The sequence below is a fragment of the Pseudomonas sp. P65(2024) genome, from assembly GCF_057480955.1.
The window spans coordinates 1-57671 of record NZ_JBLIYX010000013.1 but is presented as its reverse complement, the minus strand read 5'-3'; the positions used below and the strand labels follow the sequence as shown (position 1 = coordinate 57671).

Here is a 57671-nt window from a genome sequence, read left to right as displayed (position 1 = left end):
CATCCATCATTTCTGCACCATCGGCCTGAATCCCAAGGAAGCCAACGACCTGTCGGTGGCCAACGAAGTGCTGGAGATTCTGCCGCGCTACCTGGTCAAGGACGGCGTGGTTGCCGTCGGCGAGATCGGTTATGACGACATCACACCGGAAGAAGACCGCTTTCTCGCGCTCCAGCTGGAGCTGGCCCGGCAGTTCAACCTGCCGGTGCTGGTACACACCCCACACCGCGACAAGATCGGCGGCACCAAGCGCACCCTGGCGGTGATTCGCGAAGTGGGGATTGCCGAGCACCTGGTGATCATCGACCACCTCAACGAACTGACCCTGCCGCTGGTGCTCGACAGCGACTGCTGGCGCGGCCACTCCATCTACCCCAACACCAAGATGTCGGAGCAGCGCATGGTGGCCCTGCTCAAGGAATACGGCACCGAGAAGATGGTGGTCAACAGCGCCGCCGACTGGGGCATCAGCGATCCGCTGAAGGTGCCCAAGACCGGTCAGGCCATGCTGGCCGCCGGTTTCAGCGAGGCCCAGGTGGAACAGGTGCTGTTCGACAACCCGGTGGACTTCTTCGCCCAGAGCGGCCAGCTGGACAAGGCCCAGGTCGCCACGCCGCTGCCCATCGACCAGCGCCGCCGCTGGCAGGAAAACTCGGCCCTGCGTGGCCAGGATCCGGTGATCAAATGACCTTGGGCCTTGGTTGGACCGCCGCGCAGCTCGGCTACTGCGCTAATGTGCACCCGGCCCGCGACCTGCCCGCGCTGCGCGTTGCCATCGACCGGCACTTCCAGGGCGTGCGCAGGCTGCGCGGGCTCGACCAGCAGGACAGCGGGCTGTGGATCAGCGCAGCAGCCGCAACCGAACTGCGGGAGCCGCCGAAACGGCGGGCGTTTTTCGATCTGCTGCGGCGCAGCGGGCTATGCCTGACCTCGCTCAACGGCTTTCCCTATGGGCAGTTCCATGAGGGCACGGTAAAAGCCGCCGTGTACCTGCCCAGCTGGGCCGAGCCGCAACGGCTGGCGTACAGCCTGGACCTGGCGCGGCTGCTGGCCGAGGCCCTGCCGCCGGCGTGCCCGCAGGGGGCGATCTCCAGCGTGCCGCTGGGCTACGCCGCCCACTGGAACCCGACGCTGCAGCACCAGGCCGAGGAACACCTGCGCCAGCTCACGGCGGCACTGGCCCGGCTGCACCAGGAAACCGGCAAGAGGATCGTGATGTGCCTGGAAATGGAGCCGGACTGCGTGCTGCAGACCACCGACCAGGCCATCGCCTTCTTCCACCACTGGCAAGCCAGCGACCCGCATCATGAGTACCTGGCGCTGTGCTTCGACGTCTGCCACCAGGCGGTGATGTTCGAGGACTGCCGGCAGTCTCTGGAAAGCCTGCGCCAGGCCGGGGTGCCCATCGGCAAGATCCAGCTGTCGAACGCGATGATCTGCCGCCTGCCGACCGACGACCCGAGCCGCTGCGTACAGGTTCTCGACGTGCTGGGCAGCTTTGCCGAAGCCACCTACCTGCACCAGGTGCAGGCGCGCGACGTCCGGGGCCGCATCCAATGCTGGGCGGACCTGCCGGCCGCGCTCGCCGCCTGTGCGTCGCAGCCTGGGCGCTACCCGGAGCTGCGGGTTCATTTCCACATTCCGCTGTTCAGCGAACACCTGCTGCTGCCCGAACTCGGCGGCAGCCAGATGGCCCTGGCGCAGACCTTCGATTTCCTGGCCGCGCACGAGGATGTGCGCCCGGTGCTCGAGGTGGAGACCTACAGCTGGGGCGTACTGCCCGCGCCAGTGCGACCCAGCGACGAACAGGCCCAGCACCGGGGCATCCGCGACGAGCTGCGTTGGGTCGAGGAGCAGTTGCGCCAGCGCCGCCTCCTGCAACCCCAGGCGCGGGAGGTGCATGCCGATGCCCTCTGACTCGCCACGTCAACCGTTGCTGCTGATCAACGTGGTCGGCCTGACGCCCGCGCTGCTCGGCGCGACAACGCCGCACATCAACCGGTTGCTGCAATCGGCCAGGATGGCCAGCCTGCAACCGACGTTTCCCGCCGTCACCTCCACGGTGCAGGCCTCGATCCTCACCGGCCTGTCACCGGCCGAGCACGGCATCGTCGGCAACGGCTGGTATTTTCGCGACCAGGCCGAGGTGCGCTTCTGGTTGCAGCCCAACGCCCTGATCCAGGGCGAGAAGGTCTGGCAGACGCTCAAGCGCGAGCTGCCGGGCTTTCGCTGCAGCCAGTTGTTCTGGTGGTACAACATGTACGCGGACGTGGACGCCGCCATCACCCCGCGCCCGCACTACCCGGCCGATGGCCGCAAGCTTTTCGGGCTGTACTCGTCACCGGCAACGTTGCATGCGCGGATCGAGGCGCAGATCGGCGAGTTTCCGTTCCCGGCGTTCTGGGGGCCGGCCGCCGGCATTGCCTCCAGCCGCTGGATCGTCGACTGCGCCATCGCCGAGTTCCAACTCGATCACCCGGACCTGCAGCTGGTCTACCTGCCGCACCTGGACTACTGCCTGCAACGGCTCGGGCCGGAACATCCGTCGATCGCCGACGAGGTGCGAGCCATCGACCACGAGGTCGGACGACTGCTGCGCTTCGCCGAGGAACAGGGCGCGGCGGTAATGCTGCTGTCCGAATACGGCATCGAGGCGGTCAGCCAATCGGTGTCCATCAATCGCCTGCTGCGCGCCGAAGGTCTGCTGCAGGTGCGTCAGTCATTGACCTGGGAACTGCTCGACCCCGGCGCCAGCGATGCCTTCGCCGTTGTCGATCATCAGATCGCCCACGTCCATGTGCGCCAGCCCGAGGACATCGCCAAGGTCAAGGCACTGTTGCAGCGTCAACCCGGGATCGAGCAGGTACTGGACAAGACCGAGCAACGGGCCTGGCAGCTGGACCACCCGCGCAGCGGCGAGCTGGTGGCCGTGGCCGCCGCCGGTCACTGGTTCGACTATCACTACTGGCTCGACGCGCGCAAGGCACCGGACTTCGCCCGCACCGTGGACATCCATCGCAAGCCCGGCTACGACCCGCTGGAGCTGTTCATCGACCCGGCCATCCGCTTCCCCCGCTTGAGGGTGGCGCGCCGCCTGCTGCAGAAAAAGCTCGGCTTTCGTTACTACATGGACCTCATCCCGCTGGACACCACGCTGGTGCGCGGCAGCCATGGCCGGCTGCCCGCCAGTGAGCGGGAAGGCCCGCTGCTCATCACCAATTGTGACCTGCCGTTGCCGCAGCGCCTTGCGGCAACGGCGGTGAAACAACTGCTCCTGCAGCATTTCCTGGGGCACCCCTACACCGAACTGGCCAATGCCAAGGAGCACACATGCGGCGAGCCCTCTCAATAACCGTCCTCAGCGCACTGGCCGGACTGGTCCAGGCCGAGGGCACCAACAGCTTCGATTGCAACCAGTTCATGCAGTTCGGCGGCAACGTCGACCAGGCCCGCCAGGCGTTCGCCCAGGGGCCTGAAACCATGAGCTGGAACTGGTTCGTCTGCCTGAACCAGCCGGTCGAGTCCAACAGCCCCAACCGGGTCTGGGAAACCCTCAAGCCTTCGGATCAGGTCTACCTGAGCAATGGCGCCGCGCCGCTGCCCTGGGGACAGAGCCAGCCGGTGCCGGCTCCGGTGTTGCTGGCGGCCCAAGCACAGGGCCTGGACCTCAACCGCACGTTCCATAACCTCAACGCCGTCCAGCAGGTGGATGGCCTGATCCTCGAGATGGGCGGCGCGGTACCGACCGCGCAACAGGGCCAACCGGTGCGCTTCCAATTGTTAATGGGCGAGGACACCTTCGACTACATCGTGCAGAAACAGGTGTACAACGTGAACGGCCAGGCCGCCTTGACCAGCAACCTGGACTTTCCCTCCACCGCCTGGGAGCTCAAGGCCGCCTGGCTGTGGGTCGGCAACGACCCGAGCTACCAGCAGCAACTGCAAGACGATGGCTACTACATCGCCCAGGCCTACTACCAGCAGGACAACGGCCAGTACCAGGTCGGCTACGCCGCGCTCAGCGGCCTGCACGTGGTCAACAAGCTGAACCCGCAATGGGTCTGGACCACCTTCGAGAATCGCAACAACGGCAAGTACACCGTGACCAACGCGATTCCGCCCACCCCGATGAGCAACAGCACCGGGCCGACGCCGGCGGCGCAGACGGCCAATACCGCCTTCCAGGCGCAGTACCCGCAGCTTGCCCAGTACGAACTGATCGGTACCCAGTCCGAGACCAATCCGACCCTGCTCGCCAACTCCCAGCTCGAGTCGGCCTTCCAGAGCCAGTCGTCCTGCTTCGCCTGCCACGGCACGGCGGCGTACTCCAAGACCAAGGGCTACTTCAACTTTGCCCAGAAGCAGCAGGACGGCATCGTCTACCCCACTGCCCCGGTACCGGCGTCCGAATTCGCCGGATACAACAAACTGGACTTTGTCTGGTCGCTGAAACGCGCCCAGTGGCAACGCTAAGGAGCAAGACATGAGCGTACTGAACTTTCCGCGCATCTACCTGGGCGGCCACCTGTACTGGAATCCGCCGACCGCCAACAACAACGACATGTTTCCACTCTACGACGCCTCGAAGATGCGCCTGAACTGGCGCTTCCTCGAGTACTACGGGATCAACCCGGCGAATGCCGCCAGCAAGCTGATGCCGTGGGTGATCGCCCCGCAGATTCTGCTCGAGGCCCCCGAGTATGTCACCCAGGTGCCGGGCAACGTCGCGCAGAACCCCAGTGTGATGATCCCCGGCGAGTGGAACCTGTTCGGTGACAACGCCTGCGGCACGGTCAACTACACCCCAACCGACCCCACCATCCCGGCGACGGCCTCCGTCATCACCGGCGGTGAACTGCCCGGCGGGGGTTACGTCAGCCAGGACCCGTTGATCAACCAGACCTACAACCTGTTCGGCAACCCGTTCGGCAGCGACGCCCCCACCCCGGCCCGCTTCGTCGACGTCAGCCCTTGGCAGAACACCTTCACGGCGCTGTATTTCGACCGGCTGGTGCTGGGCGATGCCCAGTGCGGCCTGACCCTCAAGCGCCAGCACCGCATGCTCGACCGTTTCCTGAATTTCAACTGGGCAAGCCTGGGTGGCCTGATCTACGTGACCACCACCTGGCAGACCTGCTTCCCGAAAGAGAACCTGAGCTGGGTGATCGGCAACTCGCAACTGCTGCAGAACCTGCAGCAACAAATGGAACAGCAGAACGCCAAGGGGCTGATGTTCCGCTTCTCCACCTACCTGACCTGCTACGACAAGAACGGTGTCTTCAACGACCAACCGCCCATCAATACCCATTCCACCACACCGGCGGATCTGGCCAATGTTCAGCAGATGTACCAGAAGGGCCTGGACAATGTCGGCAGCATCTTCTTCAACCCTGCCTACAGCCGTACCGCGGGCACCCTGGGCTTGTGGTTCGACGACGAGTTTCCCACGGCGCCGGCCGGGCGGCGGCTGGTTCCTTGCACGCCGGTGCAGTTGCAGAAGGACGGCGTGGATTTCAAAGCCATGACATTGGGCGTGATCTCTGCACAGGTGCATGACAACACCCTGTCGCTGGACCTGCTCAACGGGTTCCCCAGCTATGCGCTTGATGCCCAGGCCAAGATACCGGTAGCGGCGAAGTTCAACGCTGGCAACTACCAGCTGGGGATACGCCAAGGCGGGCAGTTCACGCCGCTGGCCAGTTTCGGCTACGACGACTACCAGCAGGCAGCCTTTGACAAACGCTCGGGGATCCTCGACCTGCCGCTGAGCGCCGAGGCGCAAAAACAGCTGCAAAGCGGCGCGCTTGAGCTGCAGCAGCAAGGCGCGACGCCTGTGCAGGCGGCGACCCAGCAGATGTGGACCGCCGAGGTGGTCGAGAGTGCCAGCTTCATCGACGTCGGCGACAGCAAGACCTTGCAGATCATGGTGCAGTACGACGGCCTGCCCGCGCCGGCCGGCACCGTGCTGACGGTGGCCGAGTACAACAACGCCTACATGATGTGCACCACCGACTACTACCTGGCGTTCAGCAACCAGGCTGATTTCACGCTGTTTTTCGACGATCCGGACAAGCGCGCCAACAATACTCCCAACCTGCCACAGTTTGTCGGTACGCCGTCACTCACCCGCCAGCTGAGCGAAGGCACGGGGCGTCGGCTCACAGCGATCCACCCCGCCGACTCGACCGTCGGCATGAAGCCGGTGAGCTACCAGCAGTACCTGCCCACGCCAGGCTCGGTGGCCCTGAGCCCCAGCCTGGCGTTCGCCAATCCCATCCAGGGCCACGGCTCGCTGAAGGATGAGCCGAAGGGCAACGTGCAGTACAGCACCACGCAGATCACCACCGACGCCAACGGGGTCGCCCTGCTGACCGTCAGGGCCGTGGCGCCGGGCTTCCCGACCCTGCGCTTCTTCGTGCATGAGGCCGGGCAGGCGCCGCAGGTTCCGTTCAGCTTCAAGTTGTCACAGGCCTATACCGACTTTCTGGCGCCGCTGCGCGTGCTGCCGCAGGAGCCGGACATGCAGCAGGCGTTCGTCGATGCCTGGAACCTGGTCTACCAGCAGCAGGATGCCGGCCAGCAGATCTGGCAGCGCTTCATCTACCCGTTCATCCTGCAGCCGTTCTTCTACATGTACCCGATCATGAACAAGTACATGCCGCTGAACTCGCTGGCGCGCATAGAAGGCGCCGTGGACCAGCTCATCGTGCTGATCAGCAAGCAGTACCAGGAAGAAAGCACCCTGGCGATGCCGATCACCCGTGACATGCCGCAAAGCCGCCGGGCGGTGCTGGAGCTCTGGGCGCAGGCCCTGGTGAAACGCAACTACCCGCCCATCCCGCTGAGCATGAGCGACTACCCGCAGGCTTGACCGCAAGGACCGCCGGGTGACGGGGCTGTCACCCGGCATACTTCACAGGAGTGTCCAATGAACAAGCGCATCCTCGACCGACTGTTGCTGCTGATCCTGCTGCTGTGCCCTGCGCTGGTCGCCCAGGCGGACGACAGCGCCGTCTACTTCACCATGGGGGTGCACAACTCCCTGGGCTGCGATGCGAGCAACGGCAATTGCATCGCCAAGCGCGCGCCGAGCGACCCGTCCGATCCGTTCTTTCCGGCGTACTGGATCAGCGACTGGACCATGTACCGGGTCATGCGCAACTACCAGAACAACCCGCCGCCCTACAGCAACCCGCCCGCCACCCTGAGCCCGGCGGACTACACGGTCTCTCGCGGCACCAGCTACTACGACACCACCTACATTCCGCCGGACGGCGACGGCTTCGGCGCCATGATGGAGCACTACGAGAAGTACTGCCTGCCGATCTTCCCTATCCGCAACAACAATTACACCTGCTCGTTCGTCTCGCTGGGCAACAAGGCGTACTTCCTGACCTACCCGCAGGACCGTCCCAAGGACATGCCGGCCTGCTGCCTGTTCTCGCCGATGAACCATCCGCCGCGCCAGGACTTCATCAAGCACCTGCCCTACAGCGCCGCGCGCAGCCAGCACCTGGGCGCCAGCGTGCAGGCCTACGCCCTGGACCTGGACTCGCCCCAGGGCCCGATCCTGTTCGGTTACGCCTTCTACCGCAAAGCCTCGGGACAACCGCCCTACCGGCAACCGCAGTCGTTCTACTTTTCCGGGGACGCCAGCGTCGCCAATGCGCCGATCGTCAGCCAGAACTACACCGGTTTTCGCATGGTCAAGCCCGACCCGGCCCAGACCTGGGCGCGGGTCGCCGCCATGTGCCCGGCAAACCCGCCGCCCTGCCAGCTGTTCGAGCCACCCGCCGCGCAAAGCAACGGCCACAAGGCGCAGTGGAACCAGCTGATGCAACGCAAACCTTGAGCCATGCGAGGGATCGCCATGAAACCGATGATGCGTTTTTCCGTGCTGCTGCTGGGCCTGGCCTGCCTGCCGGCGCTGGCCAGGGAACAGGCCTTGCCAGCGCCCCTGGCCACCCAGCTCAACTGCCAGCCACCGGCCAATGCGCCGGCCCCCACGGCCGGCCAGGCGCAGTTCGACCAGTACAGCTGGCAACTGTTCATTGCCCTGAACTGGCCCGCCCAGGACCGCCGACGCGGCAATCCGGACTGCACCCGGCAACCCGGGGACGCCGGCTACACCGTCTGGCAGACCTACAAGACCGTCGACGAGATCTTCCTGCCGGAAGGGGCCGATCCCGGCCCCTGGAACAGCCCGCTGGGCCCTCGAAGCCTGGGCATCATCAACATCGCCGCGCTGAAGAACAGCTCGCTGGTCAACGCCATCGACCAGGCCGTCGGCGGCTGGCTGATCGACCAGGCCGGCAACCCGACCTACTACGACATCTCGGCCAACGAGGCGTCCTACAACTACATCGTCGGCAACCGCTTCTATAACGCCGATATCGTCTCCCGGGCGCGCAACATCCAGTTCCCCTACGGGGTCATCGAGATCAAGTCGAGCTGGCGCATTCTCGGGCCCCGGGACAACGCCAGCCGCTACCTGACCATGCTGGCGCGGATCGCCACCTTCGACGACCAGGGCCGGCGCAACGGGGTCACCGAGGCCTTCCTCGGGCTGGTGGGCCTGCACGTCATCACCAAGGCCAAGGGTTATCCGCAGTGGATCTGGTCGACCTTCGAGCAGGTCGACAACGTGCCGCCCAAGGCGCTGGTGAACGGCCAGTGGGTCGACCAGCCGGTGCCTGGCACCGCCTACGCCTACTTCAACCCCGCAGCGCCCGCCGCCAGCCTCAACCAGTCGCCCTGCAACTGGCAAACCCAGGGTACGCAACTGGTCTGCGTGCCCCGTCCCGGCACCACCTTCAAGACCCCGAACCCGCTGAACCGGGTCACCCCGATCGCCGACGTCACCCAGCAGGTCAACGCCAGCTACCGCGCCGCTCCAGGGCTGCAACGCAGCGTGCTGAAGTACTACCAGCTGATCACCACCCAGCGTCCGCTGATGCCCGACAACCCCGGCAACCCGCTGGGCCAGCCGACGCCCGCGTTGTCGGCCAACGTCACCATGGAAAGCTACATCCAGCCCAACAGCAGCTGCATGAACTGCCACTCCATGGCGACGCCGGTGAAGAGCCCCTACAAGTCCGACTACTCCTACCTGTTCAAATTCGCCCATTTCCCCCTGGGCAAACCCATCAAGGACGAGGATTGAACCATGAGCATCCTGAATGGCCCGCGCCTGAACTTCTGGGGTGGCATCCGTACCGATGTCAGCCTGCCGAACAACTCGCCCACCATTCCCTACGAGGGCAACGATGAGTGGCCGATCTTCGACCTGACCACCTCGACCCTGGCCCCGGGTGCCCAGTCCTTCACCGACGATCAGTTGAACGCGATGCTCAATGCCCCGACGGGTGATTACTACACCGCCGGCGGCTGGAACCACTACGGGCAGCATGTCGTCGACCTGCAGAACGCCTTGATCAGCTCCCAGGGCAGCCCGGGCAATGTCGGCACCACCGGCGACCTGGTGGGGCAGCCGGTGTACCTGCTCGGCTCGGTGGACCCGGTGACCGGGCAGGCGCCGGTCTCCGGGCCGATGATGGTGGATCTGGACCCGACCTCGACCACCACCACGCAGATATTCGTCGGTGGCCTGCAGATCGGCGCCAGCAGCAATATCCAGCTGCTGATCCACGGCAACACCGTCTGCAGCAGCCTGGATGTGAAGAAGCGCGTGCTGCTGCCCACGTCCATGGATGCACCAGGCTCGTTCCGCCTGAGCGGCACCTTTCAGCTGACCTTCCCGCTCACCAACATCGTCAGCTGGAACCGCAACAGCCCGGGCCTGCGGGCGATCATCCAGGCGCCCGGAGCAACCGGGATCGTGCTGCGCTTCGTGATGTTCGAGATGTGCCCGGCCATGACCACCGCGCAACTGGACGCCGACTATGCCGCCGGTCGCTATACCCCCAACCCGAGCATCGGCCGGGTCATCGGCACCCTGGCCCCGGCCTTCGCCAATGAACCGCTCAATTGCCAGCCCGGTCGCCAGCTGGTGAACCAGAGCACCGGCAGTACGGCCTATGCCGAGCTGGGCGGCAATGGCCTGCTGAGCATCGACATGGTCAACCTGATTCCGAAGCAGACCTTCAGGGCCGTGCGCGATGACATCACCAGCCCCATTGGGCCCAACGCCAACTACGGGCCGGTCACCCTGACCGCCGGCGCGGTTCCCTTGGCCACCCTCGACCCGAACAGCAATCCGCTGTTCAACTACTACGTGTATGGCGGTATCGTCGACCTGCCGCTCAACCCCAGCCAGCAACAGGCAGCGAAATCCTCGGTCCTGCACGTCGATGCGCCCGGCGCGGTCGCCGGGACCCTGCTGCATGCGTGCGAGTCGGTCTATCGGGTCTACGCCGACCAGCGCAATGTCTACACCGAGGACTACCCCAATGGCCTGTCGATCACGTTGCAGGTCCGCTACCTGGGCGGTCCGGTGACCACGCCCTGCAAGATCAACCTTGGCACCGCGCCCTCGGGCCCGTCATACGGCTCGCCGCAGAACTGGGACTTCCTCGATGTTCCCGACTCGCTGCCCGTCAATCCCGGCCAGCTCACGGTCAGCGTGCCCGTCAAGGTCAGGCCCGGCACCGCTGGGCAGGCCGGTTTCGTCGCCCTGAGCTACAGCGTCAACGGCCTGGCCGCCGGCGGCTACTTCACCAATTTCCGCAAATTCGCCCAGACCGACTTCGGCATCCCCAGGGGTAGCCGTGTCACCTGGCAGCAGGTGTACCCCAACGTGCTGCGGTTCCACTACCTGGCCTTCCCCGCCATGTCCCGCTACGTCCCGCTGAACCAGCCCGACGCGATCATGGCCGCCAAGGCGCCGATCCTCGCCCGCACCGCGGACGCCTACAAGAACACCACGCTGTTCATGCCGGTGGTGCGCTCGATGTCGCCCAGCCAGCGGGCGCTGCTGCGTGCCTATCTGACCGGTGAGCCTTGGCAGCCGCCACAGCAGCCGCACTGACCTATTGTTCACGGAGAGCTCCCATGCCTGTGCTTGTCCCGATACATCCTGAGGAAACCCTGCGGTCCAGCACGTTCATCGCCGAGGGCCTGCTCAACCCCCGCGGCGTCTGCCTGCAGGCCGATGGCAGCCTGCTGCTGGCAGAAGCCGGCTCGGGCCTGGCCGCACAGGCCTTCAGCGGCCGCATCAGCCGGCTGCGACCGGACCCGCGCGCACCCGGCGCCTACCTGCCCCGGGAAACCGTGGCCCAAGGCTTTCGCGCCATGAACATGCAGGCACGCATGTGGCGCGACGAAATCATGGGCCTGTCTGACATCGCCTGCGGTGATGGCCGTTGCCTGGCCAGCCAGACCGACTACGTCGGCGGCTCGCGGCTGCTGGACCTGCGGTTCACGCCGCCCGAGCCGGTGTTTCACAGCCACGGCAACCTCAATGCGCTGTGCTACCACCCGACCCGCCGCAGCTGGCTGGCGGTGAAGCCCGACAGCAACCAGCTGGTGGAGTTCGCCGACGGCCAGCAGGAGCATGTGCTGGTGGCATTGCCCGAACTGGACCAAGGCCAGGAGGCCGTGCCTGTCACGCTGGTGTACGAGCCGGCCACCGACGTGGTGCTGATCAGCCTGTTCTCCGGCGAGCTGCACGATGATCCAGGTCGCCGGGGCATCGACTTCGCCGACAAGGCAGGCCAGGTGATCCGGGTTTGGCCGGACAGTGGCCGGATCGACATCGTGATCGCTGGCCTGCAGCTGCCCACCGGCCTGGCGTTGGACCGCGACGGCAACCTGCTGGTGCTGGAGCTCTGCGACAGCCTGCAGCAACCCTTGACGCCCGACTGGCAAGGCGAACCGCGGCATGGCGGTTTTACCCGTTTCAGCGGACGGCTCCTGCATTGCAATCTGCAAACGCAGCAGGTGACCGTGCTAGCCCGTGACCTGGACACCCCTTCCAACTTGTGCCTGGTAAAGGATGCGGTGCTGGTGAGCGAAGGCATGGGGCTGGTGGGGCGGGCACTGCCGACACCGGGAGGCGAGGTGGTGCCGTTGACTGGCAGGCTTCGGCGGGTGCAGTTGTAATTAGCTGCATCGGCATTCTGAGCGCGGCCGATTGACCGCTGTATCTCAGGCTCCATCCTAAGCCTGAGATACGGTGCCATGTGATCTTCGAGCCTCAGTGACGCACCGCACGAAGCGTTCGAGGTCGAGCAGGCGCGGGCACGATGCGTCGGGAAGGCGGAGCGCTTTCAAATCATACTATTTAGCGAAAATATCGTACAAAACCTGCACGTAGCCCTGAAATATATGATCAAAAGTGCTTTCATACATGGCACGTAGTACACAATCCATTCTGCAAGAACACCTGCGCCATCAGTATGGAAGGCGGCAACGTGAACGCCGCCTACCGCCTGGCCGCGATCACCGGACCGGACGTGCTGCTGGCCATCGCCGACTCCCCGGCCTCGCCGCTAAGGCCTGGTGGCCGGGGTCATGGCGCGCAACAAGGAGGCGGTGAAACTGGCCACCAACCTCACTGAAAGCGTGCTGTCGTATTTGCATGTGCCAGGCGACAAGTTCACCAGAAAGTAAGCCGCGCCGGGCAGCATGGTCGTCGTGCGGGAGCGGACGTACCGGTTGGCCCGATACATCCGTTTTTGCAGCTTCAAATCAAAGGACCTGCGCAGCAATGGCCGTTCAGTCCTTGAGCTTCGCCGCCAACTCCCGGACCCGCTCGAGGTCGGCCTTGGCCACCTTGGCCAGGCCAGCCCCGTAGTCCGCATCCGCCTTGTAGAAGAACGACAGCATGATGTAGCGGCTCTGCTCGTCCGCCGTCGCCAGTGCCTGGCCGAGGCTGTTGATCAGGTCGGTCTGGTCCTTCTTGCCGTAGGAACGGAACAGCTCGCCCGCCTGCTTGAAGTTCTGCTCGCGCTGGATCTTCGCCTGCTGGGTGCTGCCGCTCAGCGGGGTCTGCACATAACGCGCGTCGGCCTGCTCGTCACGCGGCTGGCGGCGGCTCGGCTGGTAGTTCACGCCGCTGTCGGTGTGCCCGGCGTTCATCGCGCCATCCTGGTTGACAGTGTTGACCTCGGCACGCGGGCGGTTCACCGGCAGGCTCAGGCCATTGGCGCCGATACGGTACATCTGGGTATCGGCGTAGGCGAACAGGCGCCCCTGGAGCAGGCGATCCTCGGATGGCTCGATGCCCGGCACCAGGTTCGACGGCGCCATGGCCACCTGCTCAGTCTCCTGGAAGAAGTTGTCGACGTTGCGGTCGAGCACCATCTGGCCGATCTTGCGCTCCGGCACGTCGGGCCAGATTTTGGTCGCGTCCAGCGGGTCGAAGTCGAACTTGGCCAGCTCCTCGGGCTTGAGCACCTGGATGTACAGGTCCCATTTCGGCAGCTTGCCCTGGTTGATCGCACTGACCAGGTCGTGGGTCATATGGCTGTAGTCGCGACTCTGGACCTCGGCGACCTGTTTCGGGTCGAGGTTCTTCTGCCCTTGCAGGCTCTTCCAGTGAAACTTGACGTAGTGCACCTGGCCCTTGGCGTTGACCAGTTTGTAGGCGTGCACGCTGTTGCCGTCCATCTCACGGTAGCTGGCCGGCGTGCCTTCGTTGGAGTACAGCAGGGTCAGGGTGCGGGTGGCTTCCGGTACATGGGAGAAGAAGTCGAAGCGGCGCGAATCGTCATCGAGGTTGTTGCGCGGGTCCGGCTTGAAGGCGTGGACCATGTCCGGGAACTTGATCGCGTCGCGGATGAAGAAGGTCGGGAAGTTGTTGCCGACCAGGTCCCAATTGCCGTCAGCGGTGTAGAACTTGGTGGCGAAGCCGCGCGGGTCACGCAGGGTTTCCGGCGAGTGGTTGCCGTGCACCACCGAGGAAAAGCGCACGAACACCGGGGTCTTCTCGCCGGGGCGGAACACCTTGGCCATGCTCAGGTCGCTGATGTCGGCACTGGCGGTGAACTGGCCATGGGCGCCGGTGCCGCGAGCATGCACCACGCGCTCGGGAATGCGCTCACGGTCGAAACGCTGCAGCTTCTGCAGCAGCTGCACGTCCTGCAGCAGCACCGAGCCGTTGGGGCCGGCGGTCTGCGAGTTCTGGTTGTCGCCCACCGGCGCGCCGTTGTCACGGGTCAGGGTGGCGGCCTGCACGGACAGCGACAGCAGACTGGCGGCGAGGCTGCCCGCCACCAGCAGGCGACCGGGTTGGAACAGCTTGAGCAAAGGGATCATGGGGTACTCCTAAAGGTTCTTTTCAGGCGTCTTGATGCGCCTCGAAAAGGGTAAGGAGCCTGTCACCGATCACTAAATTGATCCTGCTCATCAGCGCAATGGGTAATTTCAATCCTGTTTTTTATTCGTGAATGCTATAGGCAGGCAAAGCAGGCCTGGCCAAGTTCGCTAGAAGTCCACCTTGCCGCGCCCCGCCTTGATCGTGCCGCGCCTGGACTTCGAATCGAGGCGGCGGGCCTTCGAACCGAGGGTCGGCTTGGTCGGCCGGCGCTTCTTCTCGACCTTGCCGGCACCGATGATCAGCTCGGCCAGACGCTCCAGCGCGTCCGTGCGGTTCTGTTCCTGGGTACGGTACTGCTGGGCCTTGATGATCAGCACGCCATCACCGGTAATGCGGCTGTCGCGCAGCGCCAGCAGCCGCTCCTTGTAGAACGCGGGCAGTGACGAGGCCGGAATGTCGAAGCGCAGGTGCACGGCGCTGGAGACCTTGTTGACGTTCTGCCCGCCGGCGCCCTGGGCGCGGATGTAGGTCAGTTCGATCTCGGCATCCGGCAGATGCACGTTGTTGGAGATGGTCAGCATGGTGCGCCTCTAGTGATAGCGCGGCCATTATCGCATCTCCTTGGCGCTCCGGGGTGTCAGGCCTGTGCCATGCGCCGCCGGTACTGCCTGGCGCGAATGGCATCGGTCCATTGCTGGCGCAGCAGTGCCCACCAAGGCGAAACCCCGGGTTCGGGCGCCTTGGCCTCGCTCAGCCTGCGCAGCTGGAACTTGACCATGGCCATGTTGCCCAGCGAAGCCAGCGCCTTGTTCTTCCAGGTGATCGGGCGCAGTTCCGGCACCACGACCTGCCCCGCCTGCCACGCACGGGGCAAGGCCGGCGCGATGGCCAGGGCGGTGCCGATGCCGACCATCTCGACGCCGCTCTGCATCACCTGCTCGGCAACCGGTCGACGGCGAATACCGCCGGTGACCATCACCGGCATCTTCGCCACCGTGCGGATGTCCCGGGCGAACTCCAGGAAGTACGCTTCACGCGCAAGCGTGCGGCCATCCCGGGCCTGGCCCTGCATCGCCGGCGCCTCGTAGCTGCCACCGGACAGCTCCACCAGGTCGACCGCCAGCTCATTGAGCAGGCGCACCACCTGCCGGGCATCGTCAGCACTGAAGCCGCCGCGCTGGAAGTCCGCCGAGTTGAGTTTCACCGCCACGGCAAAGCCCGGCGACACCACCGCGCGCACCGCCTTGACGATCTCCAGAAGCAGCCGCGCGCGGTTGTCCAGGGAGCCGCCCCACTGGTCGGTGCGCTGGTTGCTCAACGGCGAAAGGAACTGGCTGAGCAGGTAGCCATGGGCCGCGTGGATTTGCACGCCGCTGAAGCCGGCCTGCTCGGCAAGCCGTGCGGAGTTGGCGAAGCGCCGGATCACCTCGTCGATCATCTCCGGGGGCATCGCCCGCGGGGTGGCGAAATGCCTGGACATGTTGCCCAGGTCCAACGCCACGGCCGAGGGGGCCCAGGTCTGCTGCCCGAGGCTCGCCGGCATCTGCCGGCCGGGGTGGTTGATTTGCAACCAGAACTGCGCCCCCTTCGAGCGGCCAACGGCGGCCCACTGGCGAAAACGCTCCAAGTGCCGGTCATCCTCCAGCACCACGCCGCCGGGGCCGGTCATGGCGCGCTGGTCGACCATGACGTTGCCGCTGATGAGCAGACCGGCGCCGCCCTGTGCCCAGGCCTGGTACAGACGCATCAGCCGATCCGAAGGCGCATGCTCGGCATCGGCCATGTTTTCCTCCATGGCGGCCTTGGCGATGCGGTTGGGGACGACCGCGCCATTGGGCAGGGTCAGGGGGGAGAACACGTCCATTGGCGATACCTCGAAAAAGTGGCGTGCCGCAGACGTTAGCCTTGAAGCCAACTTTAAGGTCAAGCCCTGAATTGGCGAACATTTGATCATTGACTTTCAAGTTGGGTTGAACGTTAGGGTGATTGCGCAGCGACTGCCTCTACCCACCTCTGGAGATACCGCCCCGTGAAACTCGCAAGCGCAACCGCCTTGGCCAGTGCCCTGCTGATGCCCGTCGCCCACGCCGCCAATGGCCTCCCTGAACACGCCGAAACCACGCAGATCGACATTGCAGGGCGCTCGGTGCCGGTGCTCAAGGGCGGGCTGTACGACCGCTACCGTTCCAACCCGCCGCTGGCCGTGATCCAGGCCGAGGCGCCGGGCATCGACCTGAGCTGGTTCAAGGGCCTGGAAAAGACCCGAGTCGACATGGGCTTTACCTCCTATTCGCCGAACTTCTACTACCGGAACAGCCGCGTCACCGCCGTCTATACCGCCGACCTGAACCGCCTGCGCGCCCTGATGCCCGCCGAAGTGCTGGAACACGTGCAGCCGTTGCAGGTGTGGCCGGGGCGCGGGCTGGTGGCGTTTACCGCCTACACCTATGACTACTGCGACAACGACAGCTACAACGAGATCGCCCTGTCGATCATCACCAGCAAACCCGGCAAGGCGAATCTCGGGCCCTTCTCCCTGATCGGCCAGTCGATGTCCAAGGATTTCTGGGGTTATGTGCTCAAGCTGCCGGTCAATACCGAGCTGGCGCGGGTGCGCGGCGTGGTGGGCTACAACCTGCCCAAGTGGCTGACCGCGATCGACCGCCGCGAGGATGCGCGGGCTGTGATCTACGACATTGGCGATGCGCAGAGTGGCAAGGTGGATGTGATCTTCAGGGCGAAGAAGCTCGACGGGCTGTCCGATGAACCGGGCCTGGTGACCAACAGTTTCACCAACCTCGACCACCAGGGCCAGCTGGCCTACGGCTATGCCACCTCGCGCCAGACCCTGCATGCCTCGAGCATGAGCGGGGATTCGGCGCAGCTGGTGCTGGGGGATGGCGAGCTGTCGCGCTATATCCGCGATCTGCGGCTGGGGCGGATGGTCAAGTACGAGTACGTACCCGAGTTCCAGAGCGCGTTGTATGCGCCCAAGCCGTTGGCGGCGCTGGCCTCGGGCGACTGAGACGGAACTGACGGTGATCGCCTCATGTAGGAGATTCCTCAGCCCTGCGGACTACGCTGTCGCGCAGGGAACTGTTATCCCTGTGGGAGCGGCCTTGCGTCGCGAAAGGGCGCGCAGCGACCCCAGGTTCTGAGCCACCATCAAAATTGCCGGGGCTGCTGCGCAGCCCTTTCACGACGCAAGGCCGCTCCCACAAGGATCGCGCCAGAATCTAAAAATTGAGCAAGACAGTTGCTCCCACAGGGATGACAGCTCCCTGCGCGACAGCGCAGCCCAAAGGGCTGGGCGAGCGCCTACACGTCAGTAGCTCGCCGCGCCTTGTCCTGGGCGAGCTCCTCGCGCAACCGCTCCAGCACCCGTTGCGAATTGTCCACGCAAGGCATGCCCTCGGGCTTGCTCTCGATCCCCTCGATCACCAGCAGCAGCTGCGCCTTGTTGCGCGCCAGGCGCTCCTGCAGCCGCTCGATCTCCTCGACCTTGCGCTTGAGCCCGCCCAGCAGTTCGTCATGCTGCCAGCCCTTGGCCTTGGCCGGCAGCAGCTGGCGGATTTCCTCCAGCGAGAATCCCGCAGCCTGGGCGTTAGTGATCATTTCCAGCACCCACACCGCGTCGGCGTCGTAGTCGCGATAACCATTGGCCTTGCGTTCGACCGAGCTGATCAGCCCGCTGGCCTCGTAAAAACGGATACGCGACGCAGCCAACCCTGTGAGTTTGGCCAGCTCTCCTATTCTCATGCGGCACCTTTGAAATTGTATTGACCTTCAAGCGCACTTTAATCCTAGAGTTGTCCGGTGGCCAAGTGAACCGTCACCGGCCTGCCCGCTCCACACCCTGGAAAAAGGAGAAGCACAATGGGATACGTCACAAGCAAAGACGGTGTCGAAATCTTCTACAAGGACTGGGGGCCGCGTAACGCCCAGGTGATTTTCTTCCACCACGGCTGGCCGCTCAGCGCCGATGACTGGGACGCCCAGCTGCTGTTCTTCGTCGCCGAAGGCTATCGCGTGGTCGCCCACGACCGCCGTGGCCATGGCCGCTCAAGCCAAGTCTGGGATGGCCACGACATGGACCACTACGCCGACGATGTGGCCGCAGTGGTCAAGCACCTGGGCGTCGAGGGCGCGATCCATGTCGGCCACTCCACCGGCGGCGGCGAGGTGATCCACTACATGGCCCGCCATCCCGAAGACAAGGTGCCCAAGGCCGCGATCATCGCTGCGGTTCCTCCCTTGATGGTCAAGACCGACAGCAACCCCGGCGGGCTGCCCAAGTCGGTATTCGATGACCTGCAGGCCCAGCTCAAGGCCAACCGGGCGCAGTTCTATCACGACATTCCGGCGGGTCCGTTCTACGGCTACAACCGCCCCGGAGCCAAGGCGGACCAGGGGGTGATCCTCAACTGGTGGCGCCAGGGCATGATGGGTGGCGCCCAGGCGCACTACGACGGCATCGTCGCATTCTCCCAGACGGACTTCACCGAGTCGCTGAAGAAAGTCAACGTCCCGGTGCTGGTGATGCATGGTGACGACGACCAGATCGTGCCCTACGACAATTCAGGGCCACTGTCGGCCAAGTTGCTGCCCCAGGGCATCCTGAAGACCTACAAGGGCTACCCCCACGGCATGCCGACCACCCACGCGCAAGTCATCAACCAGGATCTGCTGGCGTTCTTCCGCGCCTAACCGACGGGTCAACGTCCGACGTCGATCCTGAGATCGGACGTTGGCCCGAATGAACCTGTCCCGTCTCCCGACGCTCTGAGCTTTTAACCCCCAAGGCCAAGGTGCGCCATGGAGCTGATCGTCGCCCGCCCCGAGGGCCTCTACTGCCCTCCCGGTGATTTCTACATCGACCCGTGGCGCCCGGTGGACCGGGCGGTCATCACCCATGCCCATGGCGACCATGCCCACCGGGGCAATCGTCACTACCTGGCAGCCGCGCCCGGCGCGGGCATACTGCGCGCCCGACTGGGCGAGGACATCGACCTGCAGACCCTGCCCTACGGCGCCCGCCTGGAGCACCGTGGCGTTACCCTGAGCCTGCACCCGGCCGGCCATGTGCTCGGCTCGGCCCAGGTGCGCCTGGAGTACCATGGCGAAGTATGGGTCGCCTCGGGCGACTACAAGGTCGAAGCGGACGGTACCTGCGAGCCCTTCGAGCCGGTGCGCTGCCACACCTTCATCAGCGAATCGACCTTCGGCCTGCCGATCTATCGCTGGCAAGCCCAAGCCCGCCTGTTCGCCGACATCGATGCCTGGTGGCGCGCCAATGCCGCCGCCGGACGCGCCAGCGTGCTGTTCGCCTATGCCTTCGGCAAGGCACAGCGAGTTCTGCATGGCATCGATGCCAGTATCGGCCCGCTGCTGGTGCACGGCGCCGTCGAACCGCTGAACCGTGTCTACCGCGAGGCCGGCATACACCTGCCCGATACCTTGTCCGCCACCGCGACCACCCGGGGGGATCCGCTGCTGCGCCAGGCATTGGTGCTCGCCCCGCCGTCGGCCGCCGGCAGCACCTGGCTGCGACGGTTTGGCGACTACAGCGATGGCTTCGCCAGCGGCTGGATGCTGCTGCGCGGCGCCCGGAGGCGGCGCGGCGTGGACCGCGGCTTCGTGCTCTCCGACCATGCCGACTGGCCCGGCCTGCTCTGGGCCATCGAGCAGAGCGGGGCCGAACGGGTGATGGTCACCCACGGCCAGGTCAACGTGCTGGTCCGTTACCTCGGTGAACGTGGCTTGGATGCCCGCGCCTTCCAGACCGAGTACGGCGAGGAAGACGACACTGGGGAGGCGCCGGTGCCATGAAAGCCTTCGCCGACCTCTACACCCGGCTCGACGCCACGACTTCGAGCAATGCCAAGCTTGCCGCGCTTCAGCAATACTTCGCCAGCGCCCCACCGGCCGACGCCGCCTGGGCGGTTTACTTCCTGGCCGGCGGACGCCCGCGGCAAGTGGTGCCGACCCGTCTGCTGCGCGAGCTGGCCATTCAGCGCTGCCAGTTGCCCGAGTGGCTGTTCGAGGAAAGTTACCAGGCGGTCGGCGACCTGGCCGAAACAATCTCGCTGCTGTTGCCCGAGTCGCCCCAGGCTTCGGAGCACAGCCTGGTATGGTGGCTGGAGCAGTTGCTGCCGCTACGCGGGCTGCCTCCGGAAACACTGGGCGAACGCCTGCAGCAGCTTTGGGCGCTGCTTGACCGCCAGGGCCTGATGGTCAGCCTGAAGCTGCTCACCGGCGCGTTTCGCGTCGGCGTCTCGAAACTGCTGGTGACCCGGGCGCTGGCCAGTCTGGCCGGGGTCGACGCCAAGCGTGTGGCGCAGCGCATGGTGGGCTATACCGACCTTTCGCATCGACCGACGCCGCAGCGCTACCTGGCCCTGATTGCCCCTGAATCCCACGAGGAGCACACCCAGCGTGGCGGCCAGCCCTACCCGTTCTTCCTGGCGCATCCGCTGCAGGAGCCGGTCGAGCGGTTCGAGGCCTTGCTCGGGCCCGCCCAGGATTGGCTGGTGGAATGGAAATGGGACGGTATCCGCGCCCAGCTGATCAAGCGCGACGGGCGTGGCTGGCTCTGGTCGCGCGGCGAGGAGCTGATTACCGAGCGTTTTCCCGAGCTTGCCAACCTGGCCGCCGCGCTGCCCGAAGGCACGGTGCTCGATGGCGAACTGGTGATCTGCAAGGACGCCGCCGGCGACGGGTTCGGCGTGCAGCCGTTCGCCTTGCTGCAGCAACGCATCGGCCGCAAGACGCTCGGCAGGAAGCTGCTAGAGGAGTTGCCGGCAGCCCTGCTGGCCTATGACCTGCTGGAATGGCAAGGCCAGGATTGGCGCAACCGCAGCCAGGATCAACGTCGGGCACAGCTGGAACAACTCGTCGACGAAGTCGGCGACGCGCATTTGCGCCTGTCGCCCAGGCTAGATGGCGAAGACTGGCTGACGCTGGCCCGTCAGCGCGAGTCCTCCCGCCAGCTCGGCGTCGAAGGCATGATGCTCAAGCGCCGCGATTCGCTGTACGGCGTCGGGCGCACCCGCGACCTCGGCGTGTGGTGGAAATGGAAGATCGACCCGTTCAGCGTCGATGCGGTGCTGATCTACGCCCAGCGTGGCCATGGTCGCCGCGCCAGCCTGTACAGCGACTACACCTTCGCGGTGTGGGACGACAGCGCCCCGGGCGAGCGCGTCCTGGTTCCGTTCGCCAAGGCCTATTCCGGCCTCACCGACGATGAAATGCGCAAGGTCGATGCGATCATTCGCAAGACCACCGTGGAGAAGTTCGGGCCGGTGCGCAGTGTCACGCCGACCCTGGTGTTCGAACTGGGCTTCGAAGGCATCTCCCTGTCCAGGCGCCATAAGAGCGGCATTGCGGTGCGCTTCCCGCGCATGCTGCGCTGGCGCACCGACAAGACCATAGAACAGGCCGACACCTTGGCCACGCTGCAGGGGCTGCTCTGATGGTGACGGCGAAACGGCCACGGCCTTCGTCGACCTGGTTCGCCGAGCGAGGCTGGAAACCCTTCGCCTTTCAGAAGGAGGTCTGGCAGGCCGTCGATCAGGGCGAGTCGGGCCTGCTGCATGCCGCCACCGGTGCCGGCAAGACCTACGCGGTATGGTTCGCCGCGCTGGATCGCTTCGTCCAGCCAGCGGCGCTGACAACGCGTGGGGCCAGGAAACCAGCCTTGGCCCCGCTGACGGTACTGTGGATCACGCCGATGCGCGCGCTGGCTGCCGATACGGCAAAAGCCCTCCAGGCGCCCCTTGATGCGCTCGGAATAGACTGGCGCGTCGGCTTGCGCACCGGCGATACCGGTAGCGCCGAACGTGCGCGTCAGGGACGGCGACTGCCCAGCGCCCTGGTCACCACACCGGAAAGCCTGACCCTGCTGCTGACCCAGGCCAGTGCCCGCGAAGCCTTCGCCAGCCTGCGCATGGTGGTGGTCGATGAATGGCACGAACTGCTGGGCAACAAGCGCGGTGTGCAGTTGCAGCTGGCACTCGCCCGTCTGCGCCGCTGGCAACCTGGCCTGCTGGTCTGGGGGTTGTCGGCCACGCTCGGCAATTTGCAACACGCCCGGCAGGTGCTGATGCCCGCTGGCCGGCTGGTGCAAGGCCGCACCGCCAAGGACCTGCGCATCGACACCCTGCTGCCGGCTGTGTTCGAGCGCTTTCCCTGGGCCGGCCACCTGGGCCTGCGCATGCTCGGACAGGTCATCGCCGAGCTGGAGGGCAGCGCCACCACGCTGGTGTTCACCAACACGCGCTCGCAGGCGGAAAACTGGTACCAGGCGCTGCTCGAGGCCCGCCCCGACTGGGCCGGGTTACTGGCATTGCACCATGGTTCGCTGTCGCGCGAGGTGCGCGACTGGGTCGAGCAGGCCCTCAAGCTCGGCCAGTTGAAAGCGGTAGTGTGTACCTCAAGCCTGGACCTTGGAGTGGATTTCCTGCCGGTCGAACGGGTGCTGCAGATCGGCTCGGCCAAGGGCGTGGCGCGCCTGATGCAGCGCGCCGGGCGATCCGGTCACGCACCGGGGCGAGTGTCCCGGGCGACCCTGGTACCGACCCATGCCCTGGAGCTGCTGGAGGCCGCCGCCGCGCGCACTGCGGTGGCCGAAGGCAAGGTCGAGGCGCGCCAGGCGCCCGAGCATCCGCTGGACGTGCTGGTCCAGCACCTGGTGAGCATGGCGCTCGGCGATGGGTTTCATGCCCAAGAGCTGCTCGCTGAGGTGCGCGAAGCCTGGTCGTACCGGGCGTTGACCGACGCCCAGTGGCAGTGGGCGCTGGCCTTCATCCGCCACGGCGGCCATTCGCTCACCGCCTACCCTGACTTTCGCCGTGCCGAGCCGGACGCCAGCGGCCTCTGGCAGGTACCCGACGCGCGGCTGGCGCGTCGTCACCGCATGAGCGTCGGTACCATCGTCAGCGACGCCAGCCTCACGGTGAAGTTCTGGGGCCGAGGCGGCAGCGGCTCGCTGGGCACCATCGAGGAAGGCTTCATTGCCCGCCTGCGCCCTGGGGATACGTTCCTGTTCGCCGGTCGCTCCCTGGAACTGGTGGAGGTGCGCGAAATGACGGTCTACGTGCGTCGCTCAACCCGCCGCAAAGCCGCCATTCCCCGCTGGAACGGCGGGCGCATGCCGCTTTCCGGCGAGCTGGCCGATGCCATGCTGGCCAAGCTGGATGCGGCGGACCAGGGCGTGTACGACGGCCCGGAAATGCAGCTGCTGCGCCCCCTGCTGCAGGTGCAGAAAGCCTGGTCGGCGTTGCCCGGCAAGGACACCTTGCTGGCGGAAACGTTGAAGTCGCGCGAGGGCTGGCACCTGTTCCTCTACCCCTTCGCCGGACGCTCGGTCCATCTGGGGCTCGCCAGCCTGCTGGCTTGGCGGCTGGCGCGAAATGTGCCCCTGAGTTTCTCGATCGCGGTCAACGACTACGGCCTGGAGCTGCTCTGTGCCAGCGCCATTGATTACGCCGAAGCCCTGACCCCAGCCTTGTTTGCCAGCGACGACCTGCTGCCTGAGGTGCTCGCCAGCCTTAACGCCGGCGAGCTGGCACGACGACGCTTTCGCGAAATTGCCCGGGTCGCCGGGCTGGTGTTCACCGGCTATCCCGGTGCGCCCAAGAGTGCCCGCCAGCTGCAGGCCTCGAGCGGGTTGTACTTCGATGTGTTCAGACAGCACGATCCGGACAACCTGTTGCTCACCCAGGCGCATCAGGAGGTACTCAGCCAGGAACTTGACGTGACGCGCCTGGACCAGACGCTGCAGCGCCTGCGCGGACTGCGCCTGCTGGTAAGGCCGCTACGGCGCGCGACACCGTTCGCCTTCCCGCTGCTGGTGGAGCGGTTTCGCGAAGGCCTCAGTTCGGAAAAACTGGCGGACCGCATCCAGCGCATGGTGGCCGAGCTGGAAGAGGCGGCCGGAGACGCGAGCGGCACGGGCACGGCCCTGGCGCCGCCACGGGTGGAATGTGCACAGCCTCGAGCCGCAGCCCAGAGGCGACACAAGGATGGCCGACCCCGGCCGAAACGTCAGACACGGAACAACGAGCCATGACCCACCCCGTTCACCAGGTCGTACAGGTGGCCGGCAGCGAACTCTGGCTGCTCGCAGGCAAGGCAGTGTGGTGGCCTGAGCAACGTACCTTGCTGGTCGCCGACCTTCATCTGGGCAAGGCCGCCGGTTACCGGGCGCTGGGCCAGCCGGTGCCCAGTGGCACCACCGCTGAAAACCTGCAGCGTCTTGACACCCTGCTGAGCGGCTTCGCCTGTCGACAGCTGGTGCTGCTCGGTGACTTCCTGCACAGCGCGGCGGGGAGGACACCTCGCACACTGGCGGCGTTGGCCGAATGGCGCGGTCGCCATCGCGCACTGCCGATGCTGCTGGTGCGCGGCAACCATGACCGACATGCCGGCGATCCACCTGCGCAGCTGGGCATCGAGGTCGTTCCCGAGCCCCTGCTGCTCGGGCCGTTCGCCCTGCAGCACGAGCCAACGCCGTTTCCAGGCCGTCACGTGCTGGCGGGCCATGTGCATCCTGCGTATCGCTTGCGTGGCCGAGGCCGACAGCAGGTGCGCCTGCCCTGTTTCAGCGTGAGCGAACACCTGACCCTGCTGCCAGCATTCGGCAGTTTCACCGGCGGCTTCACCGTGCAGGCCACTGTCGGGCAGCGGGTTTTCGTCATCGGCGACGGCGGGATCTGGGAGGCACCGTGAATAACCTTCGTGTGAAAAAGTGTCAACCGCGCGCCAACTTTAAATATATTTACATATTGATAACGCCGATTTACATCGGCTCACTACCCATTAAAATTATTTCACTAAAAACATTAATATCGCGCACAACAGTTAATTGAATTCACGTTTCAACGGACCGACAATCAATCACCGCCCTGGTCCACGACTGGCGTGGCAACGGGGTGCTCGCCCTACACCGAGCACTTCATCTTTTATGTCAGCGTCTGCGCTTTTTAATTAAAAGAAAAGACGCGCGCCCATGCAATTGTGTTGCAGCCGCACCGTACACAAAACTTTTACATCCATTCCATGGCATGTAGTACGGGCAAAACATCTACCGAGGAAAACTATGAACACCCCAGCCACCGGCGCGCCCGACACGTTCAACGCAACGCAGGAACGTATCCTGCTGACCGGCGCCACAGGTTTTCTCGGGGTCGCCGTCGCCGCCCGGATGATCGCCGAAGGCCAGGCCAGCGCCCTGTGCTTCCTGGTCCGCGCTGACAACTCGGCCCAGGGCCTGCAGCGCCTGCGCGACAACCTGCGCCAACACGGCGTCGATGAGCGCCAGGGCCTGGCACTGAGCGAGGCGCAGATCATCTGCGGCGATTTTCTCGACACCGCCTGGCTGGCCCGCGAGACCCCACGGCTGATGCAGATCGACCGGGTAATCAACTGCGCCGCCGTGGCGTCATTCTCGAAGAACCCCAACATCTGGCCGGTGAACGTCGAGGGCACCTTCGCCTTCGCCCAGGTGCTGAGCCGCTCCACGCGCCTGAAGCGCTTCCTGCACGTGGGCACCGCCATGTGCTGCGGCCCGCAGCGGGAGTCGCCGATCAGCGAATCCTGGGAATTCCCTGAGGCGGCCCAGCAACTGGTGGACTACACCGCCTCGAAGGCGGAGATCGAGCGACGCCTGCGTGAAGCGCTGCCCGCCCTGCCCCTGGTGGTAGCGCGGCCGTCCATCGTGGTCGGCCATCGCAGCCTCGGTTGCCAGGCGTCGGGCAGCATCTTCTGGGTGTTCCGCATGGGTTTCGCCCTGGAAAGCTTTACCTGTGGCCTCGACGAACAGATCGACGTGATCCCGGTCGACTATTGCGCCGAGGCGCTGATCGGCCTGGCTCTCAAGCCGCGCCTGGGCCATGACCTGTACCACATCTCCGCCGGCCACGGTTCGGCCTGCACCTTCGCCGAGATCGACCAGGCCTTTGCCCTGGCCAATGGCGCGCAACCGGTGGGCGAGCGTTACCGCAAGGTCGATGTCGACGACCTGAAGTCGCTGGCCGGCCGCTTCGAAGCCCGCATCGGCCCGGCCAACCCGCGCCTGGTGCTGCGCGCACTGCGCCTGTATAGCGGTTTTGCTGACCTCAACTACCTGTTCGACAACAGCCGGTTGCTGGAAGAAGGCATCGCCGTGCCGCCACGCTTCACCGACTACCTGGACGTGTGTGTCAGGTCGTCCAGCGGCGTGAGCATCGCCACGCAGATGCAGTGGGATTTCAAGTAAGAACCCAAGCCATTCACCGTTCCTACAGGGAAAACAGTCGCTGGGGGTAATTTACTTAACATATTCATGAGGCGCATGATCACCACACCTCCCGTGGAGGTCATGCTGCCGCCGTATGCCTTTCGAGATGGAATTTCTGGCAGCCTGAAGCAACACCCTGGCAGCCCCAGGCAAGACACCTACCTGTCGTTAGGTGCTCAATGCCTGTAACCGCCAGCGCTTGTGCAAGCCCTGCTGTCCAACAATTCCAACTGTCCAGGCTGCGCCATGATCAACATCGAAACGCCCACGTACTACACCGCCACCAAGAAGTACAACCTGAGCTTCCCCACCCTGGAAAGCGACATCGAGGCCGATGTCGTGGTGATCGGCGGCGGCTTCTCGGGCATCAACACCGCCCTGGAACTGGCGGAGAAAGGCATCACCAACGTCGTCGTGCTCGAAGCCCGCTACCTGGGTTTCGGCGGCACCGGTCGCAATGGCGGGCAGATCATGGCCGGCATCGGCCACGACCTGGAGAAGATCAAGGGCAGTGTCGGCGAAAAGGGCCTGCGCGAGATCTTCGAGATCAGCGAACTGGGCGCCGGCATCATCAAGGACCGCATCGCCCGCTACCAGATCGACGCCGACTTCTGCCACGGCTACGGCTACATGGGCTTCAACGCCCGCCAGGAAAAGACCCTGCGCGCCTGGGAAAAGGACTTCAAGGCGATCAACGGCAAGGACGAGATTCGCTTTCTCGGCGGCTCGGAGGTCAAGCAGATCATCGGCTCCGACGCCTACAGCAGCGCCCTGCTGCACATGGGTGGTGGCCACGTGCACTCGCTGAACCTGCTGCTCGGCGAGGCCCAGGCCCTGGCCGGCCACGGCGCGCGGATCTTCGAACACAGCCCGGCCCTGGAGGTGCGCTACGGCGAGCGGATCACCGTGCGCACCGGGCGCGGCTCGGTCAAGGCCAACAAACTGCTGTGGGCCTGTGACAGCTTCCTCAACAAGCTCGAACCCGAGCTGCATGCGCGCACCGTCAACACCTACGCCTTCCAGCTGATGACCGAGCCACTGCCGGACGAACTCATCCAGCGCATCAGCCCGATTCGCGGCGCCTACAGCGACATCCGCCCGGTAATCGACTATTACCGCGTCACCCGCGAGAACCGCCTGCTGTTCGGCGCCGCCACCCCGTTCGTGGAACACATCCCGAAGGATCTGAAGGCCTGGAACCGCAACCTGATGCTGAAGATCTTCCCCTACCTCAAGGACGTGCGCATCGACCTGGCCTGGGGCGGGCCGATGGCCACCAGCGCCAACCTGTTCCCGCAGATCGGCACCCTGAGCAACCGCCCCAACGCTTTCTACGTGCAGGGCTATTCGGGCTTTGGCGTCACCCCCAGCCACATCATCTGCAAGATTCTCGCCGAAGGCATGAGCGAAGGCTCCAGCCGCTACGACCTGATCAGCTCGGTCAAGCATGCGCGCATCCTCGGCAAGGACCATATCCGCCCGCTGCTGCTGACCGCCGGCAAGACCGTGCATCAGCTGTCGGGCTTCTTCAACGGCCGCCGTTGATTCCTTTTGAACAAGACCAGGAGAACCACCATGACCCTCACCGCCGTCCGCCAGGGTGTGCAACTGTCCGAACTCGACGCCTGGGGCACCGTTGCCGACCTGGGCTCGACCATCCTCGAAGGCGAGGTCAAGTGCTACGGCAAGATGACCCACGGCGCCCCAACCGATCCGCTCAGCAGCGCCTACTTCGGCACCACCCAAGGCAAGTTCCGCATGGTCTATCCGTTCAGCGAGCAGGCGGTGATCGTGACCGGCGAGATCCAGCTGACCGATGAATCCACCGGTCAGGTGACGCGCTACAAAGCGGGTGATGCCTGGTTCGTGACCAAGGGCACGCCGGTGCTGTGGGAAGTGCTGAGCGAGACCTTTGTGAAGCATTACCTGGCGATTGCCTGATACCTCCCTATGGGAGCGGGCTTGCCCCGCGATAGCGGCTGCCGGTACATCCTCGTCAGGCAGACTGATGCTATCGCGGGACAAGCCCGCTCCCACGCCTATGACGCTTCAGGCACTGTATCCTGCATCTGCAGGATGGTCTTACCCCTCCCCACTTGGCGATACTCCCCCCAGGCCCTGACAACAACAAGAACGTCGCAGCCAGGTACCGCCCATGTCCGATTTCCTCGCGTCCCCAGGCTTCACGCTGTTCAACGCCCTGGTCCTGGAACTGCAACGCCTGGCCCAGGAACAGCCGCTGCCAAGCTTCCATGACCGCATGCTCGAACGCGCCGGCGAGCTGATCCCGTTCGACAAGGCCTGGTGGGGCCGCGCCGCGCTGGTCGATGGCTTGCCCCACGAACACAGCAGCCATGTCTACAGGCTGCCGCCTGGTTACGTGCAGGACTGGCAGTCGATTCGCCACCAGGACATCACCGTGCAGCAGGTGCATGCCCAGCCGGGCCGCTCGGTGATCGTCGACAGCCAGGCCGACGACGCCCCCGAGGGCCTGCGCTGGCTCGGCGCCCGCCACGGTTTCGGCGAGTTCCTGTGCATCATCCATATCGACCCACAGACCCGCCTCAGCGTGCACCTGACCCTCTACCGGGCCCACGGCGCGGCCAGCTTCACCGCCCACGAGCGCTTGCTGCTCGATCACCTGATGCCGCACCTGGTGGCCGCCGAGGGCGCCAACCAGATCCGCGCCCTGGTGGCACTGCGCGAGGCGCTGGACGGCGCCAACACCCTGTCGCTGGCCGTCTGCGACCGCCAGGGCACCCTGCACCACGCCGAACGCGGCTTCGTCGAGCGCCTGCTGCTGGAATGGCCGCGCTGGAGCGGCCCGCACCTGCCGGCCGAGGTCAGTCCCGCCAGCTACCGTGGCCAGCACCTGCAACTGGACGCCACCGCCGTGGGCGACCTGTTCCTGCTGGCCGCCCGGCCCCGTTCAGCCCTGGCCCAGCTCAGCGCCCGCGAGGCGGATGTGGCCGAGCGCTTCGGCGGCGGCGGCACCTACAAACAGATCGCCCGCGAACTGGGGGTGGCGCCCAATACCGTGCGCCACCACATCCGCAGCATCTACAGCAAGCTGGGCGTGAACAGCAAGGCCGGAATCACCCAGCTGCTGCACCACCCTCCGCTCTGACCCCTTCCTGACGCCCTCCAGCCCGCCAGCCTGGCTCGCGGGGTTGGGGCGCCTTTGCCCGCTGTTCGCCAACCACAACAACAAAGGAACACGCCCATGCCCGCCCCTCGCAGCCGCTGGCTTGCCTTGGCCCTCACCCTGGCCGGCGCCCATGCCCAGGCCGCCGACCTCAATGCCCGCGATTTCGTCAGCGCCCCGGTGGGCACCCGCCTGGGGGTCGCGTACCTGCCGCTGACCCGCGCCAACGACTACCATGGCGCCGCCGACGGCAACGGCAAGGCCGACCTGGCGGTCAACGCCTTCGCCTATCGCCAGTTGTGGTTCACTGACATCTGCGGCACGTTATGCACGCCGCAGTTCATCGTGCCCTACGTCGACACCGAGGCGCGCCTGCCGGGTAGCGACGGCCACACCCGCGAGCGCGGCATCGGCGATCCGCAGGTCGGTGGCACGCTGTTCTTCATCAACGATCCGCAAAACCGTACCTACAGCGGGCTGCTGGCATTGCTCAGCGTGCCGGTCGGCGAGTACCACGCCAGCAACCCTGGCGTATCGCCCGGCGCCAACCGCTGGGCGCTGCACCTGAACTACAACTACACCCAGGGCGTGGGCGAACGCTGGCTGCTCGAGGCCAATCTCGAAGCCCAGTTGTACGGCCGCAACGACGATTACTTCGACAACGAGCTCAAGCAGAAGCCGCTGTACCGCCTGCAGGCCTTCGCCTCCTACGACTTCACTCCCACCACCTACGGCGCCCTGCGCCTGATCCACGCCGACGGCGGCCAACTGGAGCTCGATGACCGGCACCTGGACAACAGCCACCAGCGCTACACCCAGGTCGGCTTCGAGCTCGGCCATTGGCTCGACCGGCGCAACCAAGTGCTGCTCGGCCTGACCCGCAATGTTTCCACCGACAACGCCTACGCCCAGGACAACCTGCTGCTGCGTTTCGTCCACGTCTTCTGAGGAATCGCCATGCCTGTCTTCACTGCTATCGGCCTGCCACCGCTGCGGCTGCTGGCCATTGTGCTGTTCGCCGCCGTGGTGCCCTGCGTGCTGATGACCGCGCCGGCGGTCGCTGGCCAGTACGCCGCCCAGCTGGGCCTCGGGCCGGCGCGTGTCGGCCAGCTGTTTTCCGCGGAGCTGGCGGCCATGAGCCTGGCCACCCTGCCCGCCTACTACTGGCAGCCCCGCTGGGACTGGCGTCGGGTGGCGCGAGGCGCGGCGCTGCTGTTCATCCTGGCCAACCTGGCCTCGACCGGCTGCGACAGCTACCTGGCGCTGATGGCCCTGCGCGTGCTCAGCGCCCTGGCCGGCGGCACGCTGATGGTGGTGTGCATCGCCAGCGCGGCCAGCAGCCGGCAGCCCGACCGGGTGTATGGGCTGTGGGTCAGCGGCCAATTGATCCTCGGCGCCGTGGGCTTGTGGCTGCTGCCGCCGCTGTTCGGGGCATTCGGGCTCAAGTCCCTGTACCTGGGCCTGGCGCTGCTGATGCTGCTGTGCCTGCCGCTGGCCGGCGCCTTTCCGACCTCGGCCGCGCCCGGCCCGATGAAACCTGCGCACGCCCCGCTCGAGCACCGCTGGCTCCCGGGTCTGTGCGGACTGCTGGCGGTACTGCTGTTCTACACGGGGCTCAGCGCGGTGTGGACCTTCATCGGCAGTATCGCCGCCAGCGCGGCGATCGACCCGGGCAGCAGTGGCCGGATCCTGTCCATCGCCACCCTGATGGGCATTGCCGGCTCGCTGTGCGCCACGCTGATCGGCCCACGCTGGCCGCGCAACCTGCCTCTGGCCTTGGGCATCGGCCTGATGGCGCTGGCCGTCGCCCTGCTGCTGGGCAGCCCCGACCTGCGCCGTTTCGCCCTGGCCGCGCTGCTTTTCAAGTACTGCTGGACCTTCGCCCTGCCGTTCATCCTCGCCTGCCTGGCCGACCACGACCGCGCCGGGCGTCTGATGAACAGCGCCAACCTGGTCATCGGTGGCGGCCTGGCCCTGGGCCCGGCCATCGCCGGCCCGCTGCTCGAATCGCGCCACGGCATGCCCGCCGTGCTGCTCGGCAGCATCGGCTGCCTGCTGCTGGCGTTCATCAGCCTGATGCTCGCCCGCCTTAACCGTTCCCCGCTCACCACTGGAGTCCACCCATGAGCCGCCGTACCGCGTTTTTCTCCGACGAACTGTGCTTCTGGCACAGCGCCGGGCTGCATGCCCTCACCCTGCCAGTCGGCGGTTGGGTGCAGCCCCCCGCCGCCGCGGGCTTTGCCGAGTCGCCGGAAACCAAGCGACGCCTGAAGAACCTGCTGGACGTCTCGGGCCTGTCGCGCCAGTTGCTGCAGCGCAGCGCCGAAGCCGCCAGCGACGCCGACCTGCTGCGCGTGCACCCGTCGCATTACCTGGCGCGCTTCAAGGCGCTGAGCGATGCCGGTGGTGGCGAACTGGGGCTGCAAGCGCCGATCGGCCCGGGCACCTTCGAGATCGCCAGGCTCTCCGCTGGCTTGGCCATCGCCGCTGTTGACGCGGTACTGCGCGGCGAAGCCGACAATGCCTACGCGCTGTCGCGCCCGCCGGGGCACCACTGCCTGGCCGACCAGGCCATGGGCTTCTGCTTCCTGGCCAACATCCCCATCGCTATCGAGGCGGCCAAGGCACGCCACGGCCTGGGACGAGTGGCGGTGATCGACTGGGACGTGCACCACGGCAACGGCACCCAGTCGATCTATGCCCAGCGCGGTGACGTGCTGACCGTGTCCCTGCACCAGGAACACTGCTACCCGCCGGGCTACAGCGGCGCCGATGAGCGTGGCGTGGGTGATGGCAAAGGCTGCAACCTGAACATTCCATTGCCGGCTGGTACCGGGCATGCAGGGTACCTGCAGGCAATGGAGCAGATTGTGTTGCCGGCATTGCAGCGCTTCCAGCCGGAACTGATCGTGGTGGCCTGCGGCTACGACGCCAACGCGGTCGATCCGCTGGCGCGGATGCTGCTGCACAGCGAGTCGTTCCGGGTCATGACGCGGATGCTGCGCGAGACCGCCGAGCAGCTGTGCTCAGGGCGATTGGTGATGGTGCACGAGGGTGGGTATGCCGAGGCCTATGTGCCGTTCTGTGGGTTGGCGGTGATGGAGGAGTTGGTGGGGGTGAGGACAGCGGTGGAAGACCCGATGCTGGCATTCATCGAGTTGCAGCAGCCGGGGGCGGAACATGGGTGTTTTGTGGCGCAGTACGTAGAAGGGCTGCGAGCGCGTCTGGTCTGACTGCATCATCGTGGGCAAGCCGCATCGGCGCACCGCCGCTCCCACAGGTTCGATGAGAACCTAGTCGGAGCGGGCTTGCCCCGCGATGTCCTTACCGCCCAGGCATCAGAGCCATCGCCCGGAAATCCTTCGGCGACTGCTCGAAGTGCTTCTTGAATGCCCGGCTGAAATGCGCCGAGTCGGTGAATCCCCACTTGTAGGCAATCGAGGTGATCGACTCGCGCTTGAGGAACGGGTTGGACAGGTCATCCGCGCTGCGCTTGAGGCGTGAACGCTGGATGTAGCGGCAGACGCTGTCGCCCTCCTCCTCGAACAGACGGTACAGATGACGCACCGAGATGCTCAGGCGCTCGGCCAGGTTTGCCGGGGTCAGGCCCGGCTGGCCCAGCGACTCGTCGATGACCTTCTGCACGTAGCCGCGCAGGCTGGCGCCGCTGAGCCCGGCGAGCGATCCGGGATTGTCGTCACCACGCTCGAAACCTGGCTCCAGCAAGGCGATGAACGCCGCCTGCAGTGCCTCGCCCTGGGTTTCCCCGGCCTCGTCGCCTTCGCGGCACAACTGGTCCATCAGCAGGTGCAGCATGCGCCCGCAGGCGTTGGTCGAGGAGATCTTGCCGAAGGTCGCGCCCTGCCCGGTCACGTGCTTGCGCACCTGCTCGCGAGACAATGACAGCGAGACATGCTCGATCAGGCCGAACGGGGTGATCTCGCACGGGCCCACCGAGTCCATCAGCAGCAGTTCGCCCGGCGACAGCTGGATGCTCACGCCATCCTGGGTGATCTGCGAGTAACCCATGCGCTGGCTGACCAGGAAGCAATGCTGGTCGTCGTCGCGGTCGGGGTTGTCGCCCAGGCGGCGGATAGTGCCGGCGTTGGTGCGCAGGTTGGCCAGGGCCAGGCCGGCGCGGTTGTAGGTCGAGATCTCGCCGATGAACAGCGAGCGGTTGAAGGCCAGTTCGGTCTGGAACCGGCCGCAGACCTTCTGCATGGCCGTGGTCCAGCGCTCCAGGCCGTCCAAGGCGGGTCTGGCGTTGCACTGAGTGACGGGCTGGGGCATGGCAACCTCCACACGCGGGCGTTGTTGTTATGCGCTAATTGTTAACATGTTATCAATGAGCGTACAACTGTCATTATGTGCCGGTGTTGGCAGCAGGTTCCGTGCCAGGTGAATTGAGCAAGACACAAGGCCGCAAAGCGGCCCCTGGCTCTACAGGTCGCTCAGCATCAGTTGCAGCGCATCGAAAGCTCGCCAGAGATGCTTGCGCTGCTCAATGTCGAGGGGGATGTAGCGGCGAAACGCGGGCACCCGATTGACCACCTCGCTGGCGCCCATATGCTCCAGGGTTACCCGCCACTGACCGTCGCGGCACTCGATGGCCAGGCGCTTGAAATCCAGCGGCATCAATACAGCCTGAGCACGCCCGAGGCGCTCGCGCAGCGCTTCGAACAGCACCTGATCGCCGCCCCGCAGGCGGCATGCCAGCCCCGTTCGGCGCAACGCCCCGGTATGGTGCAGTTCTACCCGCACCGCGCCCTGCCCCAAGGCAGGCACCTGCAGGATGAACTCGCACAGCACCAGATGCATCAGCAGATGGCTCTCAGTGCGCTCGCGCACTTCGATCCAAGGGCCATCTTCGCGGTAGGTAAACGATGCTGCGGATTGCAAATCCGTCAATCCCAGGTTTCGCCACACCCGCTGCAAGGTCGCCCCAGGCCGATAACCGGCCGGGGTGCGTGGGCCGGTCAGGCGTTCAAGCCAGCTTGCCGACATGGCGCACCTGCTCGTGGTGAGAATGACCGGGTTCGGCGGCGAACTCCTTCTCCAGCACGTCCTCGACCCGCGCCGGGCGGAACGGGTTGACCTTCTGCACACACAGCGTCCAGAACAGCGCGTAGGCCGCGGTGGCGCCGAGCATCACGGCGAACGGCACGTAGACATCGGCCGGGTTCATGCCCGGCGGGGTGATGAACCACATGCCCAGCAGTATGCCGATGCTGGAGACGATCTGCGGCAGCGGGAACCACGGCGAGCGGTAGGCGCGTGGCAGGTCCGGCCGGCGGATGCGCAGGATCACCACCGACAGGGTCACCAGCAGGTACGCGGTGCTCCAGGCGCACACCGCCGCCAGCACCAGGTGCAGGATATTGTCGGTGTTGCCGCCCAGGTACCAGGCGTGCAGGCACGGGATCAGCGCCACCACCAGGATGCACAGCAACGGCGTCTTGAACCGTGGGTGCAGGTAGGTGAACACCTTGGGCAGCGCCCCATCCACCGCCATGCCGTAGAGAATCCGCGGCACCCCGGCCATCAGCGTGTTGATGGTGGCGGCGCCGGCGAACAGGAAGCCGATGCCCAGCCACACCGGGCCAATATCGCCCATCACCTGCTCGGCGAAACGCGGGATGGCCATGGGCGTGTCCAGCAGGTGCACGCCGCTGGCGGCGTCAAGCACGACGTTCTCCACCTGGCGCTTCATCGCCGCGCCGTAGATGAACATGCAGCTGGCCACGCCGAACAAACCCAGGGCCATGGCCTTGGGCATGACCCAGGCCGAGCGGCGCAGTTCCGGGGCCAGCGGGGTGACGAATTCGCAACCGACGAACATGAACATGGCCATGCCCACCAGCGACAGAATGGTCATCAGGTCGGTGCCGACCAGCGACACGCCGAACGGCCCGTCCAGCTCCACGGCGGGCGCCGCGATCAGGCCAAGCACGCCAAACACCATCAGCGTGGTCCACATGCCGAAGGTCAGCACCACTTCGGCGCGGCCAAAAGCGCTCACGCCGAAAGCGTTGAGCACGCCGAACACCAGCACGAAACCCACGCCCAGCAACCACGAACCACCGGCCGACTCGGCCAGGGTGTTGAGGTGCTCGAAGTTCACCAGGGCCATGACCCCGGAGAGGATGGTCTCGGCGGTGCCGGCGAACACATGCACGATCAGGTACGCCGACAGAGTGCCGGTGATGGCGAAGAAACGGCCCAGGCCACAGTTGATGTAGTCGTAGACGGAGCCGGTGGTCGGCAGGATCGCCGCCGCCTCGGCGAAGGTAGTCGACTGCGCCAGCATCATCACCGCGGCGATCACCATGGCCACGGCGAAGGCGCTGCCGCCGATGCCGAAGCCCATGGTCGCGGTGAGGATCACGGGGCTGGCCATGATCAGGCCGACGGTGCTGGCCAGCGCGGTGGGGAAGCCGACGCTGCCACGGTTGAGGTGCTCGGTGAGCTTATTGTTGATTGTCATGGGTGGGCCCTGGGTGGACGAGGGAAAGATTCTTCCCTGTCACTTTGCGGCCTGCACCCGGGCGGGTCTTGCCACTGCCTGCCGCAGGGCTTGATCCGTGTTGCCAGGTGCTTGGCGATAGTCTTGCAGCGCTCTTGAGATCGAGCGCCGCGCGGGCGGCACTCGATCTCACAGGCACTGCAACTCTAGTGTCGAATACCTCGAACCAATTACCCCTGCGCGCAACGGTCCATCACCCCATGCGGCAGAACCCTGGAATAGGCCCCCTGGTGATAAAGCAGCGGGGCATGCCCCAGGTCGTCGAACGCCAGCACCCGGCCAATGAGAATCCAGTGATCACCGCCATCGATCTGCTGGAACTTCTCGCAACGAAAGCGCGCCGAACAGCCCGGCAACAGGGGCGCGCCGCCCTCGCCGGTCTCATGCTCGATACCGGCGAAGCGGTCTTCGCTGGGGCGCGCGAAGGTGTTGGACAGGTCGATCTGGTCGGCGGCCAGCACGTTCACGGCGAAGTGCCCGGCGGCCTCAAACACCGCATGGCTGCCGGAGCGCTTGTCGATGCTCCAGAGCACTAGCGGCGGGTCGAGGGATACCGAGTTGAAGCTGTTGGCGGTGACCCCGACCTTGCGCCCCGAGGCGTCGGCGGCGGTGATCACGGTGACGCCGGTGGCAAAGTTGCCCAGGGCGCGGCGGAAGGCGCGGCTATCGAAGGGAGTGGACATGCAAGGCTCCATCATTGTTGTTGGGCTAGGCTGGGGCGCCAGCCATGTTCATCGGCTGAAGCTCAGGTCATCGCCGGATCCGGCTCCAGCCCCATCAACTCGCGCCCGAGGATCTGCGCGCAGACGTCGTAGTCGGTGTAGGCATGCGCGCCGGTCATGTGCGCATCGCGGAACAGCCGCTGCAGCTCGTTACCGTCAAACCAGGCGCCGCCGCCAGCCGCCTCCATCAGCCGATCCACGGCCTGGATGCACAACTTGACCGCGTAGCCCTGGTTGGTGCGCCAGTACGTAAGCTCGGTGCGCGTCGGGTATTGGTGCCGGGCGCTGTACTCGGCGATCTGCTCCCAGCTCTTTTCCAGCAGCGCCCGCGCCGCGGCGACCTGGTGGGTGGACTCGGCCAGGCGCATCAGCGCCGGGGTGGCCGCGCCGACGGCGGCGCCGGTGTAGGCGCGCACGCGGTTGCGGGTCTTGTCCCTGAAGACCTCGAGCATGCGCTCGGCGATGCCCAGGCTGACCGTGGAGAACCCGCTGGCGAAGTATGGCCGGTAGGGGTTGAAATAGATCGCGCTGTCCGGGTACAGCCCGAAGCCCGCCGACTGGCCCTCCATCATGTCCCTGGCCTTCTGGATACGGTGTTCGGGCACAAAGGCGCGCTCGACGATCAGCGTGCGGCTGCCACTGGCGCGCATGCCGGCGGCGAACCAGTCGTCGCGGATCTGGTAGTCGCTGCGCGGCAGCACGGCGAAGCAGTAGTCCTGGCCGCCCTCAGGGTTGGCCCGGCGAAAGCCCATGATCGCCCACTCGGCGTGGTCGCAGCCGCTGCTCCAGCCCATCTCGCCGCTGAACAGCACGCCGCCCTCGACTTCCTCGGTGCGACCGAACGGCGCGATGCTGCTGCTGGCGGTGGCGTCCGGGTCACGGCCCCAGATCTCGTCCTGCAAGCGTGCCGGGAACATCGCCAGCTGATGACTGTGGGTGCACAGCAGGCTCATAGCCCAGGCAGTGCTGGCGCAGGCGCCGGCCAGCGCGGCGATGCATTCGGCGAACTGTGGCAGGCTTATTTCCAGGCCGCCGTAATGCCTGGGCAGGAAGGCCTTGTGCAGGCCAATGGCCTTGAGCGCGGCGATATTCTCGACGGGCACGCTGCGCTCGCGCTCGGCCTGGTCGGCGCGAGCGGCGATGGCCGGCAGCAGGGGCTTGAGGTCTTCGAGCAGGGAATTTGGCTTTTTCATGGTCTGGCTCATTGTTATTGGACCCTGGCGAACGCTGCCCGGAATGGGCCGCTCACTGATGAATGCCGGGTCAGTATGGGAGCCGTGGCCGAGCCGGAAAATGCAACTTCCGCACCTCGGATTGCACTTTTCGTGGCACCTGGCAGACAGGGTCATGGGGGCGGCATGGGCAGACAAGATCACCAGCGTGTCGGGCTTTAATCTGGGGGAAATCAGGCCGCAATAAGGCCCATCGCGGAGCAAGCCCGCTCCCACGAAGCCCTCGGCAAACCACCCGGAGCCCTGCCATGAGCGACATCGCCCTCCTCCCCAGCGTCAGCGCCTTCCTGGCCCGTGACCACGGTCTGTACATCCATGGCGCATCGGTCGCCAGCCAATCCACCGCCCGCATCACCGTGCACAACCCGGCCAACGGCGAAGCCATCGCCCAGGTCGCCGACGCCAACCTTGCCGATGTCGAGTGCGCCGTCGAATCGTCCCGCAAGGGTTTTGCCAGCTGGTCGCGCACCAGCCCCGCCGCCCGTGCCGCGGTGTTGTTCCGCCTGGCCGACCTGCTCGAGGCCAACCGCGAGGAGCTGGCCCAGCTGGAAACCCTGCAGTCGGGCAAGCTGATCGGCATCGCCCGCGCCTTCGAGGTGGAACAGGCCGCGCACTTCCTGCGCTATTACGCCGGCTGGGCCACCAAAATTACCGGCCAGACCATCACCCCATCCCTGCCCTCCTTCGCCGGCGAACGCTACAGCGCCTTCACCCTGCGCGAGCCGGTGGGCGTGGTGGTGGGCATCGTGCCATGGAACTTCGCCACCATGATTGCCCTGTGGAAGCTGGCCTCGGCCCTGACCACCGGCTGCAGCATCGTGCTCAAGCCCAGCGAGTTCACCCCGCTGACCCTGCTGCGCATCGCCGAGCTGGCCAGCGAGGCCGGCCTGCCGCCGGGCGCGCTCAACGTGCTGACCGGCGCCGGCCAGGTGGGCAAGGCGCTGGTCGAGCACCCTGGCACCGACAAGGTGTCGTTCACCGGCTCCGTGCCCACCGGTATCGCGGTCGGCCAAGCGGCCATGGGCGCCAAGCTGACCCGGGCGACCCTGGAGCTGGGCGGCAAGAACGCGGTGGCGTTCCTGCCCGACGTCGCCGTCGACAAGGCGGTGGACGGCATCATCGAGGCCGGTTTCCTGCACTCCGGGCAGATCTGCGCCGCCGGCGAGCGTTTCTACGTCCATCGCTCACGCCTCGACCCGCTGCTCGAGGCCCTGTCCCAGCGCCTGGACCAGCTGAAGATCGGCTCGCCGCTGGACGAAACCACCCAATTCGGCCCGGTGGCCAACAAGCCACACCAGCAAAAGCTCGGCGAGCTGTTCGCCACCGCCCGTGCCGAGGGCAACCGCATCGTCCATGGCGGACGCCTCGGCGAAGGTCCGGGCTGCTTCGTCGAGCCCACGGTCATCCTTGCCAACAACGCAGGTGACACCCTGCTCAACCAGGAAACCTTCGGCCCGGTGGCGACCTTCCTGCCCTATGATCATGAAGACGAACTGATCCAGCTGATGAACGCCTCACCCTACGGCCTGAGCGCGAGCCTGTGGACCAACGACCTGGGCAAGGCCATGCGCCTGATCCCGCAAATCCAGGCCGGGACCCTGTGGGTCAACATGCACACCCTGCTCGACCCGGCGGTGCCGTTCGGCGGCATCAAGGCCTCGGGTATCGGCCGCGAGTTCGGCTCGGCGTTCATCGACGACTTCACCGAGCTGAAGTCAGTGATGATCCGCTACTGATCATGGCCAGTGCCAACCACGACCTGGGCCGCTACTGCCTGCAGGCCTTCAGCCAGCAGGTGCCGGCCTCGCTGGCGGCGTTCTACCGCATCGATGCCGGGCAGCAGGCCTGCGACTTCCTGTTGCAGGACCTGCAGGCACCGATGCATGCCCGCTACCTCGAGCACTACCGGGCTTTCGACCCGCTGCAGCCCGGACGCTGCCTGGCCATCGGCCGCCCGGTGGTGTCGCTGCGCCAGGGCCTGGCCCGCCTGCCCGAAGCTCAGGGCCAGACCTACCGGTGTTTCCTCGCGCAGCATCAGGTGGTGGACGTGGTCGAGATCATCGCCCAGGCCGATGGCCGCCCCGTGGCCGGCGTCTCGCTGCTGCGCTGCGCCAGCCTCGGTGAGTTTCGCGGCGACGAACTCGAACGCCTGTTGCCCCTGCACGGGCTGATGCAGCTCGCCGTGGCCAGCCAGCCGCTGGCGTGCGCCCCCGCGTCCGTCGAACTGACGCCACGGGAACGGCAGATCGCCGAGCTGCTGCGCCAGGGCAGCAGCAACAAGCTGATCGCCCGCGCCCTGGGCGTCGGCCTGCCGACGGTCAAGACCCACCTGATCAACCTGTTCCGCAAACGCGGCGTGCGCAACCGCACCGAGCTGGTGGCCAGCCTCTACCTGTGACTCAACCTTCCGGTTGATACCATCGCCCGACGCGCCGTTGCACCCTGTGGCCACCCCAACCACAGGAGTCACCGCCATGCCCAATACCGCCGACTGGATCACCGTGGGCGCCCTCGCCGAGGGCTTCGCGCCCGAAGCCTTCATCCTGCCGCAACTGGCCGACCTGTCCGGGCGCATGCTTACCCTGCACTTCGCCAATGGCTGGGTCATCGAACACCGCTTCGACAGCGAGCGCCTGCACTGGCGCGCCGCGGACGGCCACAGCAGCGGCAGCGCCGGCTACCGGGCGACTTCGGTACGCCCCGGGATCTACCTGGTCGACTTCATCAAGCACGAGGCCGGCCATGCCTGGTCGGTGTCGCTGGTGCTCGACACCCTAGAGCACGCCTTCACCGCCGTGCTCGGGCGCCTACCCGACCAGGTCCGGACTCAGCGCGGCCTGTATGCCCTGGCCCTGGCCGGCGAAGCGCTGACTGGGGTCGAGGCCAGCTTCCTGCACGGCAGCCTCGACCGCCCCTGGCAGGCCGGTGCCTGTCCCCACGCGCCGACCACCGAGCTGGTCGGCCTGCGCAACCACTACCGCTACAGCCCCACCGAGGAGTACGAGCACATCTACCTCAATGCCAACTACTACAGCTGGCAGTGCCTCAAGGGCGTCGAGCAGGGGCTGTGCGACACCGACCGGGCGTACTACTACAAGATCGCCGAGCAGCTGTACCTGTTCGTCTGGTGCGAGAAGATCGTGCCCACCCTGGGCCTGGTGATGATCGACCTGGCGCGCCACCGCAGCGACGGCAAGATCTTCGGCTACCAGGGTGGCGGCTTCGATGCGCTGGCCAACTTCCCGGTGTCGTCCCACTGCCGGGTGCTCAATCGCACGGAGCATGCGTAGTGAACCGCAGCGTGCTGATTACCGGGGCCGGCAGCGGCATCGGTGAAGCCTGCGCCCTGCGCCTGGCCCGCCAGGGCTGGCGGGTGGCGCTGGTGGGCCGCCGCCGCGAGGCGCTGGAGCGCGTCGCGCAGCGGTGCGATGGCCTGGCGCTGGCCGGCGATGCCGCCGACAGCACCTCCTGGGCGGGTTTCATCGAGCAGGTGCGCGCCCGTTTCGGCGGCCTCGACGCGGTGATCGCCTGCGCCGGCGGCCACGGACTCGGGCGGGCCGAGCAAACCAGCGACGATGCCTGGCGCGAGGCCCTGCGCAGCAACCTCGACAGCGCCTTCCACACTGCCCGGGCCTGCCTGCCGTTGCTGCGCGAGCGGCGCGGCAGCCTGGTGCTGCTGGGCTCCATCGCCTCGCTGGCGGCCGGTCCCGAAGTCTGCGGCTACACCACCGCCAAGCACGCCCTGGTCGGCCTGACCCGCTCGCTGGCTCGCGACTACGGGCCGTTCGGCGTACGGGTCAACTGCGTCTGCCCAGGCTGGGTGCGCACGCCCATGGCCGACCAGGAAATGCAGCCATTGATGGATCACTACCAGGAAGACCTCGACGCCGCCTACCGCCGCGTCACCACCGACGTGCCGCTGCGCCGCCCGGCCAGCAGCGACGAGATCGCCGCCGTGTGCCAGTTCCTGGTCGGCGTTGAGGCCAGCATCGTCACCGGCGCGGTGATCACCGCCGATGGCGGTTCGACCGTGGTCGACGTGCCGACCCTGGCCTATGCCCGCCTGGAGCCGTCGGCATGAACGCGCGCTACGACTTCCAAGGCCGCACGGTGCTGGTCACCGGCGCGGCCGGCGGCATCGGCCAGGCCATCGTCGAGGGTTTCGCCCGTGGCGGCGCCCGGGTGCTCGCCGTGGATCTTGATCCGCAGGCGTTGCAGCGCCTGGTCGAGGATCAGTTGACGTTGGGCCACCAGGTGCGTGGGGAGATGCTCGACCTGGCCGACCCCGGCGCGATCCGCGCCTTGCTGGCCGGGCTGGAACGCCTTGATGTGCTGGTGCACAACGCCGCCTACTTCCCACTCACCGCATTCGTCGAGATCGACCCGGCCCTGCTGCAGCGCACCCTGGCGGTGAACCTGGGCGCGTTGTTCTGGCTCACCCAAGGCGCCCTGCCGCTGTTCCGCCGCCAGGGTGGCGGATGCGTGCTGGCCACCTCGTCGGTGACCGGTCCCCGGGTGGCCTATCCAGGCCTGAGCCACTACGCAGCGTCCAAGGCCGGGGTCAATGGCCTCATTCGCAATGCCGCGCTGGAACTGGCGCCGTTCAACGTGCGGGTCAACGGCGTGGAACCGGGGATGGTGCGCACACCGGCCATGGACAACCTCGGCGATACCACCCTCAACGCCCGGATCGCCGCCGGCGTGCCCCTGGGACGGCTGGGCGAGCCGGCCGATATCGCCGGGGCGATGCTGTTCCTGGCCTCTGACGCTGCCCGCTACATCACCGGCCAAACCCTGGTGGTCGACGGCGGTGCCACCTTGCCGGAGACCGCCGCGCGCCTGTGATGGCGGCGACAGGCAAGGCCGCTGGCAGCCACGGGCAAGACCACCGCTAGCGTTCCACGCGCTAATAGCCCGTCGCCTTTCGACACTGCCTCCACAACGACGCGGCACTCAAGACCGCACACAACAAACGAGGATCGATCCATGCGTCTCACCCCACGTCGCACCGCAATGGCCACGGCCCTGGCCCTGCTGGTGCATGGCCAGGCCAGCCCGGCCTATGAGCTGTACGCCGACGACGACAGCCACCTGAATGCCGACTTGCTCGCGGTCTGGGGCATGTTCAACAGCCGCCACAACTACGATGGCACCCCCGGCGGCTCGACCTGGCGCGAAGGTTTCATCAAGTACGGCCTCAGCGGCGACCAGGGCCTGGGCGGCAACGGCTCGCTGTACGGCGCCCTCAACTGGGTCAGCTCCGGCGCCTGGGGCGACGGCGACGCCGGCGGCAACCAGGACGGCTCCGAACGCACCACCAAGATCGAGGACGCCTACCTGGGCTGGCGCTCAGGCGACCTGTTCCCGCTGCTGGGCAAGGATGGCGTGGACCTGTCCGGCGGCCGCCAGGTGATCCGCCTGGGCAGCGGTTTCCTGATCAACGACGACGGCCCCAACCTGGGCAAGGGCCCGGCCGATGGCCAGCTCAACCGCGGCGGCGGCTTCTACCTGGGCGCGCGCCACGCCTTCGACCGCACCGCGGTACTGCGTCTGGGCGGCAAGGAAGGGCTGCATGGCAGCGTGCTGTGGCTCAAGTCCGACAACCGTGCCCAAGCCGAAACAGAGCTGGCGGCCGGTACCCTGGACTACACCCATGACCTGGGCACCCTGGGCCTGACCTATATCCACGGCATCGACGTGGCCGACCAGTGGGCCAGCGAGTTCCAGAAGGGCCGCGAAGGCATGGATGTCTACAGCCTGCGCGGCGAAGGTGACGTCGGGCTGGAAAACACCCGCTTTGCCTTCGAGTATGCCTGGCAGGACACGCGCGGCGGCCGCGAGACCGCCTGGTACGCCGAGGCCAGCCATACCTTCGCCGAGGCCCCGTGGGCACCGCAGCTGACCTACCGCTACACCCGCTATTCGGCGGGCTGGGACCTGCTGTTCACCGGCCTGTCCAACGGCTACGGCACCTGGATCCAGGGCGAGGTCGCCGGCAACTATTCCGGGCCGTTCAACACCAACAGCGGCATCCACCATGTGGGCCTGAAGGCCACGCCACGGGACGACCTCACGGTCGGCGCGCTGTTCTTCGACTTCGACACCGTGCGCAGCCGCGACACCCTGAAGCTGGATGCCCAGGAGCTGGACCTGTATGTGGAGTGGGCGGTCAACGAGCACCTGATCGTCACCCCGCTGCTGGGGCTGTTCAAGCCACGCAAGGATCAAAGCAATGGCGGCAACCAGGTGGGAAGCGGGACCAACGTTTACAGCCAGCTGACGGTGGCGGTGCCGTTCTGACGGGCAGTCCTTTCAAGGTGTACAACGTTGGTTTTGCAGCGCCTGCAAGATCGAGCGCCGCCCGCGCGGCGCATCGCGACGCAAGGCCGCTCCCACATCTGTTTCGGGCCAGTCAATCCTGTGCCATGACCTTGTCCGCCTTGTTGGTCCGACTCGGTTTCAGCGTGGGCCCCACTGCTGTCCCACTTGACTCAAGGCATGGGCCAAGGCAGATAACCATGGCCTGACAGGTGTGGGAGCGGCCTTGTGTCGCGAAAGGGCTGCGCAGCAGCCCCAGGATCCATCAGCCCAACAGAAGGCGCAGGTCTGCGCCCACTTCAGCCAACGGCGGGCACCAGTAGTACCCCCCCGTCAATGGCCGGCTGAAGCGGTACAGGCCATCGACCACGCCATCCTCGAGCCCACTCATGCGCCGCAGCTGTACCTCGAAGGCATCCAGCGAGAAGCCCAGGGCGACGAACGCCAGGCCTGCGCCACGCTCGTCGGTCCAGGCCACCGAGCGACGCACCATGAACGCCTCCGGCGCGAAGCTTTCCTGGGCGGTGCGCTTGACGTGGGCCGACTCGGGCGCGTCGTCGAGCTCTTCGTTGTCACTCAGGCGGCGACCGATGATGTTGTCCTGCTCAGCCTGGGGCAACGACTTGAAGTACTCCAGGTCGTGCTTCCATAGCTGGAACGCGGCGAAGCTGGAACCCGCCAGTCCAGGCTGATCGCCCGGTACGATGGCGGCGGTGACGGCGTCTTCGTCCACCGGGTTTTCGGTGCCGTCTTCGTAGCCGGTCAAGTCATGGCCGCCGCGGTGCAGGAAACCATCGACGCTGTCGACCAGGCGCAGCGCCGGAGCCAGCGCCTGCTGCAGGGCCTGGGCGCGCAGGAACAACTCGCCGCGCTCGGCGCCGCGCAGCCACAGCCACAGGGCGTGCTGGGTCGCCGGGTTCTCCACCACCGCATCCAGTTGCGGGAAGCTGCGCAGGCCCGGCACTTCGCGGCCCAGGGCCTTGGCCAGCGGCGCGCCGATGCCCAGGATCAGGCGCTGCCCATCGACCTGCGGCAACAGCTGGTCGAGGACGGCGGGCAAGGCCTCGAGCGAATCGAGGGCGAAGAACAGGTGACGGGCATGGGCCGGCACCGGGGTGGCAAGCAGACCTGGCTGGAACGGCATGACAGGCGAATCCTCGGCAAAAGCGCGAATGCTACTGCGCCGGGCGATGCATCGCAACGCGACACAGGGCCGCTCGCCCCGGTAACAATCGGTTACCAAAGCGCGCCGTTTGCGATTAGCTATCGTTGCGCCACCCCCTACACTCCTCGGAATCCTTCGCCCGAGAGACCGCCCATGACCGCCTCCCCGCTGCTCACCGCCCTCCTGCCGCTGGCCCTGGGCATCATCATGCTCGGTCTGGGCCTGTCACTGACCCTGGCCGACTTCGCCCGGGTGGTGAAGTACCCCAAACCGGTGGTGATCGGCCTGGTCTGCCAGATCCTGCTGCTGCCGCTGGTGTGCTTCCTGATCGCCAACGGCTTCGGCCTCGAATCGGCACTGGCGGTCGGCCTGATGCTGCTGGCCGCCTCTCCGGGCGGCACCACCGCCAACCTGTTCAGCCACCTGGCCCATGGCGACGTGGCGCTGAACATCACCCTGACGGCGGTCAACTCACTGATCGCCATCCTGACCATGCCGCTGCTGGTTAACCTGTCGCTGATCTGGTTCATGGAATCGGACCAGGCCATCCCGCTGCAGTTCGCCAAGGTCATGCAGGTGTTCGCCATCGTCCTGTTGCCGGTGGCGCTGGGCATGCTGATTCGCCACTGGACGCCGCGTTTCGCCGCGCGCATGGAAAAACCGATGAAGATCGTCGCGGCGCTGTTCCTGGCTTTCACCATCGTCCTGGCCCTGGCCAAGGACTGGCAGACCGTGGTCGAGTACGCGCCGATCGTCGGTGGCGCCGCGCTGCTGTTCAACCTGCTCAGCCTCGCGGTGGGCTACTGGGTGCCGCGCCTGCTGAGCATCCCGAAACGCCAGGCGATCGCCATCGGCATGGAAATCGGCATCCACAACGGCACCCTGGCGATTGCCCTGGCCCTGAGCCCGACGCTGCTCAACAACGCGACCATGGCGGTGCCGGCAGCGATCTACAGCCTGATCATGTTCTTCACGGCGGCGGGGTTTGGCTGGTGGGTGAGTCGAGGGCATCGTCGCGAGGACGTCGCGGTCGAGACCGTCAATTGAAAACATCGCGGGGCAAGCCCGCTCCCACGAGTACCGTGGGAGCGGGCTTGCCCCGCGATAGGGCCATCAGCCCCGCCGCCGCTTCAGCTGTTGCTTCAGCACCCGCAAGGGCGGCGCGTAGAAGAACCCGAACGACACGCTGCCCTGGCGCCCCTTCACCGCATGGTGCAGGCGGTGCGCCCGGTACAGGCGCTTGAGATAGCGGTTGACCGGCTTTGGCGCGCGGGGCCAATGCCGGTGGAAGAAGCCGTCGTGGGCCAGCACATAGGCCACGCCATACCCCGCCACCCCGGCGCCGACCCACTGCAACGGCGCATGCCCGGCCTTGCCCAGGGCCACCAGCGCCGTGGCGATCAACCCCAGGGCCAGCAGGTAGATGTCGTTGGTCTCCAGCATGCCCAGCTGCGGCTCGTGGTGCGAGCGGTGCAGCCACCAGCCCCAGCCATGCATGACGTACTTGTGGGCCAGCGTGCCGACGCCCTCCATGGCCACCAGGGTGGCGAACAGCACGGCGAGATTGAACAACATGGATCGGTCCGGGGGTTTGGCAACGAAAGGCGCAAGGGTACCATTGCCGCCAGGTCATTCGGAGGGATTTTCCATGAAGGATGTGCACACCGCGGCCAGCACCGGCTACACCCGCCAGTCGAGCAACTATGAGCAGGGCCGGCCTGATTACCCCAGCGCCTTGCGGGCTGGCTGCGCGACACCCTGGGCATCGGCGCAGGTACCCCGGTGCTCGACCTGGGCGCCGGCACCGGCAAGTTCACCCGCCTGCTTACCGCCCTGGCGCCGCGCCTGACGGCAGTGGAGCCGGTGGCCGCCATGCGTGAGCGATTCCACGAGCGACTCCCCGAGGTTCCCGTGCTCGAAGGCACCGCCCAGCATATCCCACTGGCCGACGCCAGCCAGCAGGTGCTGGTCTGCGCCCAGGCCTTCCACTGGTTCGCCGATGCCGCCGCCCTGCGCGGGATGCACCGGGTACTGGCGCCGGGCGGGCGCCTGGGGCTGATCTGGAACGTGCGCGACGAAACGGTCGACTGGGTGGCGCGGATCACCGAGATCATCACCCCCTACGAGGGCGACACCCCGCGTTTCCACACGGGTCGCTGGCGCGACGCCTTCGCGGGCAGCCGCTTCAGCGCGCCGCAACTGACCACCCTGCCCCACGTCCATGAAGGCAACCCGCAGACGGTGATCCTCGAGCGCCTGCGCTCGGTCAGCTTCATCGCCGCCCTACCCCAGGCCGAGCAGGACAGGGTCATGGCCCGGTTGCAAGACCTGGTCGACAACCACCCGGCGCTCAAGGGCCGCGAGCGCGTTGCCTTCCCGTACCAGACCCAGGCCTACGTCTGCCAACGCCTGGCGTAATGCAATTGTCATGATTCATGCCTTGACCCTGCACGGGTCAAGGCGTATGGTCCGCCGCGCATTCAAGCATCCCCCACACAGGAGTCCCCTGCATTGGACAGTAGCCCCAGTCGATTGCGACAGGCCCACACGGCGAGCTAGTCCGGCAGCGCTCCTGCCACTGTCTCGCCGCACTCGGTAGACGGTGGTTTCCTTCAGCCCAGCGTGGCTGAACATTCCTCCTTCCTTTCCTGCCCTGCCACCTGGCTAGGCGCGTGGCCCTGCGCATTCCTCGCTTTCATTCGCGTCGTCTGCGGGCGGCGCTCGTGCGGGCCATCGCCCGCGGAACGGAGTTCGCTATGGATTGGAAAATCTTTCTGCTGCGCGTCAGCGTAGCCCTGCTGCTCGGCGCCCTGATCGGTGCCGAGCGTCAACTGCGCCAGCGTCTGACGGGCCTGCGCACCAACGCCCTGGTCAGCACCGGCGCCTGCTTGTTCGTGCTGATGACCCAAGCCGTGCCGGGCATGGCGCCCACCGATGCCTCGCGCATCGCCGCCTATGTCGTATCGGGCATCGGCTTTCTCGGCGGTGGCGTGATCATGCGCGACGGCTTCAACGTGCGCGGCCTGAACACCGCCGCCACCCTCTGGTGCACCGCCGCGGTCGGCGTGCTGTGCAGCCTCGGCCTGCTGCTGGAGGCGTCGTTGGGCAGCCTGGTGGTGCTGTGCGCCAACATCCTGCTGCGCGACCTCGCCCAGCGCCTGGACCGCCAGGACGTGGTGTCGGCCAGCGAGGTCGAGCAGCGCTACGAGGTGCGCATCGTCTGCCGCGCCGAGGACGAGATCCAAGTGCGCAGCCTGATGCTGCACAGCCTCAGCGACCCAGGCCTGCGCCTGCAGTCACTGCACAGCGAGGACCTGCCCGACCCGGCACGCCTGGAAGTGCGCGCCGAACTGCTCGGCACGCCGCAGGCGCCGACCCAGCTGGAGCGTCTGGTCGGACGGGTGAGCCTGGAGAAAGGTGTCAGCGCCGTGCGCTGGCAGTTGCAGGCCCAGGGTCTGCCCACTGACTAAACGTCGTCACGCACGTGCCGTTCGCGCAGTTCCTGGCGCTCCTTGGCCTCGACGCACAGGGTCGCGGTGGGCCGCAGCAGCAAGCGGCGCAGGCCGATCGGTTCACCGGTTTCCTCGCACCAGCCATAATCGCCACGGGCCAGGCGCTCCAGCGCCTGGTCGATCTTGTCCAGCAGCTTCTTCTCCCGCTCCAGCGAGCGCAGTTGCCAGTGGCGCTCCTCCTCGGCGCTGCCGATGTCGGCGGGGTCGCTGTGCACTTCCTGTTCGCGCAGGGCGCGGAACTCCTGCTCGATGCGCGTCTGCAGCTCGCCGCGCTGGGTCAGCAGCAGGTTGCGGAAGAACTGGCGCTGGGGTTCGTTCATGTAAGCAGTGGCGGGTTGTTGCAGCAGTTGCTCTTCAGTCATGGGGGTCACTCCGGGACACTGGGGGCGCCTTGCGGCCTTTTCGCGGCATGGAGCCGTTTCGACGGGATCTGGGGGATTCAGCGGTCGAACATCAAGGGCAAGCCCTGGCATTGGTCACGTACCCGCCCCTGGTGCCAGGCCAACTGTCCGGACACCACCGTGCTGCGCACCACATGGTGGAAGGCGCGCTGCTGGAACGGCGTCCAGCCGCAGTGCGCCAGGATCGGATCGTCAGCGACAGCCCGTGGGCTGGCCAGGCGCTCGACGATGGCGAAGTCCGCCCAATACCCCTCGCGCAGGAAGCCGCGTTCGCGAATGGCGAACAGTTCGGCCACCGCGTGGCTGGTCTTGTTCACCACCTGGGCCATGCTCAGCAGCCCCTCGCTGACCAGCTCCAGCGCCGCCGGCAAGGCATGCTGCACCAGCGGCAGCCCCGATGGCGCGCGGGTATACACGCGGCGCTTTTCCTCCAAAGTGTGCGGCGCATGGTCGGTGCCGATCACATCGATGCGGTCGCGGGCCAGGGCCTTGCGCAGGGCATCGCGGTCGGTACCGGTCTTGATCGCCGGGTTGCACTTGATCAGGTGACCGAGGCTGGCGTAGTCACTGTCGTCGAACAGCAGGTGGTGCAGGCACACCTCGGCGGTAATGTGCTTGCCGCTCACCGGGCCCGGCGTGAACAGCGCCAGCTCGCGCACCGTGCTCAGGTGCAGCACGTGCAGGCGCGTGCCGAAGCGCCGGGCCAGCTCCACCGCCAGGCTCGAGGAGCGGTAGCAGGCGTCGGCGTCGCGGATCAGCGGGTGTGCGGCGGGGGGAATGAACTCACCATGGCGGGCCCGCCACCAGCCCTCGTTCTCGAGGATGCTCGGAGTGTGCTCGCAGTGGGCCAGGACGAGGGTCGGCGCATAGACGAAGAGCTTTTCCAGTACCTGCGGGTCGTCCACCAGCATGTCGCCCGTGGAGGCGCCCATGAACACCTTGATCCCGGCCACTTCGCGCGGATCGAGGGCAGCGATGGTGTCCAGGTTGTCGCGGCTCACGCCGAAATGGAAGCCGTAGTTGGCCCGCGAACTCGCCGCCGCCCGCCGCTTCTTGTCGGCCAGCGCGTCCAAGGTCAGGGTCGGCGGGTTGGTGTTGGGCATGTCCATGTAGCTGGTGATGCCCCCGGCCACCGCCGCCCGCGACTCGCTGGCGATGCTGCCCTTGTGCGGCGCCCCCGGCTCGCGAAAATGCACTTGGTCGTCGATCATCCCCGGCAACAGCCAGGCGCCCTTGGCATCGATCTCCAGCGTCGCCCGGGCATTGTCGAGGCTGCCGGCGATCCGCTCGATGCGCCCGTGCCGCACCAGCATGTCGCCTTCGAACTCGCGTCCTTCATTGACCAGCCGTGCGTTGCGCACCAGCAATGTGTCCATGTTCAGAACTCGTTCTGCAGAGCCTTGTAGCCCTGGACCAGGTCGATGTTGGTGCGCGCCACGTCCTCGGAGAACTCCGAGGCCGACACGCTGACCGGCGGGTAACGCTCCAGGTCGGTGTGCGGGCCGATGTGCTCGGTGGGCGGCACATAGAAGCGCGGCGGCAGGTCGCGGCCATCGACCACCGAGTTGTGCCGCACCACGCTGCCGTCGCCGACCTTGCAGTTGAACAGCACGCTGTTGAAGCCGATGAACACTCGGTCACCGACCTCGCACGGGCCATGCACGATGGAGCGGTGGGCGATCGAGCTGTACTGGCCGATGCGCACCGCCGCGCCGGACTTGGAGTGGATCACCACGCCGTCCTGGATATTGGAGTTGGCACCGATGACGATCGGCTGCATGTCGCCGCTGCCATCCACCTCGTCGGCGCGGATCACCGCGTAGGGGCCGACGAACACGTTGTCATGGATGATCACCTTGCCGCAAATGATGGCGGTGTGGTCGATATAGGCCGACTCAGCAATTTGCGGGAGATGGCCGGAGGGGTTTCTGCGAATCACGGTAAGGGCCCTGCAAGGAAGGAAGAGCTAAATGTTACGTTATAACATTCACAATGCAACACCTCCTCACTCCGATCTGGCAAACTCCGCCTACCTGCGTGACAACGCGCGGGCGCATTATCGCACCTACAGGTCCTGATCCCCCATGCGTATCCGCCCCACCCTCGTCAGCGACATCCCCCTGCTTCCCGCCCTGGAACAATCCGCGGCCCAGGCTTTCCGGCAATTGCCGCACCTGACCTGGCTGGCCGACAGCGATGTGCTGGGCGAAGCCGAACACCTGGCGTTCGTCACCGAGGGCGGCAGCTGGGTTGCCGTGGATGATCAGGACCAGCCGCTGGGTTTCCTCTGCGCCAGCGCCACAGGCGACGCCCTGCACATTCACGAGTTGTCGGTCCGCCAGGAAGTCCAGGGCCAGGGCCTGGGGCGTGGACTGCTGGACCAGGCGCGGGCGGCCGCGCGCCTGGGTGGCTTGCCCTGGCTGACCCTGACCACCTTCGACGATGTCCCCTGGAATGCCCCGTTCTACGCCCGCTATGGCTTCGAGCGCATCCCGGCGTCGCAGGTCGATACACGGCTGCAAGGCATCCTCGCCGGCGAACTGGCCCATGGCCTGGGCAACCGCTGCGCCATGCGCCTGTCGCTCGGCGTTTGAGCGATGTTTTCATCCAACCGGCCATTGACGTAGAGTCGGATCACCCGCGGTAACGGACAACCCGATGGACAAGTACGCCCCCCGCCAGTGGCTCCCCCACGAGAAGCCCACCCTGCCCGGCTCGCCCTCGACGCCGCTGCACGCCCCGGCCAAGCGCCTGGCCTACGGCGTGGTCGGCCTGCTGGTGGCCATCACCGGCGGTCTGGGCAACGCCCTGGTGGTTGCCAACCTGCCGTTCCTGCAGGGTGCGCTGGGGGCCACCAGCGCTGAAATGGCCTGGTTGCCGGCCGCCTTCGTGATGACCAACGTGTCGATGAACCTGCTGCTGGTGAAGTTCCGCCAGGAGTTCGGCCTGCGCGCGTTCACCGAGGTGTTCCTGATGCTTTATGCCCTGGTCACCCTCGCCCACCTGTTCGTCAACGACCTCAACTCGGCCATCGCCGTGCGCGCCGCCCATGGCATGGTCGGCGCCGCGCTGAATTCGCTGGGCCTGTACTACATGATCCAGGCCTTCCCCGCGCAGTGGCGGCTCAAGGCGATGGTCCTGGGTTTGGGCGCCTCGCAGCTGGCGGTGCCACTGGCCCGGGTATTCTCCGAAGACCTGCTGCAGATCGCCGAGTGGCGCGGACTGTACCTGTTCGAGCTGGGCCTGGCCCTGACCGCGCTGGGCTGCGTGCTGCTGCTCAAACTGCCCCCCGGTGATCGCTTCAAGACCTTCGAACCCCTGGATTTCCTCACCTTCACCCTGATGGCCAGCGGCACCGCCCTGCTCTGCGCGGCGCTGTCGCTGGGACGCATCGACTGGTGGCTGGACGCGCCGTGGATCGGCGTCGCCCTGGCCGCCGCCATCGCCCTGATCCTCTCCGGCCTGGCCATCGAGCACAACCGCAGCAACCCGTTGCTGATGACCCGCTGGCTGGGCAGCGGCGCGATCATCCGCCTGGCCCTGTGTGTGGTCCTGATCCGCATGGTGATCTCCGAGCAGTCCACCGGCGCCGTGGGGTTTCTCCAGGCGCTGAACATGGGCAACGAGCAGATGCGCGCGCTGTACGCGGTGATGCTGTTGGGCGCGGTCACCGGGCTGGCCACCAGCGCCCTGACCATCACCCCCCAGCACCTGGTGCTACCGCTGTTCATCTCCCTGGCCGCCATGGCCACCGGCGCCTTCATGGACAGCACCTCGAGCAACCTGACCCGTCCGGCGCAGATGTACCTCAGCCAGTTCCTGCTGGCCTTCGGCAGCACCTTCTTCGTCGGCCCGTCGATGGCGCTGGGCATCGGCCATGTGCGCGCCAACCCGCGCAACCTGGTGAGCTTCTCGGTGCTGTTCGGTATCTGCAACAACCTCGGCGGACTGATTGGCTCGGCGTTGCTGGGCACCTTCCAGACCGTGCGCGAGAAGTTTCATTCCAGCCAGTTGATTGACCGCCTGAGCGCCCTGGAACCCCTGGTCAGCGCCCGCGTGCAGGGCGGTGGCGCCGGTTACGCCGGGGTATTGGCCGACCCGGCGCTGCGCAACGAGGCCGGCATGCGCCTGCTGGCCAACGCCGCGACCCGGGAGGCCAACGTGCTGGCCTACAACGATGTGTTCATGCTGATCGGTACCATCGCTATCCTGACCATGATCTGGATCTTCATTCGCAGCCTGTACCTGCGCTACAGCCACTCCACCAGCGGTGCTTCAAGCCGATGACCCAAGAGACGCCAACGACCACCACCACCGCCCTCGCCGAAACCCCGGAAGGCACGCCGCCGCCCAGCGAACCGACCAGCCCGGCGCGCACCCGGCGGGTGCGCCTGCTGTCGTCGCTGAGCTTCGCCGCCGTGGCCCTGGCCGGTATCCTGCTGGTGCTCTACGCCTGGCGCCTGCCACCGTTCAGCAGCGCCATCGAGAGCACCGAGAACGCCCTGGTGCGCGGCCAGGTGACGATCATCGGGCCACAGCTGGGCGGCTATATCGTCGAGGTGCCGGTGCACGACTTCCAGTTCGTCAAGCAGGGCGACCTTCTGGTACGCCTGGACGACCGCATCTACACCCAGCGCCTGGCCCAGTCCATCGCCCAGCTCAAACAGCAGGAAGCGGCGCTGGCCAACAACCTGCAGCAACGCAACAGCGCCGAGGCCGGCATCGCCCAGCGCCAGGCCGCGATCAGCGACGCGGCAGCCCAGGCCGAAAAGGCCAAGGCCGACCTGCAGCGCAACCAGGCGCTGGTCAGCGATGGCTCGGTGTCACGCCGCGAACTGGACCTGAGCCGCGCCAGCCATGCCGCCGCCGTCGCCAGCCTGGCCCAGGCCAGGGCCGCGCTGGAAATCGCCCGCCAGGATCGCGAGACGGTGATCGTCAACCGCGCTGCGCTGCAGGCTTCGGTGGAGAATGCCAAGGCCGCCGTGGAGCTGGCCCGCATCGACCTGGACAACACTCGGGTCAAGGCGCCGCGCGACGGCCAGTTGGGGCAGATCGGCACCCGCCTGGGCGCCTACGTCAACCCCGGCGCGCAGTTGATGGCGCTGGTGCCGGACACCTTGTGGGTGATCGCCAACCTGAAGGAAACGCAGATGGCCAACGTACGCATCGGCCAGCCCGCCACCTTCACCGTCGATGCGCTCAACCACCTGAAGCTGCGCGGCCATGTGCAGCAGATCTCCCCGGCCACCGGTTCCGAATTCGCCCTGCTGCAGGCCGACAACGCCACCGGCAACTTCGTCAAGATCGCCCAGCGCATCCCGGTGCGGATCACCGTCGATGACGATCAGCCCGAGGCCAGGCAACTGCGGCCGGGGATGTCGGTGGTGGTGAGCATCGATACCCGCCAGGCGCAGTGATCGGCGGCATCAGAACCGCTCCGCCACCATCTTGAACGGATAAGGCCGCGCCTTGTACTTGCCGATCTTGCCGCGCTTGGGCAGCGACACCTTGTGCTCTTGGCTGAGGTCCTTGTAAGGGATCTGCTGCAACAGGTGGCTGATGATGTTCAGCCGCGCCTTGCGCTTGTCCTCCGAGCGCGCCAGGTACCACGGTGCCCAGGATGAGTCGGAGGCGGCGAACATGTCATCGCGGGCACGGGTGTAGTCGTCCCAGCGGGTGTAGGACTTGACGTCCATCGGCGACAGCTTCCACAGTTTGCGACCGTCGCTGATGCGGTCCTGCAGGCGGCGGGTCTGTTCCTCGGCGCTGACTTCGAGCCAGTACTTGATGAGGATGATCCCCGACTCGACCATCATCCGCTCGAACATCGGCACCACGGTGAGGAACTTGTGGGCCTGCTCGTCGCTGCAAAAGCCCATCACCCGTTCCACCCCAGCGCGGTTGTACCAGCTGCGGTCGAAGATCACCACCTCGCCCGCCGCCGGCAGGTGGGTCAGGTAGCGCTGCGCGTACATCTGGGTCTTCTCGCGCTCGGTGGGCGCCGGCAGCGCCACCACGCGGAACACTCGCGGGCTCACGCGTTCGGTGATGGCCTTGATGGTGCCGCCCTTGCCGGCGCCATCACGGCCCTCGAAGACGATGCACACCTTCAGGCCCTTCTCCACCACCCACTGCTGGAGCTTGACCAGCTCGACGTGCAGCCGCCGTAGCTGCGCCTCGTAGGTCTTGCGTCCGAGTTTCTCCGTGACGTCACCCTTGCGTTTCTTCCCCTCGCCCTTGGCCATCGGCGGCTCCTCTGTGCTCGTTGCAGGTCTGTCCGTTGACGGCTGCCCGAAGGTGCCGGAGCGGACCCGAGGAGTATGGATGAGCATCGGCATTTTGCCGGAACTGGCGCAACGCGGGCGTTGCCAAACAGCGCACAGCGCCGAGGATATGTCGTCTTGCCATGATTGCGGGGGCTCTGGCCCGCGGGTTCTAATCCCGTACCAGCCGGCCTGGCCGGCGCGCAACCCTGCAATTGGCAACTCAAGGAAGCCTTACAATGGACAGGAAGATCATACCGCTGGCACTGCTGGCGACCCTGGTCGGCTGCTCGGACGGCCAACAGCCCGACGAAGCCGAGCTGCGCCAGGCCGCCCAGGCCTACCTCGACACCCGGTACCCGCACTGTTTCGTGATCAGTGCCTTCCCCACCCGCACCCGTGACTTCGATGTGGAGGGCACCAACAAGGCCTTGCACGCCCTGGCCCGGGTCGGGGTGGTCAGCGAGCGGGAAGTCGCCCGTACGGAGGTGCCGGAGCGCCTGTGGCAACCAGCGCGCACTGACATCTACTACGCCTATGACCTGACCGACGAGGGCCGGCGTTACTACAAGGCCGACGCCCGGCCCAGGGCGAACGGCGCCAGCACCGGCGGGCTGTGCTTCGGCAAGGCCCGAGTCACCGCCGTCAAGGGTTTCAGCGCACCTGTCGAGCACAATGGCCGACGGCAGTCCCAGGTGACCTACAGCTACCAGGTCACCGAGCTGCCGGTATGGGCCAGTGACGCGGCGGTCCAGGCCAACATCGCCGGGCTTGGGCTGGCGGCGGGCAGCTCGGCCAAACCGCTGGAGGAAACCCGATCCATGGTGCTCACGGCTCAGGGGTGGGTGCACGAGCAGTTGCTGGCCAACTGAACGGGGTGTGTTAATCCTGGGAAAATCCGTGGCCTCCATTCTTGCCTCGATCCGGCTGCCAGGGTGGCCGGTTTCAAGGTCAATCAATGGAGGTTTTCCGGTGAACAAATCCTTAGCATCTGTGCTCGCACTTTTAGTAATGATCTCGGCGGGTTCGGCTTTTGCGGAAGGTGGTGCTGATCGCCTCAAGGAACGGAGCGATCAGTGGGCGCTGCAGCGGCAGCAGGCTGAGCAGGTTGCCCAGGGGGGCGTGCCCTTGTCGGATCAGTCGCGGGGTGGGCAGCAGCAGGGGGTTGGGAGTGACGATAAGCCGTCCAGTTGATTAGGTTCGGGTTCGGGGAGATTGTTTTGATTTTTGTATGCGCATTCGTAGGTGATGTCGACATTTAGTCACCTTTTCGCCTTTACGGCGACCTACTTTTCTCTAGGGAAAAGTAGGCAAAACCGTTCCGCTCCGTTCATCCGGCCCCTGCGCTACGCTCCGGGGTTCCCTCGCTCCGTTCTTGCTCCCGGGAGGACCGCGCTGAACGCCCCATCCTGGGGCGCAGCGCTTGACGGCCATCCATGGCCGTCACCTCCCTTCGCAAGAACTCCGCTCGGCCTCCTGAAGTCGCAATTGGTGGCGCCTGAACTACCGCGCGCTTAGAAGCAAGAGCAAGAGCAAGAGCAAGAGCAAGAGCAAGAGCAAGAGCAAGAAGCGCGAAGTTAGTTGTTTCACTATTAGTTATGTATTGACTGTTCCGGCCCTTTCGCGGGTCAAGCCCGCTCCTACAGGGTTATATATAACGACGACTATTGCGTGGGAGCGGGCTTGCCCCGCGAAACGATCGAAAGATTAATAAATCTCCAACTAGCGACAGCTGCGCCAGTTCAGGCGCCGCCCGTAACTTCGCGACTTCAGGAGGCCGAACGCAGGACTTGCGGAGGGAGGTGACGGGCATGGATGCCCGTCAAGCGCTGGGGCCCAGGATGGGCCCTGCAGCGCGGTCCTCCCGGGAGCAAGGCCGGAGTGAGGGAACCCCG

Annotated in this window: 48 protein-coding genes and 3 pseudogenes (1 of these 51 running past the window's edge); 36 read left to right on the top strand and 15 right to left on the bottom strand. The window is 66.1% G+C overall.

The features are described 5' to 3' along the window. The 10 genes and pseudogenes from AC25MA_RS17710 to AC25MA_RS17665 all read left to right on the top strand — a co-directional run. Positions 1-688, top strand: partial view of a TatD family hydrolase gene (locus AC25MA_RS17710; protein ID WP_028688808.1) — the 3' portion only. 197 nt of this gene lie to the left of the window's left edge; the window shows 688 of its 885 coding nt (coding positions 198-885); the start codon falls outside the window, past its left edge; the stop codon is at positions 686-688. Next, the gene (gene eboE / locus AC25MA_RS17705; RefSeq protein WP_028688807.1) at positions 685-1917 is read left to right on the top strand and encodes a metabolite traffic protein EboE; all 1233 of its coding nucleotides are present in this window, start codon (positions 685-687) and stop codon (positions 1915-1917) included. Before AC25MA_RS17710 ends, eboE begins: the two co-directional genes overlap by 4 nt. Continuing rightward, on the top strand, positions 1907-3352 hold the full coding sequence (locus AC25MA_RS17700) for an alkaline phosphatase family protein (protein WP_486972275.1): 1446 nt from the start codon (positions 1907-1909) through the stop codon (positions 3350-3352). Before eboE ends, AC25MA_RS17700 begins: the two co-directional genes overlap by 11 nt. Continuing rightward, on the top strand, positions 3331-4473 hold the full coding sequence (locus AC25MA_RS17695; protein WP_213883308.1) for a hypothetical protein: 1143 nt from the start codon (positions 3331-3333) through the stop codon (positions 4471-4473). Before AC25MA_RS17700 ends, AC25MA_RS17695 begins: the two co-directional genes overlap by 22 nt. A gap of 10 nt (positions 4474-4483) precedes the next feature. Continuing rightward, a complete protein-coding gene (locus AC25MA_RS17690; RefSeq protein WP_486972244.1) occupies positions 4484-6871 on the top strand; it encodes a hypothetical protein in 2388 nt (795 codons plus the stop codon). Positions 6872-6928: 57 nt separating this feature from the next. Beyond that, on the top strand, positions 6929-7852 hold the full coding sequence (locus AC25MA_RS17685) for a hypothetical protein (protein WP_197866207.1): 924 nt from the start codon (positions 6929-6931) through the stop codon (positions 7850-7852). An 18-nt stretch (positions 7853-7870) separates the two neighbouring features. Next, positions 7871-9163 (top strand): hypothetical protein, encoded by a 1293-nt coding sequence (locus tag AC25MA_RS17680; RefSeq protein ID WP_213883306.1) that lies wholly within the window; start codon positions 7871-7873, stop codon positions 9161-9163. 3 nt (positions 9164-9166) lie between these two features. Continuing rightward, on the top strand, positions 9167-10987 hold the full coding sequence (locus AC25MA_RS17675; RefSeq protein ID WP_207852125.1) for a hypothetical protein: 1821 nt from the start codon (positions 9167-9169) through the stop codon (positions 10985-10987). 23 nt (positions 10988-11010) lie between these two features. Further along, positions 11011-12060 (top strand): hypothetical protein, encoded by a 1050-nt coding sequence (locus tag AC25MA_RS17670; protein WP_213883305.1) that lies wholly within the window; start codon positions 11011-11013, stop codon positions 12058-12060. 266 nt (positions 12061-12326) lie between these two features. After that, positions 12327-12570, top strand: a pseudogene (locus tag AC25MA_RS17665) (MurR/RpiR family transcriptional regulator); the annotation flags it as partial. Positions 12571-12675: 105 nt separating this feature from the next. Here the strand turns inward: AC25MA_RS17665 and katB are convergent. From katB to AC25MA_RS17650, 3 genes are all read right to left on the bottom strand, one after another. Then, complete coding sequence (katB, locus tag AC25MA_RS17660; RefSeq protein WP_028688799.1) at positions 12676-14217, bottom strand: catalase KatB; 1542 nt, start codon at positions 14215-14217, stop codon at positions 12676-12678. A 168-nt stretch (positions 14218-14385) separates the two neighbouring features. Beyond that, the gene (gene arfB, locus AC25MA_RS17655; RefSeq protein WP_028688798.1) at positions 14386-14799 is read right to left on the bottom strand and encodes an alternative ribosome rescue aminoacyl-tRNA hydrolase ArfB; all 414 of its coding nucleotides are present in this window, start codon (positions 14797-14799) and stop codon (positions 14386-14388) included. A 56-nt stretch (positions 14800-14855) separates the two neighbouring features. Continuing rightward, on the bottom strand, positions 14856-16082 hold the full coding sequence (locus AC25MA_RS17650; RefSeq protein ID WP_207852129.1) for an NADH:flavin oxidoreductase/NADH oxidase family protein: 1227 nt from the start codon (positions 16080-16082) through the stop codon (positions 14856-14858). 207 nt (positions 16083-16289) lie between these two features. On the opposite strand from AC25MA_RS17650, the gene AC25MA_RS17645 reads away from it, so the two are divergent. After that, positions 16290-17243, top strand: a complete 954-nt coding sequence (locus tag AC25MA_RS17645) for an acetoacetate decarboxylase (ADC) (protein ID WP_088851566.1) — start codon at positions 16290-16292, stop codon at positions 17241-17243. 293 nt (positions 17244-17536) lie between these two features. Here AC25MA_RS17645 and AC25MA_RS17640 read toward each other — a convergent pair whose 3' ends face one another. Next, the gene (locus AC25MA_RS17640) at positions 17537-17977 is read right to left on the bottom strand and encodes a MerR family transcriptional regulator (RefSeq protein ID WP_036985708.1); all 441 of its coding nucleotides are present in this window, start codon (positions 17975-17977) and stop codon (positions 17537-17539) included. A gap of 117 nt (positions 17978-18094) precedes the next feature. On the opposite strand from AC25MA_RS17640, the gene AC25MA_RS17635 reads away from it, so the two are divergent. From AC25MA_RS17635 to AC25MA_RS17580, 12 genes are all read left to right on the top strand, one after another. Further along, positions 18095-18925, top strand: a complete 831-nt coding sequence (locus AC25MA_RS17635) for an alpha/beta fold hydrolase (RefSeq protein WP_028688795.1) — start codon at positions 18095-18097, stop codon at positions 18923-18925. Between the two features lie 108 nt (positions 18926-19033). Then, entirely contained in the window at positions 19034-20047 is a 1014-nt protein-coding gene (locus AC25MA_RS17630) for a ligase-associated DNA damage response exonuclease (protein WP_062362238.1), read from the top strand. Next, positions 20044-21690, top strand: coding sequence for an ATP-dependent DNA ligase (locus tag AC25MA_RS17625; protein ID WP_486972243.1), 1647 nt, complete (start codon positions 20044-20046; stop codon positions 21688-21690). The genes AC25MA_RS17630 and AC25MA_RS17625 overlap by 4 nt, the downstream gene beginning before the upstream one ends. Continuing rightward, entirely contained in the window at positions 21690-24287 is a 2598-nt protein-coding gene (locus AC25MA_RS17620; protein ID WP_486972242.1) for a ligase-associated DNA damage response DEXH box helicase, read from the top strand. The genes AC25MA_RS17625 and AC25MA_RS17620 overlap by 1 nt, the downstream gene beginning before the upstream one ends. Continuing rightward, complete coding sequence (pdeM, locus tag AC25MA_RS17615; RefSeq protein WP_186596032.1) at positions 24284-24946, top strand: ligase-associated DNA damage response endonuclease PdeM; 663 nt, start codon at positions 24284-24286, stop codon at positions 24944-24946. The genes AC25MA_RS17620 and pdeM overlap by 4 nt, the downstream gene beginning before the upstream one ends. Before the next feature lie 370 nt (positions 24947-25316). Further along, on the top strand, positions 25317-26474 hold the full coding sequence (gene cprA / locus AC25MA_RS17610) for a cationic peptide resistance protein CprA (RefSeq protein WP_486972241.1): 1158 nt from the start codon (positions 25317-25319) through the stop codon (positions 26472-26474). A gap of 267 nt (positions 26475-26741) precedes the next feature. Beyond that, entirely contained in the window at positions 26742-28040 is a 1299-nt protein-coding gene (locus AC25MA_RS17605; protein WP_028688790.1) for an NAD(P)/FAD-dependent oxidoreductase, read from the top strand. Between the two features lie 30 nt (positions 28041-28070). Further along, the gene (locus tag AC25MA_RS17600) at positions 28071-28436 is read left to right on the top strand and encodes a cupin domain-containing protein (RefSeq protein ID WP_028688789.1); all 366 of its coding nucleotides are present in this window, start codon (positions 28071-28073) and stop codon (positions 28434-28436) included. Positions 28437-28650: 214 nt separating this feature from the next. Beyond that, positions 28651-29622: a helix-turn-helix transcriptional regulator gene (locus AC25MA_RS17595; RefSeq protein WP_036985706.1), complete on the top strand. Its 972-nt coding sequence runs from the start codon at positions 28651-28653 to the stop codon at positions 29620-29622. A gap of 96 nt (positions 29623-29718) precedes the next feature. After that, entirely contained in the window at positions 29719-30588 is an 870-nt protein-coding gene (locus tag AC25MA_RS17590; RefSeq protein WP_207852137.1) for a transporter, read from the top strand. Positions 30589-30597: 9 nt separating this feature from the next. Next, on the top strand, positions 30598-31767 hold the full coding sequence (locus tag AC25MA_RS17585) for an MFS transporter (RefSeq protein WP_486972240.1): 1170 nt from the start codon (positions 30598-30600) through the stop codon (positions 31765-31767). Next, complete coding sequence (locus tag AC25MA_RS17580) at positions 31764-32873, top strand: class II histone deacetylase (protein WP_062362215.1); 1110 nt, start codon at positions 31764-31766, stop codon at positions 32871-32873. Before AC25MA_RS17585 ends, AC25MA_RS17580 begins: the two co-directional genes overlap by 4 nt. A gap of 91 nt (positions 32874-32964) precedes the next feature. Here the strand turns inward: AC25MA_RS17580 and feaR are convergent, their stop codons facing one another. The 5 genes and pseudogenes from feaR to AC25MA_RS17555 form a co-directional block, all read right to left on the bottom strand. Further along, entirely contained in the window at positions 32965-33930 is a 966-nt protein-coding gene (gene feaR / locus AC25MA_RS17575; protein WP_081100287.1) for a transcriptional regulator FeaR, read from the bottom strand. Between the two features lie 150 nt (positions 33931-34080). Beyond that, on the bottom strand, positions 34081-34644 hold the full coding sequence (locus tag AC25MA_RS17570; protein WP_213883299.1) for a DUF3156 family protein: 564 nt from the start codon (positions 34642-34644) through the stop codon (positions 34081-34083). Next, positions 34625-36124 carry an APC family permease gene (locus tag AC25MA_RS17565; RefSeq protein ID WP_028688783.1) on the bottom strand — a complete coding sequence of 500 codons (1500 nt, stop codon included), beginning with the start codon at positions 36122-36124 and terminating at the stop codon, positions 34625-34627. Before AC25MA_RS17565 ends, AC25MA_RS17570 begins: the two co-directional genes overlap by 20 nt. A 212-nt stretch (positions 36125-36336) precedes the next feature. Then, positions 36337-36846, bottom strand: a pseudogene (locus tag AC25MA_RS17560) (flavin reductase family protein); the annotation flags it as partial. A gap of 62 nt (positions 36847-36908) precedes the next feature. Further along, a complete protein-coding gene (locus tag AC25MA_RS17555) occupies positions 36909-38078 on the bottom strand; it encodes a p-hydroxyphenylacetate 3-hydroxylase oxygenase component (RefSeq protein ID WP_028688782.1) in 1170 nt (389 codons plus the stop codon). Between the two features lie 287 nt (positions 38079-38365). Between AC25MA_RS17555 and AC25MA_RS17550 the strand changes: the two genes are divergently transcribed. The 6 genes from AC25MA_RS17550 (at position 38366) to AC25MA_RS17525 (ending at position 44417) form a co-directional block, all read left to right on the top strand. Continuing rightward, a complete protein-coding gene (locus AC25MA_RS17550) occupies positions 38366-39853 on the top strand; it encodes an aldehyde dehydrogenase family protein (RefSeq protein ID WP_062362205.1) in 1488 nt (495 codons plus the stop codon). After that, positions 39853-40515, top strand: coding sequence for a helix-turn-helix transcriptional regulator (locus AC25MA_RS17545; protein ID WP_062362551.1), 663 nt, complete (start codon positions 39853-39855; stop codon positions 40513-40515). The genes AC25MA_RS17550 and AC25MA_RS17545 overlap by 1 nt, the downstream gene beginning before the upstream one ends. Before the next feature lie 76 nt (positions 40516-40591). Further along, entirely contained in the window at positions 40592-41407 is an 816-nt protein-coding gene (locus AC25MA_RS17540) for a molybdenum cofactor biosynthesis F family protein (protein WP_463402237.1), read from the top strand. Continuing rightward, entirely contained in the window at positions 41407-42198 is a 792-nt protein-coding gene (locus AC25MA_RS17535; RefSeq protein WP_338148731.1) for an SDR family NAD(P)-dependent oxidoreductase, read from the top strand. The genes AC25MA_RS17540 and AC25MA_RS17535 overlap by 1 nt, the downstream gene beginning before the upstream one ends. Next, positions 42195-42962, top strand: coding sequence for an SDR family oxidoreductase (locus AC25MA_RS17530; RefSeq protein ID WP_028688776.1), 768 nt, complete (start codon positions 42195-42197; stop codon positions 42960-42962). The genes AC25MA_RS17535 and AC25MA_RS17530 overlap by 4 nt, the downstream gene beginning before the upstream one ends. A gap of 168 nt (positions 42963-43130) precedes the next feature. Continuing rightward, positions 43131-44417 carry an alginate export family protein gene (locus AC25MA_RS17525; RefSeq protein WP_238348115.1) on the top strand — a complete coding sequence of 429 codons (1287 nt, stop codon included), beginning with the start codon at positions 43131-43133 and terminating at the stop codon, positions 44415-44417. 283 nt (positions 44418-44700) lie between these two features. Here AC25MA_RS17525 and AC25MA_RS17520 read toward each other — a convergent pair whose 3' ends face one another. After that, on the bottom strand, positions 44701-45579 hold the full coding sequence (locus AC25MA_RS17520; protein WP_062362189.1) for a Dyp-type peroxidase: 879 nt from the start codon (positions 45577-45579) through the stop codon (positions 44701-44703). A 174-nt stretch (positions 45580-45753) separates the two neighbouring features. Here AC25MA_RS17520 and AC25MA_RS17515 point away from each other — a divergent pair, with 174 nt between their 5' ends. Further along, positions 45754-46647 (top strand): bile acid:sodium symporter family protein, encoded by an 894-nt coding sequence (locus tag AC25MA_RS17515; protein WP_028688773.1) that lies wholly within the window; start codon positions 45754-45756, stop codon positions 46645-46647. A 66-nt stretch (positions 46648-46713) separates the two neighbouring features. Here the strand turns inward: AC25MA_RS17515 and AC25MA_RS17510 are convergent, their stop codons facing one another. Next, positions 46714-47175, bottom strand: coding sequence for a sterol desaturase family protein (locus tag AC25MA_RS17510; RefSeq protein ID WP_062573967.1), 462 nt, complete (start codon positions 47173-47175; stop codon positions 46714-46716). Between the two features lie 73 nt (positions 47176-47248). Here AC25MA_RS17510 and AC25MA_RS17505 point away from each other — a divergent pair. Continuing rightward, positions 47249-48018 (top strand): annotated as a pseudogene (locus AC25MA_RS17505) (class I SAM-dependent methyltransferase). A 338-nt stretch (positions 48019-48356) separates the two neighbouring features. Then, positions 48357-49070, top strand: a complete 714-nt coding sequence (locus AC25MA_RS17500; RefSeq protein WP_062362182.1) for an MgtC/SapB family protein — start codon at positions 48357-48359, stop codon at positions 49068-49070. Here the strand turns inward: AC25MA_RS17500 and dksA are convergent. From dksA to AC25MA_RS17485, 3 genes are all read right to left on the bottom strand, one after another. Then, entirely contained in the window at positions 49067-49474 is a 408-nt protein-coding gene (gene dksA, locus AC25MA_RS17495; protein ID WP_028688769.1) for an RNA polymerase-binding protein DksA, read from the bottom strand. The two genes, AC25MA_RS17500 and dksA, sit on opposite strands and share 4 nt — an antisense overlap. Positions 49475-49551: 77 nt before the next feature. After that, positions 49552-50889 (bottom strand): dihydroorotase, encoded by a 1338-nt coding sequence (locus AC25MA_RS17490; protein WP_197866258.1) that lies wholly within the window; start codon positions 50887-50889, stop codon positions 49552-49554. 2 nt (positions 50890-50891) lie between these two features. Continuing rightward, positions 50892-51452: a gamma carbonic anhydrase family protein gene (locus AC25MA_RS17485; RefSeq protein ID WP_062362175.1), complete on the bottom strand. Its 561-nt coding sequence runs from the start codon at positions 51450-51452 to the stop codon at positions 50892-50894. Between the two features lie 145 nt (positions 51453-51597). On the opposite strand from AC25MA_RS17485, the gene AC25MA_RS17480 reads away from it, so the two are divergent. The 3 genes from AC25MA_RS17480 (at position 51598) to AC25MA_RS17470 (ending at position 54930) form a co-directional block, all read left to right on the top strand. After that, the gene (locus AC25MA_RS17480) at positions 51598-52107 is read left to right on the top strand and encodes a GNAT family N-acetyltransferase (RefSeq protein ID WP_197866257.1); all 510 of its coding nucleotides are present in this window, start codon (positions 51598-51600) and stop codon (positions 52105-52107) included. 64 nt (positions 52108-52171) lie between these two features. After that, a complete protein-coding gene (locus AC25MA_RS17475) occupies positions 52172-53800 on the top strand; it encodes an MFS transporter (RefSeq protein WP_486972239.1) in 1629 nt (542 codons plus the stop codon). Continuing rightward, a complete protein-coding gene (locus AC25MA_RS17470; protein WP_197866256.1) occupies positions 53797-54930 on the top strand; it encodes an HlyD family secretion protein in 1134 nt (377 codons plus the stop codon). The genes AC25MA_RS17475 and AC25MA_RS17470 overlap by 4 nt, the downstream gene beginning before the upstream one ends. 9 nt (positions 54931-54939) lie before the next feature. Here the strand turns inward: AC25MA_RS17470 and ppk2 are convergent, their stop codons facing one another. Then, positions 54940-55758 carry a polyphosphate kinase 2 gene (gene ppk2 / locus AC25MA_RS17465; protein WP_213884153.1) on the bottom strand — a complete coding sequence of 273 codons (819 nt, stop codon included), beginning with the start codon at positions 55756-55758 and terminating at the stop codon, positions 54940-54942. A 257-nt stretch (positions 55759-56015) separates the two neighbouring features. On the opposite strand from ppk2, the gene AC25MA_RS17460 reads away from it, so the two are divergent. After that, entirely contained in the window at positions 56016-56648 is a 633-nt protein-coding gene (locus tag AC25MA_RS17460; RefSeq protein WP_028688762.1) for a hypothetical protein, read from the top strand. The last annotated feature ends 1023 nt before the right edge of the window (positions 56649-57671 follow it).

Excerpts from the sequence above, each read along its gene's own strand:
- AC25MA_RS17685 (WP_197866207.1), top strand. The coding sequence starts at position 6,929 with ATGAACAAGCGCATCCTCGACCGACTGTTGCTGCTGATCCTGCTGCTG.
- AC25MA_RS17690 (WP_486972244.1), top strand. The coding sequence starts at position 4,484 with ATGAGCGTACTGAACTTTCCGCGCATCTACCTGGGCGGCCACCTGTAC.
- AC25MA_RS17580 (WP_062362215.1), top strand. The coding sequence starts at position 31,764 with ATGAGCCGCCGTACCGCGTTTTTCTCCGACGAACTGTGCTTCTGGCAC.
- ppk2 (WP_213884153.1), bottom strand. The coding sequence starts at position 55,758 with ATGGCCAAGGGCGAGGGGAAGAAACGCAAGGGTGACGTCACGGAGAAA.
- AC25MA_RS17520 (WP_062362189.1), bottom strand. The coding sequence starts at position 45,579 with ATGCCGTTCCAGCCAGGTCTGCTTGCCACCCCGGTGCCGGCCCATGCC.
- cprA (WP_486972241.1), top strand. The coding sequence starts at position 25,317 with ATGAACACCCCAGCCACCGGCGCGCCCGACACGTTCAACGCAACGCAG.
- AC25MA_RS17570 (WP_213883299.1), bottom strand. The coding sequence starts at position 34,644 with ATGTCGGCAAGCTGGCTTGAACGCCTGACCGGCCCACGCACCCCGGCC.
- AC25MA_RS17650 (WP_207852129.1), bottom strand. The coding sequence starts at position 16,082 with ATGGACGTGTTCTCCCCCCTGACCCTGCCCAATGGCGCGGTCGTCCCC.
- dksA (WP_028688769.1), bottom strand. The coding sequence starts at position 49,474 with ATGACTGAAGAGCAACTGCTGCAACAACCCGCCACTGCTTACATGAAC.
- AC25MA_RS17565 (WP_028688783.1), bottom strand. The coding sequence starts at position 36,124 with ATGACAATCAACAATAAGCTCACCGAGCACCTCAACCGTGGCAGCGTC.
- AC25MA_RS17605 (WP_028688790.1), top strand. The coding sequence starts at position 26,742 with ATGATCAACATCGAAACGCCCACGTACTACACCGCCACCAAGAAGTAC.
- AC25MA_RS17700 (WP_486972275.1), top strand. The coding sequence starts at position 1,907 with ATGCCCTCTGACTCGCCACGTCAACCGTTGCTGCTGATCAACGTGGTC.
- AC25MA_RS17645 (WP_088851566.1), top strand. The coding sequence starts at position 16,290 with ATGCCCGTCGCCCACGCCGCCAATGGCCTCCCTGAACACGCCGAAACC.
- eboE (WP_028688807.1), top strand. The coding sequence starts at position 685 with ATGACCTTGGGCCTTGGTTGGACCGCCGCGCAGCTCGGCTACTGCGCT.
- AC25MA_RS17515 (WP_028688773.1), top strand. The coding sequence starts at position 45,754 with ATGACCGCCTCCCCGCTGCTCACCGCCCTCCTGCCGCTGGCCCTGGGC.
- AC25MA_RS17510 (WP_062573967.1), bottom strand. The coding sequence starts at position 47,175 with ATGTTGTTCAATCTCGCCGTGCTGTTCGCCACCCTGGTGGCCATGGAG.
- AC25MA_RS17555 (WP_028688782.1), bottom strand. The coding sequence starts at position 38,078 with ATGAAAAAGCCAAATTCCCTGCTCGAAGACCTCAAGCCCCTGCTGCCG.
- AC25MA_RS17670 (WP_213883305.1), top strand. The coding sequence starts at position 11,011 with ATGCCTGTGCTTGTCCCGATACATCCTGAGGAAACCCTGCGGTCCAGC.
- AC25MA_RS17460 (WP_028688762.1), top strand. The coding sequence starts at position 56,016 with ATGGACAGGAAGATCATACCGCTGGCACTGCTGGCGACCCTGGTCGGC.
- AC25MA_RS17595 (WP_036985706.1), top strand. The coding sequence starts at position 28,651 with ATGTCCGATTTCCTCGCGTCCCCAGGCTTCACGCTGTTCAACGCCCTG.
- AC25MA_RS17695 (WP_213883308.1), top strand. The coding sequence starts at position 3,331 with ATGCGGCGAGCCCTCTCAATAACCGTCCTCAGCGCACTGGCCGGACTG.
- AC25MA_RS17490 (WP_197866258.1), bottom strand. The coding sequence starts at position 50,889 with ATGGACACATTGCTGGTGCGCAACGCACGGCTGGTCAATGAAGGACGC.
- AC25MA_RS17525 (WP_238348115.1), top strand. The coding sequence starts at position 43,131 with ATGGCCACGGCCCTGGCCCTGCTGGTGCATGGCCAGGCCAGCCCGGCC.
- AC25MA_RS17600 (WP_028688789.1), top strand. The coding sequence starts at position 28,071 with ATGACCCTCACCGCCGTCCGCCAGGGTGTGCAACTGTCCGAACTCGAC.
- AC25MA_RS17630 (WP_062362238.1), top strand. The coding sequence starts at position 19,034 with ATGGAGCTGATCGTCGCCCGCCCCGAGGGCCTCTACTGCCCTCCCGGT.
- AC25MA_RS17620 (WP_486972242.1), top strand. The coding sequence starts at position 21,690 with ATGGTGACGGCGAAACGGCCACGGCCTTCGTCGACCTGGTTCGCCGAG.
- AC25MA_RS17590 (WP_207852137.1), top strand. The coding sequence starts at position 29,719 with ATGCCCGCCCCTCGCAGCCGCTGGCTTGCCTTGGCCCTCACCCTGGCC.
- arfB (WP_028688798.1), bottom strand. The coding sequence starts at position 14,799 with ATGCTGACCATCTCCAACAACGTGCATCTGCCGGATGCCGAGATCGAA.
- AC25MA_RS17635 (WP_028688795.1), top strand. The coding sequence starts at position 18,095 with ATGGGATACGTCACAAGCAAAGACGGTGTCGAAATCTTCTACAAGGAC.
- AC25MA_RS17470 (WP_197866256.1), top strand. The coding sequence starts at position 53,797 with ATGACCCAAGAGACGCCAACGACCACCACCACCGCCCTCGCCGAAACC.
- AC25MA_RS17500 (WP_062362182.1), top strand. The coding sequence starts at position 48,357 with ATGGATTGGAAAATCTTTCTGCTGCGCGTCAGCGTAGCCCTGCTGCTC.
- AC25MA_RS17680 (WP_213883306.1), top strand. The coding sequence starts at position 7,871 with ATGAAACCGATGATGCGTTTTTCCGTGCTGCTGCTGGGCCTGGCCTGC.
- katB (WP_028688799.1), bottom strand. The coding sequence starts at position 14,217 with ATGATCCCTTTGCTCAAGCTGTTCCAACCCGGTCGCCTGCTGGTGGCG.
- AC25MA_RS17475 (WP_486972239.1), top strand. The coding sequence starts at position 52,172 with ATGGACAAGTACGCCCCCCGCCAGTGGCTCCCCCACGAGAAGCCCACC.
- AC25MA_RS17675 (WP_207852125.1), top strand. The coding sequence starts at position 9,167 with ATGAGCATCCTGAATGGCCCGCGCCTGAACTTCTGGGGTGGCATCCGT.
- feaR (WP_081100287.1), bottom strand. The coding sequence starts at position 33,930 with ATGCCCCAGCCCGTCACTCAGTGCAACGCCAGACCCGCCTTGGACGGC.
- AC25MA_RS17585 (WP_486972240.1), top strand. The coding sequence starts at position 30,598 with ATGCCTGTCTTCACTGCTATCGGCCTGCCACCGCTGCGGCTGCTGGCC.
- AC25MA_RS17625 (WP_486972243.1), top strand. The coding sequence starts at position 20,044 with ATGAAAGCCTTCGCCGACCTCTACACCCGGCTCGACGCCACGACTTCG.
- AC25MA_RS17640 (WP_036985708.1), bottom strand. The coding sequence starts at position 17,977 with ATGAGAATAGGAGAGCTGGCCAAACTCACAGGGTTGGCTGCGTCGCGT.
- AC25MA_RS17530 (WP_028688776.1), top strand. The coding sequence starts at position 42,195 with ATGAACGCGCGCTACGACTTCCAAGGCCGCACGGTGCTGGTCACCGGC.
- AC25MA_RS17480 (WP_197866257.1), top strand. The coding sequence starts at position 51,598 with ATGCGTATCCGCCCCACCCTCGTCAGCGACATCCCCCTGCTTCCCGCC.
- pdeM (WP_186596032.1), top strand. The coding sequence starts at position 24,284 with ATGACCCACCCCGTTCACCAGGTCGTACAGGTGGCCGGCAGCGAACTC.
- AC25MA_RS17550 (WP_062362205.1), top strand. The coding sequence starts at position 38,366 with ATGAGCGACATCGCCCTCCTCCCCAGCGTCAGCGCCTTCCTGGCCCGT.
- AC25MA_RS17540 (WP_463402237.1), top strand. The coding sequence starts at position 40,592 with ATGCCCAATACCGCCGACTGGATCACCGTGGGCGCCCTCGCCGAGGGC.